General features: G+C 36.1%; 34 protein-coding genes and 1 pseudogene. 22 read left to right on the forward strand and 13 right to left on the reverse strand.

The features are described 5' to 3' along the window. Positions 1 to 317: 317 nt before the first annotated feature. Both VB264_RS08860 and VB264_RS08865 read left to right on the forward strand, forming a co-directional pair. Entirely contained in the window at positions 318 to 3,116 is a 2,799-nt protein-coding gene (locus tag VB264_RS08860; RefSeq protein WP_323248585.1) for a DUF7133 domain-containing protein, read from the forward strand. 63 nt (positions 3,117 to 3,179) lie between these two features. Next, entirely contained in the window at positions 3,180 to 4,226 is a 1,047-nt protein-coding gene (locus tag VB264_RS08865) for a sugar phosphate isomerase/epimerase family protein (RefSeq protein WP_323248587.1), read from the forward strand. Between the two features lie 82 nt (positions 4,227 to 4,308). On the opposite strand, the gene VB264_RS08870 is transcribed toward VB264_RS08865, so the two are convergent. The 3 genes from VB264_RS08870 to VB264_RS08880 form a co-directional block, all read right to left on the reverse strand. Then, positions 4,309 to 5,187: a glycoside hydrolase family 16 protein gene (locus tag VB264_RS08870; protein WP_323248589.1), complete on the reverse strand. Its 879-nt coding sequence runs from the start codon at positions 5,185 to 5,187 to the stop codon at positions 4,309 to 4,311. 6 nt (positions 5,188 to 5,193) lie between these two features. Further along, positions 5,194 to 6,189: a glycoside hydrolase family 43 protein gene (locus VB264_RS08875; protein WP_323248591.1), complete on the reverse strand. Its 996-nt coding sequence runs from the start codon at positions 6,187 to 6,189 to the stop codon at positions 5,194 to 5,196. 222 nt (positions 6,190 to 6,411) lie between these two features. Beyond that, positions 6,412 to 10,590 (reverse strand): two-component regulator propeller domain-containing protein, encoded by a 4,179-nt coding sequence (locus tag VB264_RS08880; RefSeq protein ID WP_323248593.1) that lies wholly within the window; start codon positions 10,588 to 10,590, stop codon positions 6,412 to 6,414. 441 nt (positions 10,591 to 11,031) lie between these two features. On the opposite strand from VB264_RS08880, the gene VB264_RS08885 reads away from it, so the two are divergent. The 4 genes from VB264_RS08885 to VB264_RS08900 all read left to right on the forward strand — a co-directional run bounded on the left by VB264_RS08885 (position 11,032) and on the right by VB264_RS08900 (position 20,771). Further along, a complete protein-coding gene (locus VB264_RS08885; protein WP_323248595.1) occupies positions 11,032 to 14,067 on the forward strand; it encodes a SusC/RagA family TonB-linked outer membrane protein in 3,036 nt (1,011 codons plus the stop codon). Between the two features lie 71 nt (positions 14,068 to 14,138). Continuing rightward, the gene (locus VB264_RS08890; RefSeq protein ID WP_323248597.1) at positions 14,139 to 15,845 is read left to right on the forward strand and encodes a RagB/SusD family nutrient uptake outer membrane protein; all 1,707 of its coding nucleotides are present in this window, start codon (positions 14,139 to 14,141) and stop codon (positions 15,843 to 15,845) included. Between the two features lie 51 nt (positions 15,846 to 15,896). Continuing rightward, a complete protein-coding gene (locus VB264_RS08895) occupies positions 15,897 to 19,022 on the forward strand; it encodes a SusC/RagA family TonB-linked outer membrane protein (RefSeq protein ID WP_323248598.1) in 3,126 nt (1,041 codons plus the stop codon). Positions 19,023 to 19,052: 30 nt separating this feature from the next. After that, positions 19,053 to 20,771, forward strand: a complete 1,719-nt coding sequence (locus tag VB264_RS08900) for a RagB/SusD family nutrient uptake outer membrane protein (protein WP_323248599.1) — start codon at positions 19,053 to 19,055, stop codon at positions 20,769 to 20,771. 251 nt (positions 20,772 to 21,022) lie between these two features. On the opposite strand, the gene VB264_RS08905 is transcribed toward VB264_RS08900, so the two are convergent. The 3 genes from VB264_RS08905 to VB264_RS08915 form a co-directional block, all read right to left on the reverse strand. Beyond that, the gene (locus VB264_RS08905) at positions 21,023 to 21,922 is read right to left on the reverse strand and encodes a helix-turn-helix domain-containing protein (RefSeq protein WP_323248780.1); all 900 of its coding nucleotides are present in this window, start codon (positions 21,920 to 21,922) and stop codon (positions 21,023 to 21,025) included. 128 nt (positions 21,923 to 22,050) lie between these two features. After that, positions 22,051 to 22,902 carry an SDR family NAD(P)-dependent oxidoreductase gene (locus tag VB264_RS08910; protein WP_323248602.1) on the reverse strand — a complete coding sequence of 284 codons (852 nt, stop codon included), beginning with the start codon at positions 22,900 to 22,902 and terminating at the stop codon, positions 22,051 to 22,053. Between the two features lie 208 nt (positions 22,903 to 23,110). After that, positions 23,111 to 25,822, reverse strand: coding sequence for an exo-rhamnogalacturonan lyase family protein (locus tag VB264_RS08915; RefSeq protein ID WP_323248603.1), 2,712 nt, complete (start codon positions 25,820 to 25,822; stop codon positions 23,111 to 23,113). Between the two features lie 176 nt (positions 25,823 to 25,998). On the opposite strand from VB264_RS08915, the gene VB264_RS08920 reads away from it, so the two are divergent. Beyond that, entirely contained in the window at positions 25,999 to 26,676 is a 678-nt protein-coding gene (locus tag VB264_RS08920; protein ID WP_323248605.1) for a DUF6250 domain-containing protein, read from the forward strand. A 318-nt stretch (positions 26,677 to 26,994) separates the two neighbouring features. On the opposite strand, the gene VB264_RS08925 is transcribed toward VB264_RS08920, so the two are convergent. The 3 genes from VB264_RS08925 to VB264_RS08935 all read right to left on the reverse strand — a co-directional run bounded on the left by VB264_RS08925 (position 26,995) and on the right by VB264_RS08935 (position 33,695). Beyond that, on the reverse strand, positions 26,995 to 28,722 hold the full coding sequence (locus VB264_RS08925) for a RagB/SusD family nutrient uptake outer membrane protein (protein ID WP_323248607.1): 1,728 nt from the start codon (positions 28,720 to 28,722) through the stop codon (positions 26,995 to 26,997). A gap of 68 nt (positions 28,723 to 28,790) precedes the next feature. Beyond that, positions 28,791 to 32,396: a TonB-dependent receptor gene (locus VB264_RS08930; protein ID WP_323248609.1), complete on the reverse strand. Its 3,606-nt coding sequence runs from the start codon at positions 32,394 to 32,396 to the stop codon at positions 28,791 to 28,793. A 186-nt stretch (positions 32,397 to 32,582) separates the two neighbouring features. Next, complete coding sequence (locus tag VB264_RS08935; protein WP_323248611.1) at positions 32,583 to 33,695, reverse strand: FecR family protein; 1,113 nt, start codon at positions 33,693 to 33,695, stop codon at positions 32,583 to 32,585. A 1,482-nt stretch (positions 33,696 to 35,177) separates the two neighbouring features. Between VB264_RS08935 and VB264_RS08940 the strand changes: the two genes are divergently transcribed. From VB264_RS08940 to VB264_RS08980, 9 genes are all read left to right on the forward strand, one after another. Further along, a complete protein-coding gene (locus VB264_RS08940; protein WP_323248613.1) occupies positions 35,178 to 36,596 on the forward strand; it encodes a replication initiation protein in 1,419 nt (472 codons plus the stop codon). A 251-nt stretch (positions 36,597 to 36,847) separates the two neighbouring features. Further along, a complete protein-coding gene (locus VB264_RS08945; RefSeq protein WP_323248615.1) occupies positions 36,848 to 37,801 on the forward strand; it encodes a ParA family protein in 954 nt (317 codons plus the stop codon). 8 nt (positions 37,802 to 37,809) lie between these two features. Continuing rightward, positions 37,810 to 38,751, forward strand: coding sequence for a hypothetical protein (locus VB264_RS08950; protein ID WP_323248617.1), 942 nt, complete (start codon positions 37,810 to 37,812; stop codon positions 38,749 to 38,751). Positions 38,752 to 38,985: 234 nt separating this feature from the next. Next, positions 38,986 to 39,435 (forward strand): hypothetical protein, encoded by a 450-nt coding sequence (locus tag VB264_RS08955; RefSeq protein ID WP_309918438.1) that lies wholly within the window; start codon positions 38,986 to 38,988, stop codon positions 39,433 to 39,435. 260 nt (positions 39,436 to 39,695) lie between these two features. Then, entirely contained in the window at positions 39,696 to 43,196 is a 3,501-nt protein-coding gene (locus VB264_RS08960) for a hypothetical protein (protein ID WP_323248620.1), read from the forward strand. A gap of 40 nt (positions 43,197 to 43,236) precedes the next feature. Continuing rightward, positions 43,237 to 44,820: a hypothetical protein gene (locus VB264_RS08965; RefSeq protein WP_323248622.1), complete on the forward strand. Its 1,584-nt coding sequence runs from the start codon at positions 43,237 to 43,239 to the stop codon at positions 44,818 to 44,820. 63 nt (positions 44,821 to 44,883) lie between these two features. Beyond that, positions 44,884 to 47,634: a hypothetical protein gene (locus VB264_RS08970; protein WP_323248624.1), complete on the forward strand. Its 2,751-nt coding sequence runs from the start codon at positions 44,884 to 44,886 to the stop codon at positions 47,632 to 47,634. A gap of 277 nt (positions 47,635 to 47,911) precedes the next feature. Then, entirely contained in the window at positions 47,912 to 48,682 is a 771-nt protein-coding gene (locus VB264_RS08975) for an SDR family oxidoreductase (RefSeq protein WP_323248626.1), read from the forward strand. A 342-nt stretch (positions 48,683 to 49,024) separates the two neighbouring features. Continuing rightward, positions 49,025 to 51,718: a family 78 glycoside hydrolase catalytic domain gene (locus VB264_RS08980; protein WP_323248628.1), complete on the forward strand. Its 2,694-nt coding sequence runs from the start codon at positions 49,025 to 49,027 to the stop codon at positions 51,716 to 51,718. Positions 51,719 to 51,778: 60 nt separating this feature from the next. Here VB264_RS08980 and VB264_RS08985 read toward each other — a convergent pair whose 3' ends face one another. Continuing rightward, positions 51,779 to 52,366 carry an HD domain-containing protein gene (locus VB264_RS08985; protein ID WP_323248629.1) on the reverse strand — a complete coding sequence of 196 codons (588 nt, stop codon included), beginning with the start codon at positions 52,364 to 52,366 and terminating at the stop codon, positions 51,779 to 51,781. Positions 52,367 to 52,466: 100 nt separating this feature from the next. Between VB264_RS08985 and VB264_RS08990 the strand changes: the two genes are divergently transcribed. Continuing rightward, the gene (locus VB264_RS08990; protein WP_323248631.1) at positions 52,467 to 53,045 is read left to right on the forward strand and encodes a Crp/Fnr family transcriptional regulator; all 579 of its coding nucleotides are present in this window, start codon (positions 52,467 to 52,469) and stop codon (positions 53,043 to 53,045) included. A gap of 81 nt (positions 53,046 to 53,126) precedes the next feature. On the opposite strand, the gene VB264_RS08995 is transcribed toward VB264_RS08990, so the two are convergent. After that, positions 53,127 to 53,561 (reverse strand): transposase family protein, encoded by a 435-nt coding sequence (locus tag VB264_RS08995; RefSeq protein ID WP_323248782.1) that lies wholly within the window; start codon positions 53,559 to 53,561, stop codon positions 53,127 to 53,129. Continuing rightward, positions 53,561 to 54,016, reverse strand: a complete 456-nt coding sequence (locus VB264_RS09000; RefSeq protein ID WP_323248633.1) for a transposase family protein — start codon at positions 54,014 to 54,016, stop codon at positions 53,561 to 53,563. The genes VB264_RS08995 and VB264_RS09000 overlap by 1 nt, the downstream gene beginning before the upstream one ends. 110 nt (positions 54,017 to 54,126) lie before the next feature. Here VB264_RS09000 and VB264_RS09005 point away from each other — a divergent pair, with 110 nt between their 5' ends. The 4 genes and pseudogenes from VB264_RS09005 to VB264_RS09015 all read left to right on the forward strand — a co-directional run bounded on the left by VB264_RS09005 (position 54,127) and on the right by VB264_RS09015 (position 55,447). Further along, entirely contained in the window at positions 54,127 to 54,528 is a 402-nt protein-coding gene (locus tag VB264_RS09005) for an IS1/IS1595 family N-terminal zinc-binding domain-containing protein (RefSeq protein ID WP_323248634.1), read from the forward strand. A gap of 92 nt (positions 54,529 to 54,620) precedes the next feature. Continuing rightward, a complete protein-coding gene (locus tag VB264_RS09010) occupies positions 54,621 to 54,929 on the forward strand; it encodes an IS1 family transposase (protein WP_456151981.1) in 309 nt (102 codons plus the stop codon). After that, positions 54,895 to 55,059: pseudogene (locus VB264_RS25170) on the forward strand (IS1 family transposase); the annotation flags it as partial. The gene VB264_RS09010 and the pseudogene VB264_RS25170, both read left to right, overlap by 35 nt. Further along, positions 55,049 to 55,447 (forward strand): recombinase family protein, encoded by a 399-nt coding sequence (locus VB264_RS09015; protein WP_323248637.1) that lies wholly within the window; start codon positions 55,049 to 55,051, stop codon positions 55,445 to 55,447. The pseudogene VB264_RS25170 and the gene VB264_RS09015, both read left to right, overlap by 11 nt. 166 nt (positions 55,448 to 55,613) lie before the next feature. Here VB264_RS09015 and VB264_RS09020 read toward each other — a convergent pair whose 3' ends face one another. Further along, complete coding sequence (locus VB264_RS09020; RefSeq protein ID WP_323248639.1) at positions 55,614 to 56,486, reverse strand: cation diffusion facilitator family transporter; 873 nt, start codon at positions 56,484 to 56,486, stop codon at positions 55,614 to 55,616. Between the two features lie 504 nt (positions 56,487 to 56,990). Between VB264_RS09020 and VB264_RS09025 the strand changes: the two genes are divergently transcribed. Beyond that, positions 56,991 to 57,512 carry a YciE/YciF ferroxidase family protein gene (locus VB264_RS09025; RefSeq protein WP_323248641.1) on the forward strand — a complete coding sequence of 174 codons (522 nt, stop codon included), beginning with the start codon at positions 56,991 to 56,993 and terminating at the stop codon, positions 57,510 to 57,512. The last annotated feature ends 159 nt before the right edge of the window (positions 57,513 to 57,671 follow it).

Here is a 57,671-nt window from a genome sequence, read left to right on the forward strand (position 1 = left end):
GAAATACAAATCAAGGGTTTTCAAAAATATGGAGAGAACTTTTAAATATATTAACTCGATGGATTCAAATACAACTAACTCAGTATCAATATATAACAAAAATCATCGGGTAGAGTAATAGTCCAATTACTGGTATTATTTTAACAATTAACAACTAATTATTTGAAAATTGTCGCTCCTTCCCTCAATACTATCTATCGCTCAAATAGGGTGGGTTGTCTGGTCTTATAAGGTGGTTGTCGTTTTTGTTTACATAATTACCCTCAAAGTCAGTACATTTGAGAAATGTTTATTTAATCCAATTTTTACTACAAAAAATGAAAAAACATTTCCAACAATCTCCTTATAAATCAAAGACTAAGGTTGGTTTAGTGCTGGGTTTGCTAGCATTAGCCTTGTGTTCTTTTATTATTGCTAAACCTCAACAGGCAAGATACTTAGCACACCTTTATCCCCTTTTTCCAGTAGATAGTCTCCCCAAAGTAAAAATTCCTGATGGTGTTGACCCAAACGATGAAAACTGGAAGGGTATTGATTTAGAACCAAAGCAACCTGTACAGCCTCTTTCACCCACAGATGAAGCCGCACGTTTTCTTTTGCCCCCTGGCTACCATATTCAACCCATTCTTACAGAACCTGCTATTCAACAACCAGGAGCGATTGCCTTTGATGGTAATGGAAGGATGTATGTCTTAGAGCTACGGTCGTATATGTTGGATGCAGACTCTAAAAATGAATTGGAACCTACTAGCAGGATTTCGAGATGGGAAGATAAAAACAACGATGGCATCTATGAAAGTGGAACTACTTTTATTGACCATCTAATTTTTCCTCGTTTTGTATTGCCGTATGGAAAAGATTGTATCTTGACGATGGAATCTGATGCAGACAACGTCTATAAATACACAGATACTAACGGCGATGGCAAAGCGGATAAAAAAGAACTTTTCACTACTAAATACGGGCGTTCGGGCAATGTTGAACATCAACAAGCTTTTATGTATTATGGGATGGATAATTGGTTGTATAGTACTGTCAATGCTTTCCGTGTAAGAGAAACACCGAATGGCGTAATTAGAGAAAAAACTGGTTATAACAGGGCTCAATGGGGTGTTACGCAAGATGACGATGGGAAATTATGGTTTCAAGGCGGGGCAAGTGGCTTACCTTCATATTTCCAATTTCCTATTCATTATGGAAACTTTGAAGTACCGAATGAGTTTGCAAAAGGCTTTGATGTTCCTTGGGGTGCTGCCGTAAAAGTAGCCGATATGCAAGGAGGAATGGACGAAATCAGACAACCAGATGGCTCGTTGAACAGGGTAACAGGTTCGGCTGGTAATGATATTTTCCGTGGCGACCGCCTTCCAGAAAATATCAAAGGACAATATTTTTATGGTGAGCCTGTGGCAAGAATAGTAAGACAAATCAACCCAGTGGTTACTGAGGGACTCACTACGCTACACAATGTGTATCAAGAGCAAAAAACTGAATTCATTCGTTCTACAGACCCACTATTCAGACCTGTTGACATGGCAACCGCTCCCGACGGTACGATGTACATTGTAGATATGTATCATGGCATTATTCAAGAAGGGCAATGGACTCAAAAAGGTTCTTATTTACGAACAAAAATTGAACAATATCAATTAGATAAAGTAATAGGCTTGGGCAGAATTTGGCGAATTACTTATGACGGCAAGGAGCGAGATAAGAACCAACCTAAAATGTTGAACGAAGCATCAGCGTTATTAGTAAAACATTTGGAACACCCCAACGGCTGGCGACGTGATGCTGCTCAACAATTATTAGTATTAAAAAAAGACCTTTCTGTAGTGCCTGCTTTAAATACAATGGCGCTTACTCATAAAAATGTACTGGCAAGAATTCATGCTTTATGGACATTAGAAGGATTGGGAGCATTAAAAACAAGTGTAGTTCAAAAACTCTTGAAAGATCCTTCACCTCGTATTCGTATTCAAGCATTGCGTGCTAGTGAATCGCTCTATAAAGCAGGAGATAAAAGTCTGGAAGCAAATTATGTTACTAGCTTAAGCGACCCAAATACTGATGTAGTAATACAAGCAATGATGACGGCTAAAGTATTGAAATTGCCCGATTTAGAAAATGTCATAAAATTGGCGATGGAAAAAAATAAAGCCGAAGGGGTAAAATTAGTAGGAAAGCAAATTATGTCACCTCCCAAATCTACCAATATGGGATCTTTTGGTGCATCAAGCCTCAGTAAAGAACATCAAGAAGTTGTAGCTAGAGGGGCAGTGATTTACAATGAATTATGTTCGCAATGTCATGGTAATAATGGAATGGGCACACCTGCAGGAGCAGGTAAATTAATGGCTCCCGCCTTAGCAGGTTCCCTTCGTATTCAGTCGCATCCAGAATATGCCCTCAGGGTAATATTGCATGGAATGGAAGGTTCAATTGATGGCAAAACGTATACTGCTGGCGTGATGGCAAGCATGAAAGACCAATCTGATGAATGGGTAGCAGATGTAGTTTCGTACATTAGAAATGGGTTGTCAAATGATGCCTCCGTGGTTAGTCCACAGCAAGTAGCTTTGATACGAGCAAAAACTTCAGGACAAAAAACAATGTATCAATTTGATAAACTACTTAAACAAATTCCTAAAGAAATTTTGCCTCAGGATGGCCTAAAAATAACGGCAAGCCATACCGCATCTACACGCATTGGCGGAAATATTTCGCCCCTAAGTGCATTCACTTATGAGGGCTGGTCTACGGGTATCACTCAGGAAAAAGGAATGTGGTATCAAATTGAATTTCCTACGGCTATTAATGTAACAGAAGTAAGATTTAATGCTCCATCAAATATCAAAAAAGGTTGGCAATATAAGCCTAATACGATACCCCCTTATATTCAAATTTATCCAAGAGAATATACCCTTGAAACATCTACGGATGGAATAAATTGGCAAGAAAATATCCCAGTAATAAAAGGGAATGAGGGCGAAAATATTATTCCGTTGAATACGAATAAGACTAAGTTTTTGCGCCTAACATTAAATACAAGCATTGCGAAAGATGGCGATAATATTCCGTGGTCGATGAGACAATTCAAAGTATATGGACAATAGGTAATACAGTTTTGTATATGATTATCAATAAAAATATTTAATGGTATTTAACTACTTCATAACATGAAAAAAGAAAACAATTTATCGGTATCTCGTCGTCAATTCTTAGGAACAACTGCAATTATTGGAGCAGCAGTATTAGGAGGCAATAAACTATGGGGAGCACCTGCTATCATTAAGCATTTGAACAAACCGAATTCATTCATCAACGGCGTACAGATTGGCGTAATTACGTATTCATTCAGAGATATGCCTGACCAAAGTGCGGAAGCGACATTGCAATATGTATTAGATTCGGGTGTAAGTGCCATTGAATTAATGGGCGACCCAGCAGAAACATTTGCAGGGAAACCTAAAAATCCTATTGATTTCCGTTCGGCCTTTCCATTAATGAGAAAAAGGAGCGAGAAAAAAGAGCTAACGGAAGATGAGCAAAAGAAACTAGCTGAAATAGATGCACAAACAAAAGCATATAATGCAGAAGTAAGTCAATGGCGACTTACGGCATCTATGGATAAATTTGAGAAAGTCCGTAAGATGTATAATGATGCAGGAGTAAAAATTTATGCTTTTAAACCTAATGCATTTGGTATACAAAACTCAGGTGCTGATATTGAATATGGCATGAAAGCAGCCAAGGCACTTGGTGCAAACCAAGTTACACTTGAACATCCCAGTAATGACGCCCATACACTAAAATTAGGAACCATTGCCCAAAAATATGGTATCAAGGTAGGCTATCATGGTCATGAACAACAAACGCCAACTTTTTGGGATACTGCTCTAGCACAGTCACCTGCAAATGCTTTAAACATAGATTTAGGGCATTTTGTGGCAGCAGGTAATCAGAATCCTTTAGATTTTATCAAACTTAAGCATGATAAAATTGTTAGTATGCACATCAAAGATCGCCAAACACCTGCACATGGTAAAGGAAATGTAGTGTGGGGACAGGGCGATACTCCTATTGCTGAAGTATTAACGCTGATGAAAAATCAGAAATATGCCTTTCCTGCAACTGTAGAATTGGAATATCAAATACCTGAAGGTTCTTCTTCTGTCGCTGAAGTAAAAAAATGTATTGAGTATTGTAGAAAATCTTTGAGCTAATGTTCGTCTTTTGAAGAATCATAAAAATAGTTATTCGTTCATTGCGCATTTTCATTGAACGAATAACTATTTTCTTTACTTCTTATTCTTTTTGATATACTCTTACATAATCTACTTCAAAGCGACTTGGAAAAGTACTTTTGTAGGGGTCTCCACCATTATCACCACCAATTGCTAAATCTAATAACATATAGTGTGGTTGTTGAAAAGGATTAAAGCCTGTTCCATCTTTATTCACTAATTCTTTCATCAATACTTTATTTAATAACTGGTCGTCGACGTATAAAGCAATAAAATCTTTCTCCCAGTCCATACGCCATACATGAAATTGTGCGGCCCAATTAGCTCCTCCTAGCGAGTCGACAGCAAATGTATTACTATGCCACTCAGCTCGTTTGTTGGCGGACAAGCAAGCGATATTGGCAAGTAATCTCCCTCGATAAAACTCCATAATGTCTATTTCTCCATTAGCTGGCCAGTCTTTCTCAACTCCCAAAGTCCACCAAGCAGGCCATATTCCCTGACTAATATCAATACGAGCACGCATTTCAAAACGACCATATTGCCAAGATTTCTTGCCAGCGGTAATCATACAACTTGAAGAAAAATCAATCATTGGTCGGTTTTTTCTCCAATCTTTACTGCCTTCTATATAATTAGGATTAGGTCTTTGTTCACGTTTTGCTTCTATAACTAAGTATCCATTTTCACAGGTTGCATTTTGTGGTTGATACCATTGCAATTCATGATTCCGAACGAACCCTTTTTCATAAGACCAGTTGGCTGGATTGGGTTCACCATTTTTATCAAATTCATCCGACCAAGCTAGTTTATAACCATCTTTTGCCCATTTTTTTTGAATAGATATATCTTGGGCTACAGTATCAAAAACAAATAATAACGCTATTATTAATGCAAACAAATGCTTCATCATATTACAGATTTGAGGTATAAAATTCATTGATTATTATTGGTTAAAACTATCTAGTTTCCAAGTATCTTGCCACGTAATCAATGGTTTTCCTTCTTTAAACTGTATCGGTAACCAAAGGTATCTACTGTCTTTTAAGTCTTTAGGATTCCATTTGTCAGCCATAAAAATAAAGGAGTCTTTTTTCCCTACAATAGGTAGAATATACGTTGACTGCCCATTAAATGTTTTTTCTGCCAAAGGTCCATTCATAGGGTCTTCTATTAATTTCCAAGGACCAAATAACGATTTTGAAATATGCAAGCTTGCTTTGTTAGGTGCCCAACCTGTGCAACCACTCGTAATTAAATAATAGGTTCCATCTTTTTTAAAGACTGCTGGAGCCTCACGGTGACTGCTGAACAAAAGTGTATCTTCGGTAGTAGCCGAAAGATAATCATCTGTTAACTTAGTGATACGTAAGTCATAATTTTCACGGGCAGAATAAATATGGTAAGCTGTGGCATCATCATCTACATACAATGTCATGTCTCTTGACATGTGTCCATTCGGACGAAAGCTTTTTAAATACACAAAAGGACCTGTAGGTTTATCACTTATTGCTACGCCTGCTCTGGCAGCACTATAGCCCTTTTTAGGCAATTCTAGGTGAAACCACATTACATACTTTTTGGTTTTGGCATTGTATATTACCTTCGGGCGTTCTATCAAACCACCAACAGCAATTTCACTGGCAGGGTCATCAGATTTTGCCAAGGCTACTCCTTCATTTTTCCAGTTATACAAGTCCTTAGATGAATATACGCCTACTCCTTCAGATGCCGTCGTCCCTCTTTTTTCTCCATACCAATAGTATGTTTTGTTGACGTACAAAAGCCCGCCACCGTGTGCATTTATTACTTCCCCATTGTTATCATTCCAGATACTCCCTGGCTTAAATTCGTTTTGCTTGGTGCTAACACTTGTTTTTTGTGTCTGACAGCCTAATAATATAGCCACTGCCAACAACAATACATTTGCAGAAATTCTCATTGTTTATAATTGGATAAATTGTTCCCTTTTAAATAACTAGCATTGTACAAAACTATGAAGAGATTGAAGTATTATAAGGGGGGATTTTCGTCAAAAAGGAGGGAGAATCTTTAGGTATAGCGTTATATAAGTGTATTCTAGCTTAGTTCATTTTTTGAAACGAAAAATTTAACCATTCAACTGGCATTTTTTCACTTTGTAAATGAACTAAGCTATATCATACTAACTATTACTGCGGTGTTGTTTGGCATATTCGGAAGGAGGCATATTATAAATGCCTTGGAACATCTTACGAAAATACTTAATATCTTCTATTCCTACCATCATAGCTACTTCTGAAACACGTAAATTGCCTGAACTAAGTAGTTGAGCTGCACGCTTCAGGCGAATATCACGGATAAATTCTACTACCGATTGACCCGTAATGGCTTTAATTTGTCGATAAAAGGCAGATTGGCTCATTCCCATCTCTCTTACTAATATCTGTACATTAAAATCTGAATCACTCAGATTATTCTCGATAATTGCCATTGCTTTCTCTAAAAGCTGTTTGGTTTCATCTGGAATATCTACTTGCGTAGGTTCTAGCAACAATTTTCGTTGATAATACTCCCTGAGTTGTAACCTGCTTTGAAGCATCGTTACAATTTTAGCTGTAAAAATCAATGGATTAAATGGCTTGGCCATGTATTCATCCGCACCAGTCTCTAGTCCTTCTAATTCATGTACTGCAGCCACCCTTGCAGTTAGGAGCATTACAGGGATATGACTAGTTTTAGGATGTTGTTTGATTTTTCGACATAGTTCTAACCCATCACTCCTTGGCATCATTACATCACTAATTACTAAATCAGGTAATAGTTGTAAGGTTTTTCCCCACCCATCTAAGCCATCTACTGCCGTAAAAACCTCATAATTTATTTCGCAGAGCTGTTGCAAATACAAACGCAGTTCTTCATTGTCTTCTACAATCAATATTCGAGTGGTACTTGGGATTTTTATCGAAACTTTTTCAGCTTCTGGACGCTCGACGTCAACTAGATTAGTATTTACTGTAACTTTTTGGGGTTCTAATACTTCATTTTGAATTTCATGTATTGCTAAATGTGCTTTCCCAAAAGGTAGTTTTAACTGAAAGGTTGTGCCCTCTCCTACTTGGCTTTGCACAGATACTTCTCCTGAATGTGCTTCCACAAATTGTTTCACTAGGGATAAACCTATCCCAGTTCCCATGATTTTCATGGTTTCTGTATGCGATGCTTGAAAATAGGGGTCAAATATTTTATCAACTTCATCAGTCTTCATCCCTATACCCCAATCCTGCACTTTAATTTCTAAATAATTATCCTTTAGCTTTTTCTGGTCAAACACCGCCCCTTCATCTGGTGAGCCTATTACAGATACTTGTATTCTTATTTTACCACCTTCGGGCGTGTATTTAAAGGAATTCGACAATAAATTGGTCAGGATGATTTCTAACTTACTCCAATCAAAATACATATTGATTGGCTCTTTGGGCATGCTGATGGCATAATCAAAATAGCATTCATCCGCTTTTAATTTAAAAATCAAGAATATTTCTTGAATAAAATGCAAGATATTTCCTTGGGTTGCACGCAGAGAAACGTGTCCCGATTCTACTTTCCTGAATTCTAATAATTGATTTACCAGTTCTAATAGTTTCCGTGTTTGTTGGTGCATTAGTACGACCTTATCCTTCATTTTAGATTCTACGGATACCAATTCTTCCATAGGCCCTAAAATTAGGGTAAGCGGAGTACGTAGTTCGTGGGATACATTCGTAAAAAAGCTTAGCTTTAAGTCTGTGATTTCTTTCTCTTTTTCAGCCTTGAATTTTTCTAAAGCTATGGCATTTTTCAAGGCTTGCCTTGCTAAGCTAGCCCTACGATAGACGATAAAAGCTGATACTATCAAAAGGCTATATAACGTATAAGCCCACCACGTTTTGTACCAAGGTGGTAATACCATTATTTTTAAAATAGCTGGTTTTTTAGACCATTGTCCTTCACCATTATAGGCTTTTATTTCCAATACATAGTCTCCAGCTGAAAGGTTAGAAAAACTTGCTGTTCGCTGATTGGCAGTCGTATAAACCCAGTTTTTATTATAACCTTTTAATCTATATGCATAAATATTTTTTTGGGGGTTATTGTAATTCAGCCCAACGAATCCAATCGAGAAATCATTTTCTCTATCTTTTACGGTAATATTTTGGGTTTGTTCCAAAGGCTTCTCAAGCACTACTCTTCCGTTTATCTCTTCTCCTACTTGTACAGGTTTATTATATATCCGAAAATTAGTTAACCGTACTACCGAAGGATTGGCGTTAGGGCGAATTTCCTTTGGATTGAAATAAGTGAGCCCTCTAATACCTCCAAAATACAGTAAGCCTTCGGCATCTCTGGTAGCAGCACCTACTTTAAAGGAATTACTTTGTAAGCCATCACCTACATCATAGTGTAACCATTGCCCTTTTTGTGTATTATAACGCAATAATCCATCTCCACCTATCCATAAGTTTCCCTCAGCATCATCCTGTAAGCTTTCTATATTCGGATAGGGTATGTTTATTCTTTGTACAATGTCTTCTCCTTCCGCATTTGTCGAAATTTTGTTTAATCCTGCGCCAATTGTACCTACCCACACATTCCCTAATTTATCTTTCAGTGTGGGCCATGCATAATTTCCACTTAGGCTATTTTTATTATTTCTATCATAACTAAAGTGTTTTAATAAACCAATACCTTCTTGCTTCACTTGTATTTTCCATAATCCTATGTCTCGTGTACTTGCCCATAAAACATCCTTAGTTTTATCATACATCAGAAAAGTAAATGCGTTGGTTTTTAAGGGATTTTTATCTCCCCAATAATGCTCTAATAACTTCCCTTCTTTATTTAAACGTATAAGTCCTAGTTCAAAAGTAGCCAGCCAAATAGTACCGAAACGGTCTTCGATGATGCTTTCTATACTGGTATTATAAAGGGTTAAATCTTTATCTATTTGTATAAATCGTTCAGACTTATCTCCATTGAGTTTTATTAAACCCAAATACCTTGTTCCAGCCCATAAAGTACCGTCGTTGTTTTGATAAAAAGCAGAAACATCTACACCTGTTGCATCAGCTGGCAGGTCTCTACTCAAAAAGTTCTGGTAAGTCCTTGTGTTAAAATCATACCTCGAAAACCCGTTGCGAGTACCTATCCAAAGCCAGTTTTTGACAACATCCTTATGAATACAGTTGATATAATTATTAGGCAACGTAGGATGTTGCGAGAACTGACGCTGTAAGTTATAAAATGGTTTTCTACGCAAATTGACCCTGTTGAGTCCCCCGGCCGAGGCTGCCAACCAAATATTTTGATTATTGTCTTCAAAAACTTGGTGAACTCTCCCTGAATTGATACTGTTTTGGTCCCCATCTAAAGGTAAAAACGTAGTAGGCTTATCGATGTCAATTGGTATAGTATTAGCAAGTATGGGCGTTTTTGCTGGCCAGAAACGTAAACCATAATTAGTGCCAACCCAAAGCTGATTGAAAGAGTCAAGATAAATGCATTCAATCTGTGACAGGTTTCCCATCATAGTTTCACTACTTTTAGCGGTTAGCCTTTGGGCTTTGCTAATCCATAAAAGTTGGTCGTAAGTAGCCACCCATAAATTCCCATGAAAATCAATATGTATTGTTCTTATATAGTTCCCTTCTAGTGCCGCACGTCGAATCGTCGACCCTTTGGGCGAAACATACCAAAGGCCTTCTGCACGAGTAGCAATCCAAACGAAACCTTCTTTATCACAAATAATGCTTGCTACTTTATACGCTGTTTTTTGATTGATAACAATGTGCTGAACACTTTCAAGCTGGTCATCATCATTTACTTTAAGGACAAATATTCCATTTCTACTTGTCCCTACCCAAATACGCCCTAATGAATCCGACGCAATTGAAACAACATTGGTTACTCTCAGTTGTTTTATTAAATCTTGATTAATAGCAGGATTGGCTTGTTGTGTTACATTAATTACTTTGTCGTGTTTTACATCTAACAAATTTACGCCTGCACTTTCGGCACCAATCCATAAACGACCTTTTGCATCTACATGTAAAGTATGGATACGATTGCTAGGTAATCCATTATCAGGATTCACAGGCATATCGTATTTCTTGAGTTCATAACCATCATAACGGCTGATACCATTATTGGTACCCGTCCATATAAATCCTGATTTATCTTGAACTACAAACATAGCATCACTATGAGGTAGTCCGTCATTTACAGTAAGGTGTTCAAATCGAAATTTAGCAGTATTTGATTGTGCCAAGCTGAGGCTTGGTATGATGATAATTACTAGAAAAATATATTTTAAATGCCCCTTCATAAATAAGTATTTAATTCAACAATATTAAAAAAGGTATTACATGATTAAGTACAATGTTCACATACCTTCTTAATACAAGTACAACAAAGTTTGTCATACAAAAGGGAATAACAAAAGGTTTTCATCAAATCAGCGCGAAATTATTTATTCGCATGCCAATTGACAATTGCAGACTATTTGATTGGCTTATCTATGCATTAGGGCATGTATTTAAAAACTACCCTGTTTTATTTCTCGAAATTAAAGAAATAGCCCATCAACAATCTTTAGGTGTGATTTTCACCCCCTTTTTATACGAAAAAAGCACCCTATTCGCTTAATTCTATTAATTAGTTTTGCATTATTCAAATTTAATATTTGATAAAATGTAGTTAAAACTCCATTCCTTTTTTTCTATGTGCATTATTAATAACGATTGCCAAAATTCAAAAAAACAAAACTATGATAAAATTTTTACGTAAGCGCTGTCTTTATTGGTATCCTTTCTGTAGGATTGCTCTAACGGCAACATTCGTGTTTAACGCTTTGTTTATGATTGCCCAGTCGACTGAAAACAAAACGACTAATGTTGGATTATTTTCACCCGTAGTAATTGATGAAAACGAAGAGCCCCTAGCAAACATTAGTATCAGCAACAAAACCAATGGTTTAAAAGCAAATACAGATGCAGCGGGTTTGGCAACTATCAGTGCTAAGAAAGGTGATAAGCTAGAAATTTTTGCATCGGGTATTAAAATTCAGGATTACATCGTTGGTGACAAACTTTCACCTTTGATTATCCTAAGTACTAAGAACCCAGCAGTACTTCGTTCAAAACCTCTCCGTAGGTTGTTTAATACTAGCGTACAAAATGATTTAACGGCTACTTCTTCTCAAGCTGTCTTCAACAGTGACTTGCAGAAATCAGCAGTAACTTCGGTATTAAGTACTTTGCCCGGTAGATTAGCAGGACTTGCTACTAATCAGTTTACTGGTCAGCCTGGAAGCGATGGCACGAGTGTTTCATTACGAAACCAAGGTCCTTTGGTAATTATTGATGGTATCCCTCGCCAACTTACAGTTTTTGATCTTGAGGAAATCGAATCAATTACTGTATTAAAAGATGCCCTATCAACCGCCATGATGGGTGTCCGTGGTTCTGATGGAGCATTGGTAATTACCACTCGCAAGGGTAATCCTAACAACGCCAGAATGTCGTTTACTGCACAAACTGCTATTCAACAACCTCTCCGTTTTCCAAAGGCGCTAAATTCGTACAACTATGCTACCTTGTATAACGAGGCTTTGAAAAATGATGGACTAGCGCCAGTTTATTCGGAACAAACATTACAAGGTTATTTATCAGGTTCTGATAAGTATCTGTACCCTGATGTAAATTGGAGAGATCAAGTATTAAACTCCTCTTCAAGACAAGACCGCTATACTTTTAGTGCAACTGGAGGAAATAGTTTCTCTAAATACTTTGTATCGTTCGACCACATCAATCAAACGGGTTTATTGAAAGAAAGCGACATCAATGCCTACAATACCAACAATAATTTTAAATCATACACTATTCGTTCAAATGTAGATTTACAATTAAACCCTAAGTTATCGGGTGGTATTTATTTACTTGGAAGAATTTTGAATGGTAATGATGCGGGTGTTGGAACGAATTCTATTCTTTCGGGTCTCATGAACACGCCCAACAATGCATACCCTGTATATAACCCGAACAATTCTTACGGGGGTAGTCAGCAATTTCAAAACAACCTTTGGGCTCAAACTGTTGGCTCAGGCTATCAGCAAAACTTCAAAAGAGACATGTTAGCTGACTTCTACCTAAAAAGAACTTTAGATGAAGTAACTCAAGGACTATGGGTTAGGGCTACAGGCTCCTATTATGCTACCCTTTCTGAAAACATTGATCGTAGTAAAAAATTTGCCGTTTTCCAAAGAAATATATCCCCATCAGGTCAAGAAAGTTATCAGCAATTTGGTGCAAACAGTGACCAAAGTAATGGAAATGGAATTGAATTTCAAGGACGCTCAGACTATTTGGAATTAAGTATGGGGTATGACCGTACTTTTAATAAACATGGCTTCACAGGCCTCCTTTTGGCAAATCGCCAGAATTCAGTAACAGGTTCTGATTTACCTTTAACCTTTACAGGAACGTCGGGACGATTCAGTTATAACTACTCGAAAAAGTACATTGTTGAAATGGCTTTCGGATTGAATGGTTCGAACCGTTATCCTGAGGGAGGTACTACAAAATATGGTTTCTTCCCATCAGTTGGTTTAGCATGGAATGCTACTGAAGAAGATTTCTTAAAATCACAAGATTGGCTTTCATACTTAAAAGTATTTGGTTCGTATGGTAAAACGGGTGATGATAACCCAGGTTACTTTTCGTACATCCAAACTTACTTTGATAGCAACAGTGCTTTCTTCGGTACTGGTGCTGGCTCAAACACCTCTATTACTGAACAACCATTAGCTAACCCGAACATTACTTGGGAAAAAGCTAATAAATTGAACGTAGGTATTCAAGGAGCCGTATTTAATCATCAATTGGGCTTTACTGTTGAATACTATCGTATGAAATATTATGATTTGTTGATGCAACGTGGACATAATACTGCTATGCTGGGAAATACTTATCCGAATGAAAATATCGGACAAAATCAATACTCAGGGGTAGATGTTCAACTTGCTTGGCAAAAAAGCATCAAAAATATAAGTGTTTATGCAAGTGTAAACGCTGGTATTCAATCATCAAAAGTATTATACATTGATGAAGTAAACCAGCCATTCTCATGGATGCGACGCACTGGTCAGCCTGTCGGACAAGCATTTGGATACGTAGCAGATGGTTTATTCCAAAGCACTGCAGAAGCTACTAGCGCGCCGAGTATAATTGGTTATACACCACAAGCGGGTGACATTAAGTACAAAGACTTGAATGGTGATGGTCTTATTAATCAATTAGACCAAGCTCCTATTGGTAACCAAAGTCCTCTGATTCCTTTTGGCGCTAATCTTGGATTCCACTGGAAAGCATTTGATTTTTCAGCATTGTTTCAAGGTGCAATAAACAGAAATATCTACTTACAAGGTAACACAACATGGAGCTCTACATGGCCATTTCAAAATGGAGGTTTTGGACAAGCTTTCGAAAAACACTTAGATCGCTGGACGCCAACTAACCCTGATGCTTCGTTCCCACGTGTATGGGTTGGTACTAATATTTACAATCAAGCTACTTCATCATACTGGATGCGTTCAGGAGACTATGTACGTTTGAAAAATATTGAATTGGGCTATACTTTACCTGCTAAACTATTAGGTAAAATCAAAGTAAGCTCGATACGTGTGTTTGCAAATGCTATCAATTTGTTGACTTTCAACAACGACAAAACGATTGACCCTGAGAGTTACCAAAGTAATTATCCTGTTCAACGACTTATCAATTTTGGGGTGAATTTAAAGCTGTAGGCTGTGAGGTATAGGATATCATTGAATAAATGAAGTCTTATAAATCACCAATTTCCTAAATACTAAAAAAGATGAATAAAAAACTATATACAAGCCTTCTTTTATTGGTTTTGTCAATGTCTTGGACAGCCTGTGAAAGAGTTGAAACTGAGCCTCGTGACTGGATTAAAGAAGATTTAGTTTGGGATCAGCAAGATAAAAATGCCACATTAGCGGTTTTCTTCCTGAACGATATTTATAATTATATCCCTAATGGGTTTAATCGTATTGGTAGAGCTAACAATGCTAACAATGGTGATTTCCTTGATGCTGGTGCAGGTGATGCTATTCCATCAAGAACCAACCGTGCTGTAGAATACTATACAAACGGTATCATCAGTGTGTTAAACAACCCTGACCCTTATTGGGGTAATAGCTATGCAGGGATTAGAAGAGTAAATATATTCTTGGCCAATATTGATAAAGTACCCGCTACGCCAGCTAGTATTGCTACTTGGAAAGCTGAAGCAAGATATATCAGAGCCCACCTTTATTTTGAATTATTAAAGAGATATGGTGGTGTCCCTTTGATTGCTGATAAGGTTTTCACGATTGAAGATAACCTATCTCTCCCAAGAAATACTTTTGAAGAATGTGTAAACTATATCAAAACAGAATGTGATGCAATAAAAGGAAGCTTAACACCTGAGCCTGTTTCAGATAACAACTGGGGACGTATTCCTAGAGGAGCTGCTATTGCTTTAAAATCACGTTTGTTATTGTATGCTGCAAGTCCCCTTTTCAATGGTGGTGGTGTAAGTACCAACCCAAGCCTAAAAACTTTGAATGGTTATGCAAGTTATGACGTTGCTCGTTGGCAAAGTGCTTTAGATGCGGCTAATGAGTTGATAAACCTTAACTACTACGCTTTACAGGCTTCGTACAATAATATTTTTGTAGTAAAGAAAAACACAGAAATTATTCTTGCTAAACAAGTTGCGAACAATACTGACATTGAGAGTTTTAATGCACCAATTGGTTATGGTTCTCCGGCGGCTAGTCAAGGGCTTACAAGTCCTACTCAGAATTTGGTAGATGCCTTCCCGATGAATAATGGGTTAGATATTAGTAATCCTCTTTCTGGATATTCGGCACAAGCTCCTTATCTCAACCGTGATCCACGTTTGGCTTTAACGGTATTTTTTAACGGACAAACATGGTTAAAACGTAATGTAGAGACTTTTGAGGGAGGTAAGGATAAGCCAGGAGGTAATTTAGTCCAAACTAGAACGGGCTATTATCTTAGAAAATTTATGGCTGATTTTGCCACTAATACTACTTACACCAATCAGAGTCATAACTTCCCTATATTCCGTTATGCTGAAATTTTATTAAATGCGGCTGAGGCACTTAATGAGCTAGACAAAACGGAAGATGCAGTAAAGAGGGTAATAGACATCCGTAAAAGAGCTGGGATAAAAGCAGGAACGGATAATCGCTACGGGATAAAAGCTTCGATTTCGAAGGATGAATTAAGAACATTGATTCAGAACGAACGTAGAATAGAATTAGCTTTTGAAGAACATAGATTCTGGGATTTACGTCGCTGGAAAATCGGAGAAACTGCTTTAAGTGGTGCTTTGATGGGTATGAAAATTACCACTAAAACAGATGGTACGTTCAATTATTCGCCTGTACAAATTGGTAATATGGTTTTTACGAAGAGACTATACTATATGCCACTTCCTTATGACGAAACCTTGAAAAACCCAAGTTTAATCCAAAACGAAGGTTGGTAAAATGACACAAGCAATAGCTTATGAAATCATGAATAAAATTCATTAGAATTTATGAAAAAACTAATATATATCCTGTTATTACTTACCGCCTTTACTAGCGGCTCACTTTATGCCCAAGGGCAACTCGTCAGCGGTGTTGTTTCTGACGCTAAAGAGACCCTACCAGGCGTATCTGTTTTCGAAAAAGGGAAAACAACCAATGGTACCTTAACCGATGAAAATGGTAAATTCCGCATTACTTTGAAAGGACAAAGTGGCGTATTAATCTTTCGTTCATTGGGTTATAAACAACAAGAAGTGTTAATCACGACACAAACTAATCTAAATGTAGTGCTTGAACCTGAAGACAAAAGCCTCGACGAAGTAGTCGTTGTAGGGTTTGGTCAACAGAAAAAACTAACCTTAACTGGGTCCGTAAGTTCGGTTTCTGGGCGCGAAATTCGTGAAAACCCTGCTGCCAGTTTACAAAATGCTTTGGCAGGTAAATTACCAGGCTTTTTCTCGCAACAACCTTCGGGTCGTCCTGGGGCAGATGGTGCCAACTTTTATATCCGTGGTGTTAGTTCTTACAATGGTAACAACCGTCCTTTGATTATCGTAGATGACGTTGAATTCTCTTATGACCAATTTGCAAGAATTGACCCTAATGAAATTGAAAGTTTGTCCATTTTGAAAGATGCCTCTACTACTGCTATTTACGGTGTAAGAGGTGCTAATGGTGTAGTAGTAATCACCACTCGTCGTGGGAAAGAAGGTCCACCACAAATTACAGTAAGGGTAGAAACGGCTCTTTCGCAACCAACGAAGATTCCTACTTACTTGAATGCTTACGAGAGTGCTAAATTGTATAATCAAGCACAAATTAATGATAATGCGGCCAACCCGAATCCATCATTTAAACCTCGTTTTTCTGATCAGGATTTAGCATTATATCAAAATGGTACAGACCCATACGGTCACCCAGATGTAAACTGGAAAGATGTTTTATTTAAAACTTTCAGTAAGCAATACAGAGGTAACTTAGATTTGTCGGGTGGTACACAAAGAGTAAAATATTTTGTATCAGTTGGGTATTTGAACCAAGATGGGATGTTGAAGGATTACGGTCAAGACCAAGGTGTAAATAGTAATTACTATCACCAACGTTATAACTACCGTTCAAACCTCGATATGAGCGTTACTAAAAGCCTTGACTTACGTTTAGACTTATACGGAAACTTTGCACAGGTAAATACGCCGCAAGTAGGTAGCCCGTTCGGGTATAACGATTTGTTCTATGATTATAGCAGTTTTGCTACATTAGCTCCTTTTGCATATCCTGTTTATAACCCAGATGGGTCATTAGGATACAGTACTTGGAGCCGTAACGAAAACCCAAGTTATAATGTAAACAACGTGGTGGGTCGTTTGAAATACTATGGTTATAGCCAAAGCAATGAAAGTAATATTAACTTCATTGGTTCGGCTAAACAAAAGTTGAATTTTATCACAGAAGGATTAAACATTCAAGGACGTATTTCTTTTACAAGCAATTATGCTTATACTAGAAGTATGACGCGTGATCAGTTCCCTTCATTCATCTATAATCCGACTACAAATTCTTATGAAGCGCGTGACCCTAACGTATATAGAGTAAGAAGATTCTTTCTTGGCTACGACCCAAAAAGTACTTCAAGAGTATTGAACTTACAGTTTATTTTGAACTACGACAGAACTTTTGCTAAAGCTCACCACGTGTATGGATTGGCATTGATGAACCGTAACTCAAACACTGCTGCAAACAGTAATGGTATCTATAACTTTATTCCAAGCAATTTCCAAGGTTATTCTGGTCGTTTGGGATATGATTACAAAAACCGTTATTTATTACAATTAAATGCAGCCTATAATGGTTCAGACCGTTTTGTTAGCGACAAGCGTTTTGGTTTATTCCCAGCGGCTTCGGCAGGATGGAATATCTCGGAAGAGCCTTTTTTCCAAGAAAGTCGTCTGTATAAATCAATCGATTTACTTAAAATTCGTGGTTCGTATGGTATCGTAGGGAATGATGCATTGGGTAGTAGTTTCTCATATTACTATCAGCAAAATTATGGTACTGGTAACGGTGTATCACAAGCAAACTTTGGGTATTCGAGCAATGGTTATAACAGTATTTTTGAAGGAACGCTAGCCAATAATGATGTAACGTGGGAAAAGGAGAAAAAACTAGACGTAGCCCTTGAATTTGGTTTATTCAATAGCAAATTAACAGGTAGTATAGATTTCTTTGATAACAACCGTTACGACATTCTTACTACTCGTGGTACTATTTCTGCTATTTTCGGACAAGGCTTACCTCCTGTAAACATTGGTAAAGTAAACAACCGTGGTTATGAGTTAGAATTAGGATACCAAAGTCCTACCTACAATGGTTTCTCTTATTCAATCAAAGGAAATTACTCGGTAGCTAAAAACAAAATTGTTTTCCAAGACGAACCTAGTTCATTGTATCCTTATCAAGCTTATACAGGTAACAGCATCGGACAATCAAGAGTTTATACATTCATCGGTTATTACAAAAGTGCAGATGATATTGCTAATAGTCCTAAAACTGCAGTGCCTGTACAACCCGGAGATTTGAAGTATGCCGACTTAAACAACGATGGTAAAATTGATGGTTATGATATGTCTGTAACAGGTAATCCAAATACACCAAACACAGTGTATGGTATCAATTTAGGCATTCGTTACAAAAGTATCAGTATCAGTGCCAATTTTCAGGGAGCTCGTAATTTCAGTGTGAGAGGAACTTCAGAATCTATCCGTGCTTTTGCATCTAATCTAACCGCTATACACCAACAAGCTTGGACGCCAGAATTGGGTGATAACGCCAAATATCCCCGCCTTACTTTATTAGGTGGAATTAGTGATCCTGCGGGTTATCCTTCCACATTCTGGCTAATTCCAGGCGATTACCTTCGCTTAAGAAATGCACAGGTGAATTTTGAAGTACCAAGTAAGTTTTCTCAAAAAATTGGTATTCCTCAAATCCGTATTTATGTAAATGGTTCAAACCTACTTACGTTTACTAGCTTAAGTAAATTGTATGAATTTGACCCTGAGATTACATCTGGTACTGATAGAGTGAGTTATCCACCACAAAGACTTATAAATCTTGGCATAAGTGCCACATTCTAAGTGTTTAACCATATTTGAACTAATCGTTTCATGAAAAAAATATTGTTGATTGGATGTATCATTGGTAGCCTTGCCGCTTGCAAACCTTCTGGTGATTTCCTAGACCCTAAAACAAATGCTTTAACCGAAGAAACGGTTTTTAGCGATAGTACTCGTACAATGTCTTTCTTATTCCGTATCTACGGAGACGTTGGCTTTAGTTTTAACAAAGGCCGTTGGGATTCTCACGGTAATACCGAAGAAGCGACAGACGATGCTGAATACCGTTATTCAGGTACTGGGCAAAAAGCGGTAGTACTTTATAGCGGTACAGGTAGCCCGACTAATTTTCCTTTCCTTGAATTTTGGTCGACGCCTTATACTAATATACGTAGAGTAAACCTTTTGTTGCAAAAGCTTCCACAAACGCCATTGTCGGCTAAGCTTAAGGCACAAATGGCTGCTGAAGCGAGATTCTTAAGAGTTTGGTATTACAACTGGCTATTAATTAGCTTTGGTGGTGTGCCTATTATCAAAGACAAAGTGTATGACATCACCGACTTTGTGAACGAGCCTCGTACTTCTTATGCTGAATGTGTATCTTATTTAACTAGTGAATTGGATGCGATTGCATCACAGTTACCTACAAGAAATGAGTATTCAGAACAAGATTATGGCCGTATTACAAAAGGTGCATGTCTAGCCTTGAAGTCAAGAATTTTACTTTATGCGGCTAGTCCATTATTCAATGGTGGTGCTGAAACGCAAGATGCAAATTTGGCTAAATTGGTAAGCAATCCAACTTATGATGTTAGTCTCTGGCAAAAAGCTGCTGATGCGTCATTGGCAGTAATTAATTCGGGTGAATATAGTTTGTATAAGGATAATACTACCGCCCCAGGTTATGGTTTTGCTCAAGTGTTTTTGAATAGAGTAAATACTGAGTATATCTTTTTCCAAAACCGTGCTGCCAATCGTGATATGGAAGGCTTTTATAATATGCCAACCAGAGGGGGGGGGTATAATGCAATGCCTACGCAGAATCTGGTAGATGCCTTTCCAATGAAAAACGGAAAAGCAATTACTGATCCAACTTCGGGGTATGATGTTAATAATCCTTATAAAAATCGTGACCCTCGATTTGCCAATTCTATTGTTTACAATGAATCGTTGTATTACTTAGCATCATCAAATACATTGAGTCCTGTTTATACTTATGAAGGAGCTGCCTCAGATGGCTTTACGTTAGCTGGACAAACAACTGGGTATTATACGCGTAAATTATGTGATGTAAATATTTCATCTAATAGTAGTTTTAACGCTAATAGAGGTTGGCCATTGCTTCGTTATGCAGAAATTTTATTGAACTATGCTGAAGCGATTAATGAAGCTGGTAAGCCAGATTTGGCTTATAGTAAATTAATTGAACTACGTGATAGAGCAGGTATTGAGCCAGGTGCTGATAATCTTTATGGATTAAAAGCTGGTATGACTAAAGAAGAAATGAGAGAGGTAATCAGAAATGAACGACGTATTGAATTAGCTTTTGAAGACCACCGTTGGAATGACATTCGTCGTTGGAAAACAGCCATGGTTGTTAGCAATGGTTTTAACAAACGTATGCGTATTGTTAAAACAGGTAATACTTATACTTACCAAGTTACTGAATCTATCAGACGCCATAATTTCCGTCCAGAAATGTATCTTTTACCAATTCCTGATGCCGAAGTACGCAAAGCTCCTGCAATGCTCCAGAATCCAGGATGGTAGTTAGTTAATTGTGAATTAGTGAGTTGTGGATTTTGAATTAGTAATAATTTAGCATTCACAACTCACTTTTTTATTATATGAGTTAATAATAATTCTCTTAAAACCAAGCATTGAAGCTCTCATCACTAGCGAGGGACTTAAGTCCCTCGCTAGTGATAATCATCTGATTATTAGCAATTTACAAACTCATGGGTAATCAATAGCATTTAAACCCCTCCTTATACGAAATCCAGTAATTCGCTAACTCGCAATTAATTCATTCTATACGCCGATGGATTCATTTGTAATTGTTTTCTAAAGAAGTTATTAAAATGGGCTGGTTCTTCAAACCCCAAACAGTAGCTTATCTCAGAAATATTCCAATCAGTGTGTTTTAGCAAAGCTCTTGCCTCGTTTATTAATCGTTCTGTGATTAAATCGGTAGTAGTTTTGCCTGTTGTAATTTTAATCGCCCTATTCAGATGATTTACATGCACATATAGTTTTTCAGCAAAATCTTTTGCCGAACGCAACGAAAATCTTTGTGAAGGTGATTCTATCGGGAACTGACGCTCCAACAATTCTGTAAAAACAGCCGTAATCCTAGAATTAGCATCAGGATGTTGATAGAGTCTTTCGCTAGGCTCAATCTTCATCGCTGCATGAATCATTTCTGTAACATAATTCCGGATAAGGTCATATTTGTAACGATAATCTGAATTTATTTCCGCTATCATTTTCAGAAAAATTCCACTAAGGTATTCATCTTGTGCTTCATTCAATAAAAAAGCAGGCTTCCCTCCTATTTTGAACATTGGTAAATCATTGATATTGCTCCTAAGATTTTCAGTAAAAAATGCTTCCTTGAAAATACAAAAGAAACCTGTAGTTTCTCCAGAAATCAACTCCCACGTATAAGGTACTTGTGGATTAAAAAAAATGAGCGTCGGTCCATCTATTTCGATGCTTTTATCGGCATAATGATAGATATTACGTCCTCTAATTAAGCTCACTTTATAAAAATCTCTACGACTATAATTGACGGGCGTTCCCCCTGCGATGCAGTCTTCTAACCTAAAAACATTAAAATGTCCTAAATCCTGTTTTAAGTTATCGGGAAGATAGTTGAATTTATGTTGATAAAAATCTTCTAAGGTTTCAGTCGTAGATATCATTTGTATAGATTTTTTTCAAAGCCCAAAACACGCTTAAAAAGCAGGTCAGGCATAATTTACCAAATTATCGTTTCCTTTAAAAGAAGTATGATTGATTATTTTTCCTTTTACAAAATCATCATGTCTTAATTATCAAACCCTGTGGCAGTAGCTAATGTTCTTACGCTTTCTAAATCTTGTTTTACTGCTTCCATTTTCACTTCTGCTAAATGGTATGCATCTGCCCCTAAAAATAAATGCAATGGTGGTTGTTGAGATTCAGCTATTTTGATAAGCACTTGAGCAGCTTTTTCAGGGTCGCCATTCTGGTTACCATCATAGTCTTTTTCATGTGTGCTTTGTACTTCACGCACTGTTTGATAGTCTTCAATTTGGTTTTTAGGAACACTCAAAGAAGTAGCACTTAAGAAGTTGGTTCTGAAATATCCCGGTGAAACGATTGTAACGTTGATGCCAAAGTCTTTCACTTCTGCCGCTAATGATTCTGAAAAACCATGCATGGCAAATTTTGTAGCACAGTAAATACCAAATCCAGGAAATGCTCCTGTAAATCCACCGATTGAAGCAATGTTAAAAATATGTCCTGATTTTTGTGCTCGTAAATAAGGTAAAGCTTGACGGATAACATTCAACGAACCAAACACATTTACTTCAAAATTCTGACGCGTTTCTTCATCACTCAATTCTTCTACCGCACCCACTAAACCGTATCCAGCATTGTTGACGATTACCTCAATTTTACCAAAGTAATCTACCGTTGCTTTAATCCCTACTGCTACACTTTCTTCTTGCGTAAGTTGTACCGCCAATGGTAGAAAGTTGTCTGAAACGATACCGACTGCTTCCCTAAGTTCTGCTATATTTCTTGATGTAGCAGCTACTTTTTGACCATTATTTAATAGTTGTTTTACTAATACAAGCCCTAAACCTTTAGATGCTCCAGTAACAAACCATACTTTTAGTGATGTATTTTCCATTATACTAATTTTGTTTTGTTTGACAATATTTATTGTTTTTAACGATACAAAATTAGTGTAGGAATCAAACAGCGTGATTGCGGTAAACAAAGCAATACTTGCAAAATTCAAACAATTTGTTCTTTGCTGTAGGCGATAGGCTATAAGCTTTAGTTGAAAATTTATATAATATTGTCATTGCCTAAAGCTTATCGCCTAAAGAAAAGAATTACTCTAACTCCTTACCCGCAAAAGCCAAACACTGCATCGCAGCCAAACCCCATTGAGCCACGCTATTGGTTGAAATACCAACTCCTTCGTCAATAGGATTCAGGACTTTAGGCCCTGCCAATTTTGTAATTTGCATTGATGGTTTTCTGATGCCACCCTCTCCTGCATAAAATTCTTTCCAAGCACGCTTTCCTAATTCGGGATTCTTATTACGCATAGCCGCAAAAGCTGTTAGTCGTGCATGTCCTTGTTCTAAGTTTAGTTTTTTCAGACTTTCGCCCAATACGGCTTTCTGTTCTTCGGCTGTGCCATTATACAATTGACAATATTGTAGCCAAGCCTTCTCGAAAATAGGCATATCCACTACATCTATTAATTCTGCACAGATTTCAGCTAAACCAAAAACGGCACTCAGGTGAGACACAGAAATCTTTTTAGCATCTTCCTGTTGGTATTTTCCTGTTGCTAGTTCCATGATAGCCCCACCTGCAAAAAAGCCATGTGCTTGTTCTGCAATGGTACGCATGCTATTTAATAATTTAGCTTTAATCTGTGGGTTCTCAGTACGCTCCCACTCAGTAAGCCATGCGGCAGACAACGCCCCCCAGTCTGTACCAAAAGAAACACTAGCATATTCGCCTTTAGGGTCTGACAATGGTGCTTTTTGACCTATTTTCCTACCCGGAATAATGGTTCTGAGTGTTCTATCAGCATTTACTTGCTCTCTCATCAAGTCTCCTACTCTTTCGTCGGCTGTCAGGTAATAATAAAAACGACGGTTGGCGGCTGTACTAATTCTAAGTTGTTTGGCACTACAACCCCAATGTTGTACATTATGGCGTGAACCAAGTGGACTGAATCTTCCGATATGATGCACATCTACTTCTCCTGTATGGCGAGTCATGGCTTCTGCCATTCTGAATACATCGCTTCTGCCTGTTCTTAAGAAATAGTACCAAAGCCATAAGTCTGTAGAGAGTTCAGAGTTATCCCAAGCAAATCCCCCAACATCATATTTCCAAACGTGACGGTCTTGGTCATAACTGTGCATGACATCTCCAAAATTCCAGAAACCATACCAACGGCGTTGGTCAATCTGTTTTTTGTAATAGTCAAAATGAAAATCTAACTGATTTTCAATGACTTGCTTTTTAGGAGATGTTTTATCGGGTAAACTAAACGCACTCCCAAAAATACCCACTCCTGCTAAATATTCAGGAGTTGCTACAAGCAATGGAGGTTCTTGTATTTGCTGAGCAATATCGGTCAACATTTCGTTGGATGGCGTTTCGGCTAAAGCCCATATTTGTAATTCACTGGTGCGTGCTACGCCAAAAGGTCGGCCAAATTCAGGTTCATAATCTTCATAAGTGATGTCAAGAGCATTTAATTGTTTCTCATAAGTATCTTCGCCCATCCCATCATGATAGGCACGTAAATCCATTGCTGGCGCTTTAGGTGCCCAAAGCCATAATGTTACTTCACCTAAAGCTGTATGCGCATTTTTGATGTCTATCTGAGCAGGGTAACTCTGCCAAAAATTGCGGATACCAAAAGCCAATCCTCCTTTTGGTGTACCTAAATAACCCGTTCCACTAGCACGACCACCATAAGCAGACTGCACCCACGAGTAGCCTGTTTTGGTTCTTTTCTGAATATCAAAAGCATCTGGCGTGCCCTGAAAAAGCGTATAATCTCCAAATGCAGGAATATATTGTATGTTTTTAAGCACATTATCAGGTATTTGCGTTACCGTCTTCCCTCCTATCTGAGCATCTAATGCTACTCTTCCTGCATCTCTTCTTAAGCCTGATAATCCTTGCACGGCTTCAGCAAATACACCTTTGTTTTCGCCTACAAAACGTATATGCCTGTCATACAATGGTTCATTCAAAGGCACTGAAAAACGAATACCTAGCCCTTTTATAAAATCTTTGTTTTCATCTCCATCATAAATAATGGTATGCAACATCCTGATAGATTCAGCTTCAGTATAAAAATACAAACGCACTACAAAGGGTAATATGCTTTTTTTCTGAGCATTTTCGTGTGTTCCTTCTATCTTAACTACGGCTCTGATAGCTCCGCTTTGCTCTACTATTACTTTATTGATTTTTCCTTCAAAAGTATCTATCCTGAATGACTCCCCTCCTTCTACCTTATCTTGTACCGACAAAACTAATTTACCATTTTGTCCAATCTCTTTCCCTGCACTTTTCAACGATGTAATCAACGTTTGTCCATTTTTGCTGATTTCACATTGAATCTTTCCTGTATCTATTTTAATACTTTCGGCACTGTCCTCAATTGCTAATGAAGTAGCCGGTTTGCTACTTTTACCAATTTTCAATTGTATCTTTTCCGATAGCTTTTCATTTTTACTAATCGCATGGGCAGTCCACTTTAAACTACCATCTGGCCAATAAGCCAATGGCCAAGTTTGAGTAGGAATAATGTTTTCATTACTCGCCAAAGTAAGTTCTGTTCCTTTTTTCAACTGACCCTTAGGCCACGGTGTACCCCAAGTAGTTCCTTTAAAAAGGGAAGAATATTGGGTATCTAACCATGATAAGGGCACAGTATTGGTTGCTGTGATGATACTTTCTTTATCTTGGCTATTTGCAAACGAAGATGCTAAAGGAAGACCAGCAGTAGCAATCATTGATTTTTTCACGAATGCTCTACGGGTAAAAGAAAAGGGTGACTTCATTTATTTAGAGTTGTATTGTGGATTTCCGCCGACACTAGTCTCGACGATGTTGTTAGTGATTGAGTAAATGTCCAAAGCTAAATGCTTATGTTGTCAGCTCAAGGCTAAAAAGCAATTTTTTCAGTAATTTTACCCAATTTTTAACTAAACTATACTTTTGATTCGTGAAAAAGCTAATGTTGTTCCTCATATCCTCTATTTATTTACTTCAAACTGGTTGTAAAAATATTAATCCTAACCATCAAAAAGACCTTTATTCCGAGAATTTCAATGGTAAATTAAATCCTAAAAATTGGGTTCCAGAAATTGAGCCTTTAGCCAACTCTAAGGTATATACCGATAATGGCAAATTAGTCTTAGATACCAAAGGTGGCATTAGCGTATGGTTCAATCAACCTCTACAAGGCAATTATATCATAACTTTTAAGCGTAAAATTATTGTAAACGGTGGCGTAAACGATAGACTTTCAGACCTTAATGTATTTTGGTTAACAGAAGACCCTGCTAATGCCAATCTCTTTACACGCTCTGGTAAATTCGAAGATTATGATAATTTAAAGATGTATTATGTTGGCATGGGTGGGAACACCAACACCACCACACGTTTTAGAAAATATCAAGGCAATGGAGATCGAAAGCTTTTAGCAGAAAAAAACGATGCTCATTACCTATTAAAAGCTAACCACGAATATCAAATAAAGATTATTGTCAAAGACGATATTACTAGTTTTTGGGTAGATGACGAGAAATTCTTTGAAGCTACCGATGAACATTTTCCTAACAAATCTTATTTTGGTTTTCGTTCTACTTTTTCACACCAAGAAATTTGGGATTTTAAGGTTTTTAAAGACTAAAGAACTTTAAGACTGGAAGATTTAAGGAATAATGGATTTTCTCCATGCGTATGGTAACGCATCTGTCAGAGTATGGGAAAATACATAACCAATGATTAAAAGAAGGCTTAGATTTAATTATAACTTAATCAACAATAAACTATATAAAGCTACCAAATTAATTAAAATAAATAGTTAATTTACAGAATATTACAAATAAATACACAAAATAATATAATTATATTATTTAAATAATTTTCCTTGCGATAGGTTTCAATAAAAACAGGGACACACAATGTGTTGTCCCTATTAAAAGAAATATAATATATAAGTAATATTTTACCAGCCAGTATTCTGCACAAGGTTAGTGTTTAATTGTAGCTGTTGTGATGGAAGTGGCAATAAATAGTGTTTTTCTTGCCATACTCTACTCGACTCCAAACGATAATTACCATTGACAACATTATTTTTGATACCCGACCAATATGTCTCATAAGCTGTACCAGTCCACGTAATTCCTTCAATTGGCTTTGGCATTTCTACTTCAGCCGTTTTCCAGCGAATCAAATCATCTCTTCTAAATCCTTCTAAATACAACTCAATCGTTCTCTCTCTTCTAATTTCTGTTCTTAAATCAAGTCCATTAGCCTGTACGAAGCCATTGCTTAATTTGGGCATCGTTTTGTTTACACGATTACGAACCAAATTAAGCGACTTGTCTAAATCAACATCTGATATTGCTTCGTTTCTTTCATACACTGCTTCAGCATAGTTTAATAATACCTCAGCATATCTGATGACAGGGTAATCGTACCCTTCTTGGTTATCATCTAAACGTCTTTCAGTACAAAACTTTTGATTACCATATCCAGAAGCAGTATTTGATTTATGCTTTCCTCTTGATAAAGCAAGTTCCGCTGCATCTCCTTTCCAGTTGGTTCTAGCACCCGGATTCTCGTTGTCAAAATAATAATTGCCATCAAGCATCATATTATATTTCATACGGCTATCTCTGTTTTGATATTCAGAAGTTGTTGTTGCAAAGCCTTTGAAAAGTGGCGATTTATCAATAGGTATACCGTCTTTGCTAAGATACATGGTAGCGAATTTGCGGGTTAACCATACAACATTGTTTAACATTGTATGAGTAACATTAAAACGTATCTGACGTGTTGCAAAATCATATCTATTCGCTAAAATATATTCTTTATTAGCTGCTTTAGTAATATTAGCAGGGTTTGACTGCTGGTTTTCTAAGATAAACAGATATTTCTGAGCAGAGTCTCCTAAGGCAACTGGTGCAAACAATTCATATTGAACACTTTTAATCACCTCATCTGAATTAGCAATGGCTTTATCCAATAAAGTATTTGCACGTGTTGTGTTACCTCTTGATTTCTGCCATGTACCTTCATACAAAGCTACTCTTCCTAAAAAAGCTTGTGCCGCTCCTTTGCTTATTCTTCCTTTATCAGTGGTTGCAATAGCACTTTCTGTTGGTAGTGTGGCAATGGCAGCTTCTAAATCCTGCACAATAAAATCTACTACTTCATCTCTGGTATTTCTTGGATTAGTAAGCTCTTGTGAAGTAGTTGTCAATAATTTTGAAACGATTGGTACTCCTCCAAATTGCTGTAATAAATCGAAATAGATGTATGCTCTAAAAAACTTTGCTTCGGCTACATATTTCTGTATTTCAGTGGGTTGACTATAGGCGGCTGCTTTATCCAATAAATAATTGGTGGCACGAATCCTTGCATAAGCGGTATTCCAATTACCATCAGATGCTGGAATAGTATTTGAACCATTACTATAAACAGAACCACCTGTTACATAAACGATATCACTACGACGGTCTGAATGTGGATTATCATTAATTACATCCGTAAAAGTGCGTAAATATGTATAAAATTCATTAGCAGCTAGTTTAAACTGATCAGCAGTTTTCCAATAATCTGCATCAGAAATCTCATTGATAGGTTTCATATCAACCAAATTATTACAGCTAACGTTGGTTAGTAATAGTCCTGCGAGTGCTATTTTTAAATATATATTGTTAAATTTCATTTCCTTATTAATTTTAAAAATTCTCAATGATTGTAATTGTACACAATGAAATATCAGCTATTAAACTCTTAGAATGTTAAGTTAACACCAAATGTAAAATAGCGATAAAATGGATAACGTTGACTGGTTGTACTTACGTTTAGGTTATCAGAATCACCAGCATTTGAAACTGTTCTTGGAGCTTCTGGATCCCAACCATCTTTAATTTTTGAGAATTCAAATAAATCATTTCCTGAAAAGTAAACTCTTAATCGTTCAATTTTAGCTTTCTGAGTTATGCTTTTTGGAATAGTATAACCTATTACTATATTTTTCAATCTTAAATAAGAGCCATCTTCAGCCACCCAGTCAGAAGGAAAATAGTTATAATTATTGATTGTTCCAGTACTCGAAATACGAGGCAAAGTAGCGTCTGTCCTAGTTGGTGTCCACCATTGGTCTTGAAAAGCCGCATTCTGAGCTTGGAAAATTACAGCCGCTGGAATACGCCAGTTACCATCACGAATGATTGTTCTTTTACCTATTCCTTGGAATATAAAATTCACATCAAAGCCTTTGTATTCTATTCCACCATTAAATGAATATGATAAACGAGGTCTATCTGTTCCTAAAAAGACAGCATCTTCAGGAAAAGTAATTTTACCATCGCCATTTACATCTTTGTACATATTATCACCCAAGGCCAATTTATTATTTGCTTGAGCCGTTTCTGCACCTGCTGGCATACCGATATTATTTCCAGTAATGTACTTTCTATAATTAGCTAATTGCTCTGCTGTTTGAATACGTCCATCATACACTAAACCAAAATATGAATCAATTGGATAGCCTTCAACGGCACTATTGAAACCTCTGTTGGCACTACTGATAATATTTTGTCCACCAAAATTCACTAACTTATTTTGATTATCTGAAATATTCCCCCCAATACGGTACGAGAAATCCCCAATTTTATCTCTCCAGTTCAAAGAAAAATCCCACCCCCAAACAGATAAATCGCCATTATTCCCTTTAGGAGCCGAGGCCCCAATCACAGCCGAATAGGTTCTACTTAATAACATATTATTATTTCTTTTCCAGAAATATTCAAATGTTCCTGATAGTTTTCTATTCAATAAAGTAAAATCAAGTCCTATGTTTTTAGACTCCAATCTTTCCCATGTACGGTCATAAGCTACCAATGTACCTGTAGGTGCAACACGCACTACAGGACTTGTACCAATAATTGGGTAGTTTGCATCAGTAGAAGATGTTGAATATGCTAAGTTCAAAAATTGAATATAGTCATAGTTATCAATACCACTTTGGTTACCCATTATACCATACGAACCTCTTAATTTTAATTCATCAAATACGCCTAAATCCTTCATAAAGGTTTCTTCACTCAAACGCCATCCTCCAGAAATACCATAAAATAATTTCCAACGATCTTGTGCACGGAATTTTGAAGAACCATCATAACGTGCATTAGCCTCTACAAAGTATTTATCTGCATAGTTGTAGTTCAAACGACCAAAATATCCCCCCAATGCTGTATGAAATTGTGTTTCTTGGACTGTTTTAGAAGTCCCATCACCTGTACTTAGCGATAACGACGGTGGTACATTAGCTAACACATCAAAGGTTTTAGCGATATAGATGTTTTTCTCAAAACGCTCAAACTGAGCTCCTACTACTCCTTTGATGTTATGTTTATCTCCAATTTGTTTATCATATTCTAAATATCCATTCAAGTTATAATTAGCTTCTTGTCTGGTAGAGCGTTGATAAAAGCTACGTGTAGGTAATGTTGAAAGTAAAATATCGCCTGCATAATTATACCAAGGAATAGCATTTCCTAGGGTTCTGATATCTGTATTGAACAAATAATACCCCGCAAAACCTACTGCCTTGAATGATGGTGAAAAGTTATACGTTAAATTTAAATTCGTATTTAAACGATTATTGTACTCATCATTATCTCCACCTAAACTCGCAATCTGGTTTACAGAGGCATTGCCTAAACCTGAGCCCCAAATATATGGCTTTCCAGTCAATCCTAGTCCACTTAAGGGCTTACCCGGCTGATTTCCGTTATTTACAATATCTCCAAGGTAAGTAGGTTGTGTAATATCTTGTTTTTCAAAAGAGATATTTGTCTCCATCCTTAGTTTACTAGTAAACTGATAATCATGAGCCATACGGAAGTTATAACGCTTGGCTGAATTATTTCCCACTTTCAATAAACTTCCGTCGTCTAAATATCCTAATGAAATACGGTATCCTGCTTTTTCTGTTCTGCCCGATATACTCAATTGATGTTCTGATGAACGAGCATTTCCCCACAACATATCTTGCTCTGTTCCATTAAAGAATGTAAAATCTTTAACATCTGAAAACAAACTTGCACCATTTGGACTCAAAGCATCATATTCTGCTTTCGTAAGCCATTGTTTACCAGCAGCCAATGCTAACATTGAAACGTTCCCGTAATTATACCAAATGTCAGTGGGCGCAAATCCGTCAGCAGTTCTGGCTTCCTTCATCATTGGTCCCCAACCATTGATATCAATTAGTTTTGGTAACAGTCCTACTTTTTTGAAGGAAGTAGAAGCATTATATTCGATAGTCATTTTGCCAGACTTTCCTCTCTTAGTAGTAATCAAAACAACACCTCCAGCCGCTCTAGACCCATAAATAGCCGCTGCACCATCTTTCAAAAATGAGATATTCTCTATATCATTCGGGTTAAAAGAATTTAAAGCACTAACGCTTGGCACAGGTACGCCGTCTACAATCACCAATGGTTCAGTCGCATTTGCAGATGAAGCACCACGAATTTGGAAGTTCCAGCCTTCACGACCAGCCTGTGCAGAACTACGTGTTACCGTTACTCCTGCTACTTGCCCTTGCAAAGCCGCTAATGGACTTGAAACAGGCCCTCTATCTTTGAAAGTAGCTGCATTAACCGTTGACACAGAACCTGTTAAGGTCGCTTTCTTTGCTGTACCATAACCCACCACTACTACCTCTTCCAGTGATTTAACATCATTAGCTAGCGTTACGTTAATGTTTATACGTTTCCCAACAACAATCTCTTTTTTCTCAAAACCTACAGAAGAAAATATCAAAACAGCCTTCTCATCAGGTACAGAAATAGTATAATTACCCAATGCATCAGAGGAAGTTCCTTTTTGCGTTCCTTTAATAGAGACATTGGCACCGGGTATCCCCTCTCCTTTTTCGTCAGTTATTTTTCCTTTTACTAACTGTTCTGCTTGAATTAATTCTGTACTTAAATTTTCGATTGTGCTAATGCTAGCAATCGACTTCAAGCCTCTTTTTAATATAATTCTGTTTCCTGCTAATTCATAATCTATTTTTAGCGGACTTAATAGTCTGTCTAATACTTTATTGAGCTTTTCGTTTTCAGCATTAAATGATATTTTCTGTTTACCATCAAAAATTTGATGGTTGTACATAAACTGTACTTCAGAAGCTTTCTCGATTGTATGTAAAATAGACTCAATATTCTGATTATATAATTGCACTGAAACTTTGCGTTCAAGTATTTCCTGAGCGATTGTCTTATGAGCTTGTGCGATAGTTGTGAATACAATCGCCATAAATACTTGATACAGACTTATTCGCATGATTTTAAAAATTGTTTTTTGAAATAGTAATCTGTTTTTCATACATTTGTTTGTTTTGTCATTGTTTTGATTTGGCAAAATTCTCCCAGTCACCCATTATATGGGTGTAATCTTAGCCATTAGATTTTTGGGGTTCACAAGGCGAGAGTGTTGCAGCACTTTCGCCTTATTTTTCAATAAGTTTTTTCTTTGATTGGGCTATTTCATCATACATTTTATTGGGTTAATTTAAATACATCCTTTGCTATAAATTATTATTTGTGCATCGATAACTTCGTACCTAGCATCTATTGTTTTACAAATCAAAAGTAGTTTTTCAAACAATGGTTCATCAGCCAACGAGGCCGTTAAATAGCAATTCTTCATTACATCTTTATCAAACATTACTTTCAAACCATACGATTCTTCTAACTTTTTAAATACATCTGCAATCGGCGTATGGTCAAACTCAAACAAGTTTTTTTGAATTGGCATCGCTAAAATCTCAGGGTTTTCTACCGTCGAACGTTGCATTCTTTTATCTACTTCGTCAAAAACCACTTGCTGATTTGGTGTAAGGACTAAACCATCTAATTGTGTTTGAGTTTGTTGCTTATTCAGGTTTTCTTCTGTTCTTTCAAATACTGAAACTCTACCTGTTTTTACAATAACTTTTACTTTTTTGGAAATTTTATCGTTTTTAACCGAAAAACTTGTTCCCAATACTTTAGTTACTAAATCATTGGCAAACACATAAAATGGTTTTTGTGGGTCTTTTGCAATTTCAAAAAATGCCTCTCCTTCTAAATATACTTCTCTTTTTTCCTTCGCAAATGTCTTTGGATAACTAATCTTACTTTCATTTTGCAAGATTACAATACTACCATCAGCCAATGCTACCGTTACTTGATGCCCTGTATAGTTTTCTTTTTCTATCAAATCGTTATTGACTAATACTGTTTGATTTGAATGGAATAACATATCACCATATCGCATACTTCCTGTTTGTTTCACAAACCACCAAAATCCGCCTAATAACATCGCTACAGATGCCGCTACATAGAAAAACCGTCTGTTGAATAAAAATGTCTTCCATTTTGATTGAGCATCTTCCTTTTCATCCAGTTTAAATTCAAGTTTTTCTAATTCTTCTTGTAATTCATCATCTGATATTTGATTAAAGGCATTCGTAATTGATAATAATATATTTTTGCTATTTTCAATGTCTTCTCTTTTTTCTGGATTATTGTCTATCCAATTTTCCCAAAATATTGTATCATAATCATTTCCTTCCAACACCCATCTTCTGAATGACGCGTCAGAAGCAAAATCTTCTGGTCTATAGTTTTTATAATGCTGCATAGGAATTATTGCACTTTATTTGGTTTCATGATAAAGATGTCGAAGGGTAAATTATATACCCTATTTATGAAAGAATATTTTAAAATATTTATAAAATGTTCTTTTCTAAGTATACAGGCTTGTTTGTATATGACAAATTATACTGTATCGAGAGCATTGGGTTCATTGTGGACCCAATGCTCTTGATACAATACTCATGCTACAAGTGAGACTTTTTGAATGTATCTTTTATAGATTATGCTTTTCTGTCTTTTACCTATAATAGGTGAAGCTGTTTAAACTTTCCGTTTCTAAGGTGAAAGTATTGTATTTTTGAATTGATTTTTTCAAAATTTGCGAAGCATAGCATCGCTACGTTGAGTAAATTTTGGAACAAGCTATTCTAAAAGACTTAGTTTAAACCGAAAGGGAAAGTTTAAACAGCTTCGGTATATTCTGTTATCGTTTTTCAGACTAACTAAGATATAAAAACATTACTACCAATATTAAAAAGAGACAAATTGAATGCATAAGCGAGACAAATTGAATGTATTTCAATCCCGAAAGGCATTACAAGTGAGACTTTTTGAATGTATCTTTTATAAAAAAAAGAAAAAAAAGGGATTTGTAAAGAGAGACAAATTGAATTAATTTTAAAGTATTTCACAATAAGCTATAAAGTAATGAAATGAGACAATTTGAATGAATAGCTAACTCTTTAGTAGTCAACAAAGTGAGACTTTTTGAATGTATTCAGGGTATATTTTAGGAATCTCAAACGAGACAATTTGAATTAATAAAATACATTTTTAAAATATTTTTTGTTAATCAACCGAGACTTTTTGAATTAATTAGCGTTCCTTCTAAAACACTACTTCTTCATAAGAAACGAGACAATTTGAATTAATTCTTAAAATTTGGGATAAGGTTGTAGAACGTTAAAGAGAGACAATTTGAATTAATTTCGCATTTATTTATCAATTATATAAGAAGCGAGAATGCATTGGACTATTCTGACAAAAATTTGCGATTAATTTTCTTTAAAAAAAGAGAATGGATATAATAAAGCTTAAAAAAGCACTGTTTTCAACTTTCAACATTGTTTTAAATAAAAAACTTTTTAAATAAATATCAAAAAATAACAATTCATCAACTTTATTGTCTTTGTTGTTTTTATTCTTTAAATATATTTTAAATATTTTAGGCGTCGTAAGTATTTGATTTTTAATATATTATAGCTGTATAGTGAGACAATTTGAATGCAGACTAGAGACAATCTGAATGCATAAGTGAGACAATTTGAATGTAGACTAGAGACAATCTGAATGTATAAGTGAGACAATTTGAATGCAGACTAGAGACAATTTGAATGTTTAGTCTCAAATTGTAGATAAATATATATTTTAAGAATTTTGTTGGTTATCATTGAAGTGTTAAATTGCAAGAGATTATTAAAATTTAGAAGTCTCTTTCCTCTGTTGATATCTATGTTTCAGTGTAGCTATGGGAAATAAAAAAACGGATAAAGTTGCTAATGCAATGGCAGCCGTATCGCAATCGCCCTTCAAGTTAGTGAAAAGTAATCCTGTAATCAATGCTCGATATGATTTGAGTACGATACAGGTTAAAATACTTTTGCACATGATTTCAAAGATAGATCATACCAAAGATAGACTAGACACCATCACTATTTCTGTACAAGAGTTTAAGAAAATAACAGGAATTAGTACCACTGCCATCTATTCAAGGATTAATATTGAGTTAGATAATTTTCTAAAAAAAACCATTTATAACAAATTTGATGGGGGTTTAATTAACACTACTATTATAGCAGGTTATACTTATAACAATGGTTTGGGAAAGTTCAATATAGACTTTTCACCTACTTTGACACCCTATTTATTACAACTGAAAACTAATTTCACAGTAATTGATATTCGGTCGCTTTTACAATTAAAAAGTATTTATGCCATCAGGTTTTATGAATTTTGCAAAGAATCTGAAAGGTTGGGAACTTTTAAATTTGAAGTTGAAAAGCTGAAAGATATTCTTGGGCTAGGTGATCGTTATGCCAAATATACTGATTTTAGAAAAAGAGTAATTAATGTAGCCCAAAAGGAATTGCAGGAAACCAGCGATTTGTATTTTACTTATGAAGAAAAGAAAAAAGCCAATACTGTGGTATTGTTAGTTTTTACGATTCATAGAAACGACAATATCGCTGTGCCAAACGATGATGGAAGTATTATAGAAGCTACTTTTGAAGTTGTAAATGAGCATAAAAAGAAGACGGCTGAAAACAAAGACCTCAGTGAAATTTTGAAATTAGTTGGAGAATATGGTGCATCTGAAGATTTGATTCTGAAATGGTTACAAGCATATCCATTGGAGACTATTAAAGAAACGATTGCTTATGCTTTTGCAGAAGCAAAAGGAGGAAAGACTATCCGAAATATTGTTGGTTATATTATCCAATTACTTGAAGACGATAAATTTGCTGAATTATTAAAAGAAAAAGAAACTAAACAAAAAGAGGAAAGAGAGAAAAAGAGAAAAGCACATTTAGAAAAAGCCCGAGAAGAAGGCTTGAATATGAATGTATTTAATCTTAAAAAGAAATATCATACCTATTGCCAGAATAGAATTATTGAATTGCTGAAAACAGATGAAAGTTGCTACCAATATGTAGTGAACAAATTAAGTACTTCATTAGAGACTCAATTCCCATTTGAATCGTTTAAAAAATATTATAGCAATACTGTTTCAATTGAGAATATTATTCAATACCTAGACATTAATCCATCCTTTAACGGAGCTATTATCTCGATAGTAGAAAGTGCTTATCGACAACAGATTCACGCTCATCCTGATGCAATAGCCTTACAAAAAGAGGGAAAAAAAATAGGGATTAACCTATTGTAAAAACTATTAAATCCAAAGCGATTAATCCTCTATTACATGATTTACGTATATTTAATAACGTTATGTTTGTCTTTCTTTCATCCCTAATTATTGAGAATGACAGATGGATTAATTACGTTTAAACAAGATTTTAAATGTTTTTTAGACAATGTATAATTTAATTGGATTATTATACACTGTTTTGTTGCATATTTGTTACATAAATAATAGATTTGTAACAAATATGTGATAAAATCCTAAATCATTTAGAAATGCTTACACAAGAAAATGCTTTAAAATTCTTTAGACATAATCCTGCGTTGTCGATAGCAGGAATAGAAAAAGAAGCATCCTTACCTTCTGGTACATTACGACAGGCAGTGGCTGGAAATCGTAAATTAAATGAAAACCATTTAGTTGCTTTAGAAGGGGTTCTGATGAAATATGGCTACTCTAAAGATTTATATCAAAAAGCCAGAGTAGTTTCAGTAGTAAACCATAAAGGTGGCGTGGGCAAAACCACAACAGTTTCATGTTTAGGCGAAGCTATGGCCAATAAAGGCTTCAAGGTATTAATGATTGATTTAGACCCACAAGGGAATTTATCTCAAATCTTAGGAATTGAAAACCCAGAGGTACAGGTAGCAGATTCATTGATTAATGATGCTGAGTTTCCAGTAGTTGAGATACAAGAAAATCTATATCTTTCGCCATCGGACATTGATTTGGCCAAAGCAGAATACGAATTAATATTATTGACAGGAGGAGATTTACGTTTAAAAAACCGTATTATTCCTTTATTAAGCGAGTTTGACTATGTATTGATTGATTGTCCACCATCGTTGGGCAAACTTACAGTATCTGCCATGTATGCCTCTGACGCTTGTTTAGTGACGATGCTTCCCGAAATGGCAGCGATGAAAGGAGTGAATACATTATTGGATAAAGTACATGATGTAAAGAAAAACCTTAATCCAATGTTGGATATAGACGGTTTGGTTTTTACAATGGTAAAGAAGAATTCGGTGCATGATAATATCAAGGAAGCCATTCGGGAAAATTTACCAATTAGAATTTTCAAAACAGAAATCAAACATTTGGTTGATTTCCAGAAAGCACAGGTAATGTTGAACACTATCTCAAAATTCTCTGGTACTTCAGAAGCCGCCAAATTGTATGCTGATTTCTGCAATGAATATATTGAATACCTTCAATTGGTTAAATAAGAGGAAAGATGAAAAAACTAGATTTAGGAAAAGCCATTGCTGCGACAACAAAAAGTACGTTTGTTAATAATAAATTGATATCTGACGAACAAGTAAAAAAGAATATAGAAATTCTGGAAGAACTAAGAGTATTTATTCCTCCTTTGGGGGCGGAAGAGTTTTCTTTGTTAGAACAAAATATCATCAAAAATGGCTGTCGGGATGCTTTGACCCTTTGGGAAACCAAACGAAGTGCGATTGAAGCAGGAGCTGCATACCCCGATGAACCAATTTATGTATTGGTAGATGGGCATAACCGTTTTCAAATTTGTAAAAAAAACAATTTAAATTTCAGTGTACAATTGATGCCTTTCAATTCCAAAGAGGAAGTGAAAGATTACATGATTGATTTACAACTAGGAAGAAGAAACCTGAGTCCAGAACAAGTATCGTATTTCAGAGGACTAAGGTTTTTGAATGAAAAAACAGGTCCTGGCAAGTATGATAGAACGGGGCATTGGGTCCACAATGAACCCAATGCTCATGCACCAGAAAAAGGCAGAACTGTTGAGAAATTAGCGAAAGAATATAAGGTGGGGACTTCGACCATTAAGAGAGATGCGCAATTTGCTGAGGGATTGTCCAAAGTAGAACCTACCTTGAGAAATGAAATTTTGACAGGCAAAAGAAAGATTGATAAAAAGATAATTCAAACACTTGGAAGAATTACGGATGATATCGAACCTATCTCGACCATCGTAGATATTGAAAAAGTGGTTGAAGCAAGTGGTTTAGGCTATAAACCAGTGGCTAAAAATAGTAAGCCTGAGGTAAATTATGAGGGATTAAGTGTTTGGACAAATAACCTTACAGAACAAACAGAGAAAGTATATACAACCAGAAGTAAAGAAGACTTTGATGACCTTAAAAGATTATTGGATGAATACGGTGCTTTTTTAGGTATCCTCTAATTCAGTTTTTGAATAAAAGGGTAGGAGAGGGGATAACCTTCAGGAGTATTTCCTACAAAAAAACTGAGATAATCACCATCAGGTTTTTTGTAGGAGTACCAACCAATTCAATATCATTTTTGTGTTAATATGTATTCAGGAACAAGAATCAGTTACGAAACACTTTTTAATTCAGCAGATTTTGATAATTTTTGTAACTCAATACAACATTCCACTTTTTAATGTGTTAAAATTATGAACTACGTAGTAATGAAAGGTAGTACAAGTCAAGGGGGAAATATGCTTTCGGAAAAGGAAATAAGACAAATTAATGGTGATGCGAATAGGTTAAATCATTCGTTGAGCCCTGAGATGCATGAAAAACTTAATAAAATTTTAGCGGATGAAGAAGTAGCAAATTTCTTTTATGCTAAACTTTATACTACTGCATTACAACTACTTTTTAATACAACCAAAATTAGCGAAGACAGGAATACACCCCTGAAAATGCAAGATGTATTAGAGCCACTGGGAATAAAGTATTTTCAATACAAAGCATTGTTGCAAGGTAAAGGGAAAGCAAGTACCTTGAATCAACTTATTCACGCCTTGGCTTTGCAGGGAATTGAATACAGTAAACTATTACATTCTGAAGCATTGATTGAAATGGCTGATGATTATATGACACACATATTAGGGAAATAAAGCTATTGATAACGACCTCTATTCTTGCATTAGTACAACTCCACTCTTTTTGACATACCTCCTTTACAGTATTATTTAACTAAATACTTTCAAAAAATAGGGTATGCAGTCCTTCCTTTTCCTTCTTTAATTCAAATTTATTAGATTAAGTACATATTTAATGTTTGTCATTAAAGAATGCTTAATCGATTTAGCTCTCAAAATAAAATTACTAAATCAAACGAACTAGACAAATTACCTAAAGTCTAGTGTCATAACTAATGAAAAATATATTCACAGCCTTAATTCTTTTTGTTGCATCGTATCATCAATTAATAGCAGGCTCAGAAGCTTTATTTGAAAATATTGGGAAAGGAGATTTCTCCGATTGGAAGGGCGTATCAGTGGTTGATAAAGATAGAGCCGTTGCGCTAACAAACAATACGATTACATATCGCTATGTCGATGGCAAACGCTATAACAAAGGATTTAGAAGAATAGACGAAGGCGTAAAAAACTATACACCTTATTATGGGATTAGGTTTTGGATATATTTGGAAAAAGACGCGCATACAGGCCTTCAAGTTACCTTACGTACTGCCAATTATAACAAAGATTATCTACAGCCCGAAATACAGGCAAATGTTGCTATTAGTAATAAGGGTTGGCAACAAATAATAATACCCTTCAAAAGCTTTGGCATAAAAACTGCCCAAAGACAAGCCTTTTTACAGGCTGTCAAAGAGGTTAGTATAAAACAAACAAGCTCCAATAATCAGCAAGTCCTTATTAAACAAGTTCAGTTAACACGAGGAGAAGTATTGGCCGTTAGCACAGACATTAAAGGAAAGTCTGGGACGAAGGGTGCAACAGTAACCTATGAGTTGAATGTTGGCAATACAAGCGATAAAGTACAATCAGTAAATTTGAGTACAACACAATATGGTTGGGAGTCGATGGTTACAAGCATTGAACCTGCTGAATTTGAATTAAAGCCTGCTGAAAGTAAAAACTGCATAGTAACTGTTAAAATAGCGGATAGAGTGCCAGCAGGAGGGAGGGAAAAGCAAAATATTGTAGTAATGGCAAATGGAAGGCAATTGCCAGACGCTAGTATTGAGCTAATTACGGCATCAACATTGCCTAGTCCGAATATTCTTCATACTGCCGACCGCTGGCAAGTAGTGAGAGATAAAGTAAAGGACTATGATTGGGCTAAAAAGGAAAAGGATAAATACATCCAATTAGCAGATAAATGGGTAGTACCTGCATTGGCTACGGAACTGACTAACGATAATGCAGATAAGGGAATGCAGTTGTTTCAAACGCAGGAAGAATACAACTTAATGGCATCTGGCATAGCTTATCAATTGACGGGAGATAAGAAATACGCTGAAAACATTGCGCTTTTTATGCGTCGATTAAGCGACCCAATCAAGGGATATTCAAGTACGTTTAGAGGTTGTCATCAATCATTTGTTCAAGAAGGACATTTCTTTCAGCATATTGTCATGGCTTATGATATGGTCAAGACAGCCAATGTATTTAGCCAGACAGATGAACAAAATATTGAGAAAACCTTCCGACTATTTATTGAAACGGTTCAACTAGATATGCGTCAAGGTGCTATTAATAACTGGAAACTGAGTGAGATGTGCGGTGCATTATATTGCGCTTTGGCTATTCAGGATTGGCATTTGGTGGAAGATTTATTTTATAGCCCAAGTGCTATCGTCGATCATCTTGCTCATGGTGTGATGAATGATGGTTGGTGGTATGAATGCTCTGTAGGCTATAATGTTTGGTGTGCAACTGAGTTTTCGCAAGTGGCATTAGCACTAGCACCTTGGGGTATTAATTTCAAAGATATGCAAGTGCCTATCGGTACTACGCCCTATTATTCATTAATGCCAGAGGCTATTAAAGGCACAGGGAAAAATGGAATAAATTATGACAAGTGGGGACCGATTAACAAGAATAGTATTTGCCTAAAAGATATGTGGGATGCCATCCCAAAATTTGCTGATTATAGAGGCGTAATGTTTGGTGTAAACGATGCACAGGAAACAATGGTGGGTGGCGAAGGATATGACCTTGCCTATTACCTCTTTCATGACCCAGAATATGCCGCTATTGTAAAACGTGGTACGACCAGAGATTTATTGTATGGTGTCGCCGACCTTCCAGAAACTAATTCGGTATTAGACAAACAATCAGCCTATGCGGATAACATGGGTATTGTGATGCTACGTTCTCAAAAAGAAGGTCGTCCAATAAATGAGCAGATACAAGCATCTCTGCATTACGGTACACATGGTGGTGCTCATGGGCATTTTGATAGAACAGGCTTGTTAAGTATGTCTCGTTATGGTCGGAGCTTTTTTAATCCCGAAATGGTTTGGTATGGTTATCCTTCATATATGTACAAATTTTATGTACAGACTTCTCTGACTAAAAATATGGTAGTGGTTGACCAGAAGATGCAAGAGGCAACCGAAAGTTTTCAAAAACTTTTTTATACTGGAAAAATGATGCAGGCCAGTCTCGTAGAAACTAAATCACGTTGGAGTAATCCGCCGTATGGAGGGATGGTGTATGATTGGGCAGGCAATATATCTTTTGCTGAAAAAACTTGGCAGGAAGGACAATCCATTTTTGTACCTCAAAAAACACCTGAATATGGACAAGTAACTGGACATACTGAACCAATCCAACAGCAACGGTTGATGGTAATGACCGATGACTATATCGTATTAGCTGATTATTTAAAAGGAGAACAAGAACATACCTACGACTGTCTTTTTCAAATGAAAGGTTTTCAAGGTTTAGAAGCAACGAATAAAAAGTTTATAAAACATGACGCTCAGATGAATACTGACCCGCTGGGAAGCGCTCAGTTTATTACTGATTGTAATTGGTGGGCGGTCAATGGGACATCTAAAGCTAGTTTTTTTACTTGTTGGGGTAAAGACTGCGACAATACAGGTACAAGAGTTCCTTATAGTGCCGACGGTGATTTGAAAATAGATGTTTTTTCGGCTTGGCCACAACAAAAAGAATTGATGATTGGTACTGCTGCCGAGGCACATCCTGTGGCTAAGCAAGTTCATTTTGCTATTCGTTCGGGAGGTAAAACATTACAGGAAGGTAAAACAGGAACGTGGGTATTAGGAGCCATAGAGATTAACCAAGCGATAAATAACATTACAACATTGGAATTAGTAACAACTACCAATTCTGATAAAACTAATACACTTTTTTGGGGAAATGCCCGCATCGTCCTGAAAAATAGGAAAGAAATACTGATTTCCTCTCTACCACAAAAAAAGAAGAATATACAAACGCCAGCACAGGAAGGGAAAGATTATTATGGAGGGCCTATAAAAATTGCAGGGAATGTTATAGAAACGGCTTTACCAGCTATGCCAACGAGTACTAAAGACACTGCCATTACTGTAATAGACTTATCAGGCGTAAAAGCAGTTGCCTTTAAAGCCATTCTAGGAGGGGACTATCCTTTAGGAAATGAAGATGCTAGACGCAAAACGTATTCATCAAGAAGCAAAGCGAAAGAAGCCAATTTTCTCACAGTTGTAGAGCCTTATGAAAAACAATCTGTTATCAAGAAAGTAGAGGCATTGACGAGTAACAAAGTGCGTATAGAACTTAAAGATGGCAGGGTGCAGGAAATCACGATTGACAATTTGAATGGGAGTAATCCTAAAATAAATATCGTGGAAATACGGAATGATAAGGTACTGAGAACGGAAACGAGTAATTAAACAATCTAATTAGTAAAGTTTTAAAAAATAATCATCAAGAATGAAGAACGTATTCATATTGATTTTGTGCATCATTTCTTTTACGGTCAAAGCACAGGTTTGGCAATGGTCTGTTCCAGTACAAGGAATTGTTCACCCTGAAACAAATAGCAATCCACAGGCTTTTCTTTGGATTCCTGAAAACTGTAAACAGGTAAAAGGCGTGATACTTTGTATGCATAATATGGTGGAAGAAGGAATGCTTGAAAATGCCAACTTCCGAAAAACAATGGCTGAAATTGGCTTTGCAGAAGTATGGGTAACACCGGGATTAGACATTACTTTCGATTTCCATAAAGGCATACAAGAGCATTTTCAAACCATGATGAACGATCTAGGTGAAGCATCGGGATACACGGAATTAGCTACTGCACCCATAGTGCCTATGGGGCATTCTGCCATGGCAAGCTACCCTTGGAATTTTGGCGCTTGGAATCCAAACCGGACTTTGGCTATCGTATCGATTCATGGCGATACACCTTTGACGAATTTAACGGGTAGTGGTCGACCAAATCCTGATTGGGGAAATCGTACTATTGAAGGCGTTCCTGGACTATTTGTAATGGGAGAATTTGAATGGTGGGAAAACAGACTAAAGCCTGGGTTTGATTATGTTGCCAAATACCCAAAGACGCCTATTTCATTTTTCGCTGATGCTGGTCACGGACATTTTGATTATAGCGATGCGATGGTCGAATATGTAGCAATGTTTATCAAAAAAGCAACTAAGTATCGCTTGCCCAAAAACAATGGCAAAATGCTTATACCCATAGACCCTGCCCAAGGCTGGCTGATGGATAGATGGCGGAAAGACAGCCTTGCCACAGCGAAACCTAATGTATATACGCGATATCAAGGAAATCGTCATGAAGCATCTTGGTGTTTTGATAAAGAAATGGCAGAGAAAACAGAAAAATTTTATGCTAAAGCTCACAATAAAGAAAATCAATATATTGGTTTTGTACAAAATGGAACTGTTTTAAATCCACTTAAAACGCATGCTAACTATCAGTTGAAATTTATGCCTTTGGCAGATGGCATTACTTTCAGATTGAATGCCTTTTTCGCCGATACTTCTCGGATAAAGCCTGTCGCTGACTTTGCTACAACCAAACTCGTAATAGATCGTATTTGTGGACCCGTTGAAAAACTAGACGATTCCACTTTTCAATTGAGTTTTTATAGAATGGGTTTTAATAATCCTAAGCGGAGTAATGATATTTGGTTATTGGCTCATAATGAGGGTGATGTGAGATATAAGTCTACCGTTCAGCAATTAGATATGCGTTTTCCTTTGAAAAATACTGAAGGTATTGCTCAGCATATTGACTTAAAACCCATCAAGAACCAAAAGCTTGAGGTGAAAAGTATTGTGTTAGAGGCTACCTCAGACAACAATCTACCTGTTAAGTTTTATATAAAAGAAGGCCCAACGTATATTAAAGATAATCACATCATTTTTACTAAAATTCCCCCTAAAACCAAACTGCCCATGAAAGTAACAGTTGTTGCTTGGCAATATGGTATTGTTGGAAAAGTACAAACTGCTGTACCTGTTGAACAAACTTTTTATATAGAAAAGTAAGAGGCAATATATCTCAAGTATTGCTAGAGCTTATAAATACGTCAATCGTTAAAAAACTACAGAATGAAATATCCACAATCGCTAATATTCAGTTTAATAATTTGTCTATTATCAAATATTACTTTAGGCCAAATAGCCTTACCGAAGCATTATCCTCAGGGGTATCCACGCATACAGGATGATACATTAAGAAACCCGACGAGTAAATTAAAAGTTGAGGTAGATACCTATGTGAATCGTCATCAAAGCGATAGTAGTTGGATAGTTTCTCGCTTACAAATGTATTGGAAAACCAAATCCACCGAAGTATTTATCAAAGGAGGCGTATATGACCATGCCGAAGGAACTGCACCAGTACCAACGGTAAGATTCCCCGGTGCGAGAGATAATACAACCATATTTGGAGCACCCAAACTTGAAGATATTCAGCCTTATATGGACGATGCTAGAGGTGTACTTTTGGTAAACCGTTCGAAACCAGAGCAACCTTTAGAATGGGCAGATATTTCAAAAACAGGAAGAACACTAGAAGCCATCAATACTAATATTATGCGGATAGCGGCTTCGGCAAGTACATTATATCGCAGAACAGGAGAAGAAAAATATGCTCGACTTGCTTTTGATTTATTCGATACGTATATGACGGGCATGTATTATCGCAAAGAACCTCATGATTTAAGCAATGGGCATCATCAAACAATCACAGGGTTATCTACCTTTGAGGTCATTCAAGAAACGGCGATGTTAATCAATCTGACAAAGATTTATGATAATATATTCAATTATGTTAGTAAAAAAACACCTAAAAAGCTTACAATTTATTCAGACACATTTAGAAAATGGGCCGATTTGCAAATTAAAAATGGCGTAGCCTATAATAACTGGGATTTAATTCAGGCCAAGAATATTCTTGAAATAGCTTTTATTTTAGATGAAAATAAAGGCTATAACGATGCCAAAGGAAGTCAATATTATTTGAATCAAGTATTGAATGTAGACTCTGAACGCCAATGGTCAATTGCTAAAGTCTTGAAATTGGGGTATGATGAAAACACAGGTATTTGGAATGAATCTCCAGGCTATTCTGCGGGTGTTTTACACGATTTTGTTGGTTTTGTAGATTGGTTTGATAAACGCTATAATTATGATATTTTACCCGAATTACCAGTTATCGAAAAAGTCGTTTTAGCAGAAGCACAATATCTTTTTCCCAATGGTTATACTACTGCTTTTGGTGACTCTCATTATCATGCTGTAAGCCTTGAAGCTGCTGAAAGAATGGTAGAAAATGCTAAAAAATATAATAAGCCTGCTAACGTAAAAGCTTATTCAGCATTTATTCAAGCATTGAATAGACATAAAACTATGGCAGGCTTGCATCATAACAATGACAGTAAGGAAACTACCCTTAGCAATGCTGACATTAGCACTTTTGCTACACCCATTTTCTCAGCACCATCGGTTAGTTATTTTGCTCAACGGAATGGCATGAATCCTAAGAATGGTTTGATGGTGGCAATGGCAGGCTCTAAAGGAAATCACATGCATTCTAATGGAATTTCGATGGAGATTTACGGTAAAGGAATTGTTTTAGGACCAGAGAGTGGTATTGGTACAAGTTATTTTCAACAAGATTACGCGGAATATTATTCTCAGTTTCCAGCTCATAATACTGTCGCTGTTGATGGTATCTCGGCTTATCCAGTCATGAAAAGCAATCATGGTTTTGATGTGCTTAGTTCGTATCCTGCTTCAAATCAGAAGGATGGTTATTTCAGTGCAATTACCTTTGGCGAATTATATTTTTTAGAACCTGAATCTCAATCAGACCAAAATCGCTTAACGAGTATCATTCGTACGAGCGATTCTACGGCTTATTATGTTGATATTTTTCGCTCAAAAAAACAAAAGGGTGGAGATAAAATGCACGATTATTTTTATCATAACTTAGGTCAAGAACTCGTATTATCTTCTACTAAAGGAGCTCCATTAACGCTGACTGAAACGCCTAAATTATCATTTGCAGGAGGACATCTATTTGCTTATGATTATTTCTGGAATAAAAAATCGGTAGTCACTTCGGAAGATTTTAATGCTACGTTTAAACTAAAAGTCAAAGACCGTGAGGACGTGTTGATGAATGTATGGATGAAAGGTTCACCCAATCGTGAAATATTCTCGGTAAAAGCCCCTCCCGCTAAAACATTTAGAGGAAATGTGATGATTCCAGACAGCATTTCCGCTTTATCGATGCCTACTTTGGTGGTTCGACAGTCGGGCGAGGCTTGGAGTCAACCCTTTGTAGCAGTTTATGAGTCTTCAACTTCAAAATCCCCTCGTTCAATTAAATCTATTGAAAGTTTTAATCCGAATAATGCTCCCGCCGACTTTGTAGGGTTGACGATTGAGAGTAATACAGGGGCTAAGGAATTGGTATTCTCTAATGCAACAGGAAAGGCTGTGACGCATGGTAATATTAAAACGGAAGCCGTTTATGCGGTTGTAAGTACGAAGTCAGAAGGGTTGAAGTATATGTTTTTAGGAAAAGGAAAGCAAATCTCCTATCAAACCTATAGTATTAAAGCTAAAGAATTAACCATGGCAGTTTTAGAAAAGAAAGGTAGTCAACTATTCTTTTCAGCAGATAAACCTGTAGAACTAAGTCTTCCAGAATCAATAGGAAAAGGAAATATAAGTTTAACACAGCAGGGAAAAACATTGCGAATTCAAGGGCAAAAAGGAGTAGAAAACGGCAAAAAGGTTATCATTTTTCAGATGCCTTCGTGTAATTATAGTGAGATTGTGATAAAGTAAATGGTTTTTTATTCCTGCAAATTCAAAATTATATTTTGAATTTGCAGGAATAAAAATTGTTATAAATCAAGAAAATTCCATAAAATGCAAAGAAGAGATTTTATCCAAAATCGTATTGTTCCTTCGGAGGAACACTCATGATATTAGGATTACACTTTGATTGAACAAGTATAAAATATTAAATTTCAATGAGATTGATAGTTTAATTAGAAAAGTATATTGTTTTGTATTAATATGGATGATATTATAAACCATTTATTAAAAATAGATAATTGAAATGAATACGCTCGACTTATTTCGCCTTGATGGCAAAATTGCATTAGTGACTGGTTGCAAAAAAGGAATTGGCAAAGCAATGGCTTTGGCTTTAGCGGAAGCAGGTGCGGATATTATTGGTGTATCGGCTTCGTTAGAGCTTGAAGGAAGTCAGGTAGAAAAGGAAGTAACAGCCATTGGTAGAAAATTCAAGGCGTATCAATGTGATTTTTCAGACAGAACGGCACTTTATACGTTTATTAGCCAAGTAAAGGCAGATTATCCAGTGATAGATATTCTGATAAATAATGCAGGAACAATTTTAAGGAGTCCGGCCGCTGAACATTCAGATGAATATTGGGATAATGTATTGAGTATTAACTTGGATGCACAATTTATCTTAACCCGCGAGATAGGTAAAATGATGATTGCGCAAGGGAAAGGGAAAATAGTATTTACAGCTTCATTATTAACTTTTCAAGGTGGTATCAATGTGCCAGGTTATGCCGCTAGCAAAGGAGCGATTGGTAGTTTGGTAAAAGCATTTGCCAATGAATGGGCATCGAAAGGTTTAAATGTAAATGCCATTGCCCCTGGTTATATCGCCACAGATAATACAGAAGCTTTGCGTGGAGATGAAAACAGATCTAAAAGTATTTTGGACAGGATTCCTGCTGGTCGTTGGGGAGAAACAGAAGATTTCAAAGGAGCGACAGTTTTCCTTTGCTCAGATGCTTCAAATTATGTGCAAGGGACAATCCTAACGGTAGATGGCGGTTGGATGGGCAGATAGTTTCCTAATTACTTTTATAATAATTGCCGAAAACGTCTTTGAAAAAAGGCGTTTTTTTGTGATAATCCTTTATGTATCAATAATATACAATAAAACTTATTTGATATTTTCGATGTAATGTTCTGAAAATGAGATGGATATGTTTTTGAATAAGATTAAAGATAAAAAAGTGATTGAAAATAAGGGTAAGTACATGAGAGTCTTTGTTTTATTCCAAGATATATTTATACTTATTTTATGAATAAGTAGCATGTTTAATTGATTTTGGTGTTAAAAATTCCAGCCTATTCAAAATTATCATGCTATTACCATCATTTTTTATCTAATATCCAATTAATAAACATGAAAAGAAAACTATTATTTTTTGCCTTTTTTTTAATGGCAAATCTTTCAATGGCTCAATTAAAACTTCAGCAATTGAAAACAGAAAATCGAGTAAATCCTATCGGTATTGATGCAGAAAAACCCCGATTTAGTTGGGTACTTAGCACCGATAAAAAAAATGTGTTACAAACGGCTTATGAAATTCAAGTAAAGAAAGGCAAAGAAACTATTTGGTCGAGTGGAAAAGTAGCGTCTTCGTCTTCCATTTTTAATAGCTACGGAGGCTCTCAATTACCTTCAAACACACGGTTTACTTGGCAGGTACGTGCTTGGGATAATCAAGGACAAACGTCAGAATGGGTAACTGCTAGTTTTCAAACGGCTTTAAACAAAACAGATTGGAAAGCCAAATGGATAAACTCGGGCTTTGCAAACGATACTGTAAATGGTGTAGTGCCGATGTTTAGAAAAAGCTTTGAGACGAAGAAAAAAATTACAAATGCTACCGCTTTTGTAACCGCTAGAGGATTGTACGAAATTCAATTCAATGGCAAAAGAATGGGCGATGCTTATTTAGCCCCCGGTTGGACGAGCTACAATAAACACCTTCAATATCAAGCTTATGATGTAACCAATTTGCTAAATGTTGGTAAAAATGCTATTGGGGCAACGCTTGGTAGTGGTTGGTATAGAACGCGTTTGGCGTGGGTACATCAACAAAATATTTATGGAAAAGAAACAGTATTGCTTTTCCAATTAGAATTAACCTATGCTGATGGTTCAAAAGAAACAGTTATTTCTGATAATTCATGGAAAGTAGCTGAAAGCGATATTACTTATGCTGAAATTTATAATGGTGAAACCATTGATGCTCGTAAAAGAATAGCCAACTGGACAAGTGTAGGTTTTAATGATAGTAATTGGAAAAATGCTGTTGAAAAGACTTTCCCGATAGATTATATCAATGCTTCAGTGAATGAGCCTATCAAAAAGCATGAAAGCTTCAAGCCCGTAAAAGTATTTAAGGCGACGAATGGAGAGACTATTTTAGATTTTGGACAAAACCTTGTAGGTTGGGTAACACTTACGGCACAAGGTAAAGCAGGCGATAAAATCACACTTTCTCATTTTGAGATGATGGATAAATTTGGTAATCCATATTTTACCAATCTGCGTTCGGCAAAAGCACAGGCTACATATATTCTGAGCGGTAACGGCAAAGATTTCTTCGAGCCACATTTTACTTTCTTTGGCTTTAGGTATGTTAGGGTAGAAGGCATTGAAGGAAAAATTAATCCAGAAGATTTTACCGCTTATGCTCTTTACTCGGACATGGAACAAACAGGGAGCTTTGAAACGTCAAATACTTTGGTAAACCAATTACAGAAAAACATACAATGGGGACAAAAAGGAAATTTCTTGGATGTGCCGACAGACTGTCCGCAACGTGATGAACGTTTGGGTTGGACGGGCGATGCAGAAGTATTTTCGAGAACAGCTTCTTATAACTTTAATGCCAATCAGTTTTTTGCTAAATGGTTGAAAGATGTAACCGCAGACCAATATCCTAATGGTGCAGTACCACACGTTATTCCCGACGTACTGAAAGCTACTGGTTTTGGGCAACCCATGCAAGCAGCAGGCTGGGGCGATGCGGGCATTATTATTCCATACAATGTTTTCGTAGCCTTTGGTGATAAACAAGTATTGGAAGACCAGTATGCAACCATGAAAAAAAGCGTGGAGTATATACGTAATGAAGCTAAAAATGATTTATGGAATACAGGTTTCCAGTTTGCAGATTGGTTGTCGTACCGTGTAGATGATTCTAAGGGAATGATAGGGATGAAATCGGCCATTACTGATAATTATTTGGTAGCTCAATGTTTTTATGCCTACAGTGTACAACTGATGATTAATACTGCTAAGGTTTTAGGTAAAAACGATGATGTTAAAGACTATGAAAGTTTGTTGGCTAAAGTTAAAAAACAATTTCAGCATGAATACATGACGACATCTGGAAGATTGATTTCTGAAACACAAACGGCTTATATCTTAGCATTACAATTTGATATGTTGCCAGAAGCACTTCGCCCACAAGCAGTAGAAAGATTAGTTAGCAATATCAAGTCTTATGACTATCACTTAACAACGGGTTTCTTAGGTACGCCATTCTTGAATCCTGTGTTGAGTCGTTTCGGCAGAAATGATGTAGCCTATAAATTATTGTTACAAGATACTTACCCTTCATGGTTATACCCGATTAAAACACATGGTGCTACAACCATTTGGGAACGTTGGGATAGTATGAAATCAGATAGTACTTTTCAAGACCCAGGAATGACGTCCTTCAACCATTATGCTTACGGAGCCGTTGGCGATTGGATGTATAGAAATATTGCTGGCATTGATACCAAAGAATTTGATGGTGCTGGTTATAAAGCTATTACCATAAAACCACAATTGGGCGGAGAATTAACCTATGCAAAAGGAAGTTTGAAGACCAATCACGGTTTAGTATCATCTGCTTGGAAAATTGAAAATGGTAAACTTTTATGGGATGTAGAAATTCCAGCAAACTCCACAGCCACGCTTACTTTTCCTACCAAGAAACTTACTTCTATCACTGAAGGTGGTACAAGTATCAAAGCCACTCCAAGCGGAACGCTTGACGTAGGCTCAGGTAAATATGCTTTTGTGATGGATATTTAATAATAACAAATATACTTAAAGGGAGTCTTTATTAATGAAAACAAAGACTCCCTTTAAGTATTATTTCAGAATACCTTTATCAACAGCCTCATGAAGTTGGTTTTCGGTATATTCCCAAATAGTGGTTGAGCCTTTTACCATACCTTTTGTTTTTTCAATGACTGTATCATAACTAACATTAAACTCTGCCCAAGTACCTCCTTTATTTGAAATATTTTGCAAAATAGGTTCCAGTCTGTCCATTGTTTTGGCAAATTTTGCTTCATTACTTTTACCTTCTTCAAACTCTTGCCAGATGCTAATAAACTCTTGTGCTTGGTTCTCAGGCAAGATGCCAAAAATGCGATGTGCGGCAATCAGCTCCTCTTCAGTATTTACATGATTTTTGGTAGTATCATACAAAAAAGTATCTCCTGCATCAATCTCAACAATATCATGAATCAATACCATTTTCAATACCTTTAAAATATCAATAGGAGCATTAGAATGTTCTGCTAAAATCAATACCATCATTGCCAAATGCCAACTATGTTCGGCATCGTTTTCATTTCTATCACTATTAAATAATTTCGTTTTACGTTGAATATATTTCAGCTTATCAATCTCTTTGATGAATTCGATTTGTTTTAATAATTGGTTTAATTGCATATTGATGTTCGTTTTATATTTTCTAATTTTAACTTTATAGGCTACAAAGAAAAAATAGGCTTTGCTTAGTTAAAAGGACAATTGTCTCAAATCCCTAAAAATGATTAGAATTAATAAAGAATTGTTGAATTATGTTAACCACCTATACCAATTGGGTACAGAAGGAAATATTATTGAACAAACTTTTGAACCAACCGAACAAATTATAAAGAGTGGGCAAAATGTATTTTCTGTATATGTAATTAAAAGCGGAATGGCTAAATGTTATTTAACAGAAGATACGGGAAACGATTTTATCCAAGAGTTTTTTGCAGAAGGAGAAATATTTGGAGAAATAGAAGCCATCAGAGAAGATATTAGTTTTTGTACGATTGAAGCTTCCTCACCATTGGTTTTGTACAAAATACCCTTAGCGTATTTTAATGAATTGTTATTGAAAAATAACGTATTTAATCACTTGATATTAAAAGCTTTAGCCAATAAAATAAATTATAAAGCCATCAGGCATTCTTATAATCAATCACATCCTGTTGAGTCTAAATTGTTAAGATTAAAAGCTAATTTTCCTGATTTTAATAAACTTCTACCTAAACAAGAAATCGCTAATTATTTAGGCATCACTGTGAGAAGCCTTAACAGAACACTGAATGATTTGAAAGCTAAAGGATTGATTAGTTGAGGCAGACACAAGATATTAGATTTAAGACGCTAGAAATAAGATGTGCTTGCCTAAAATAGGTTGGGGATACATTAAAGGCTATTAGTTAAAAATGATTTTACTCACGTGCGAGTTTGCCCGACTGTATGCTCTCATGGGGCTTTTGACTCTAAAGTTGTGTAAAGCACATGCATTTATAAATAAACTATCGGCATAATTGAAAACATTTAGTCTTAAAAGGTCTTTAACGATTCTCATTCGTTTTATACCTTTCATGGTATGTTCATTACAAACCCGATTTTGAGAATGTTTAGTATTTTGTTGTTTTTGTTCCAAAGTTAATTCATCATGATATGGTTTTTTATGAGGTAAAATAACTGTTAAATTCTCCGCAGAATATCCTACATATCCTAAATCTAAGAGCATTGTAGTATTTTTAGGATAGCTTAAAGCCTCTTGATCTGCAATAGATTTATCATGCTGTTTACCTTCATAAGTAGGAGAAAGATAACAGATATATTGCTCTTTAGTACAGATTACTGCGTTCTTAACTGTGTGAGCTTTTTTTTCCCAGAGAAGTCTTCTTTTTGAGCCTCATAATCTACCTTTCGAGCAATCGGGCGTTCGGTTACATCTTGGTAAAGTTGACTTATTTTATGTTTTTCTAAATACTGTTGTAATTCTTCATTATTTTGAGCAGGCATTAAGCCCATACTTTTTAAAGTGGCTGATAGTAAGCCGTTTAATGCTTTGAATAAGTTACTTACCTGACCTTGACTAAGTCCAAAAGATGCTGCTTGGAAATTCTGTGTTGGATTATTTTTTAAATAAACCAATAGGAAAAATAGTTTGTGTCCACTCGTAGGTAAACGCTCTTTAGCATTAGCTTTGAAGCGAGGTAATTTCCTGTTTTTACCATCAATGGTATGCCATTTATAATAACTTTCACAAATAGGCTCAAAATAAAGAAGCAAATGTTCAAATTCAGACAAATGAAGGCTTGTTAGTGATAAAAAAAGTTTGTCATTGTGGGATAACTCTAAATAATTCGATAGTCCTGTAAATGTAATGCTTTATTTATCTTTGTCATAAAAAAGGTAAAATGAACTGTAGTCATTGTGGTAGTGTAACAACGAAGAAGAATGGTCATACCCATTATGGGAAACAAAACTATTTATGTCATAGTTGCAACCGTCAATTTGTAGAAGGTGGACAAGATTGGTTTGTATCGGAATCTGATAAAACCCTTATCAACAAATTGCTTTTAGAACGAATCTCCTTATCAGGTATTTGTCGAGTATGCGATGTGAGCGAGCAATGGCTTTTAGCCTATATCAAAAAGTTATATGAAAACTTACCGGATGATTTGAATGCTGACTTGACTTTGCCTGATATTGAAGCTTACTTAGCAGACAGGATGGATGAAGAAATAGGCAGAATAGAGGTTATAAAAAAAATTCGATTGCATTACAGGAATACGTTCAAGTCTCAGAAATTGAGGTAATTACAGAAGAAAATAGCCCTTTTGAAGAGAATTTGGTTGATATTGAGAATAACGATTTGTTAGTAACGGAATTGTATAGCAAAGAGCGATGTGTGAGGGTTGAGTTTTATGGAATACAATTAGATGAGCTATGGTCTTTTGTTGGTAAGAAGAGTAATAAACAGTGGTTGTGGCTTGCTCTTAACCCTATTAATAGGCAAATTATAGCCTTTCACGTAGGAGGGCGTTCAGCAGAAGATGCACAGCTATTTTATGAAAAAATACCAGCTATTTTCAAAGGTAGTACAGGCTTTTTCTCAGACTATTGGCAAGCCTATGTAGAGTCGTTTGGAAAAGAAAACCACTGCGTCGGCAGTCCGATTCGGCGTCGGCAAAGACAGTGGCTTGACTGCTTATCTTGAGCGGTTTAATGGAACATTAAGACAAAGAGCATCCAGATTGGTTAGAAAAGCTTTAAGTTTCTCAAAGTCTCTCGAAAATCATATTGGTGCAATAAAATACTTTATTTGTAATTATAATCTTGAAAGATAAACATTACATTTTTAGGACTACCAAGGAATTAATTCAGTTAATCGAAACGCTGGAAAATAAGAAAGTCCATTTTGTATCGATAAAAGATACGATTGATACTTCGAGTGCTCAAGGGAGATTATTCCTAAATATTTTTGCTTCGTTGGCAGAATTTGAGCGTGATATCATCCGTGAAAGAACCAGAGCAGGCTTGGCCTCAGCCAGAGCGAGGGGACGTACTGGAGGAAGAAAAAAGGGATTAAGTTCTGATGGGCTAGAAAAAGCAGAAACGGCAGTGATGCTGTATCAACAAAAGAAATCAGCGGATGAAATTGCTAGTATTATAGGTGTAGGAAGAGCAACTGTGTATCGGTATTTAGAAGCAATGGGACAGAAAAGAAATTTGTGAATTGCTCTAAAAGAAAAGTCTTTCTGGTATAGTTTTTTAATTCTCTCTTTAAAACAGAATAGCGATGAAAAACACGTATATACAGCTACGGGTTGTAGCGGGAATGGAATGATGTATAGCCATTTAGAATCATATCATCGCATATTAAATCAAGAGATAGCTTTTCCTATATATTATTAGGCTCAATATGTATCAAAATTTGTCCAAGTTGAGGCAAATCTTGTTGCAATGTGTCTTTTAAATGATGTGCAATTTCGTGCCCCTGTTTTACGGTTAAGTTCCCATCTACTGTGGCGTGTAAATCTACATGGTATTTCATACCTGCTTTTCGGATAAAGCATTTTTCAGTATCAACAACGCCATTTACGGTGATGGCAACTATTCTGATTTCGGCTATTAAATCATCATATACATGTTCGTCCATGATTTCACCCAATGCTGGCCTAAATATTAAATAACTATTATATAATATAAATCCTGATGCAAACAATGCTGCCCAGTCGTCGGCTGATTCAAAACCTTTTCCAAAGTACAACGCAATTGAAATGCCTATAAATGCAGAAATAGAAGTTATTGCATCGCTTCTGTGGTGCCAAGCATCTGCTTTTAATGAAGAACTATGGGTTTCTTTGCTCTTTTTAATGACTATTTGATAAGATATTTCCTTCCAAATAATTATTATCCCTAAAACTACTAACGTCCACGCTTTTGGTAATTCATGTGGAGTACCTATATTTTGTATGCTTTCATGAGCAATAATTACGGCAGAGGTTATTAAAAAAACAACGACTAAAAAGGTAATTAATGGTTCTATTCGTCCATGTCCATAAGGGTGATTTTTGTCAGGAGGTCTGTTGGCATATTTAAGTCCAAATAATACTAGAATAGAAGAAAAAATATCTGTGGTAGATTCAATTGCATCTGCTATCAGTGCATATGAGTTTCCAAAAAATCCAGCAAATCCTTTTGCAATAGCCAAGGCTAAATTCCCTATTATACTAAAATAAGTTGTTCTTATCGCCTTCTGTTCGTTTGTCATTCTTTATCAAGGTTTTTAAGGTTACGCATAATATTTATATACCAGTAATTGGACTATGTTATTGTATAACCTTTTCGGAGGTTACTTTATCCTAAAAATATTGATATACTTATTATACTATACCGTTATGACAAATATAGGCAAAAGTGGTCTTGTAAAACATACACAATAGTTTTGACTCAAAAAGATGCACAAAGTGACTATAGAGCTTAAAACAATTTATTGCTGTTTATAGCTCTAATTAAAGAAATCCCTTTTGGTAACTGTTATTAGTTTAGCATTTCTATTTGTGGATATTTATAAGCATTATTAATTGACATATAATGAGGTAGTTATACCACATTATATAAATAACTAATACGTTTGGGGGTGCTTCTTACTCATTATACGATATAAATAATATGTGGTATATGTTTTTTTACTATTTAATCAAAACACTCATGTGCTTGAACGTTAGCATGTCGTGTTATTAAGCAATCTATTCAAACTTAATTTGAGGAAAAAATGAAAAACACACAAAAAAAATCAGATGTGGCTACTGGCCTGAGCGAATTATTTGAAGACAGCTTAAAAGACATTTATTATGCTGAAAAAGCATTAACAAAAGCATTACCTAAAATGGCTAAGAAAGCTACTTCTCAGGAATTGATAGATGCCATCACGGAACATTTGACAGTTACCGAAGGTCAGGTGGATAGACTTGAGAAAGTATTTGAAGTATTAGGGTTAAAAGCGGAAACCAAGAAGTGCGAAGCCATAGAAGGGTTGATTAAGGAAGCAGAGGAAATCATGGAAAGTACGCAAGAAGGCGTAGTGCGTGATGCAGGTATTATTGCTGCAAGCCAAAAAGTGGAACACTACGAAATAGCCACTTATGGAACATTGGTAGCTTTTGCGAACACACTTGGAGAAAAAGAGGCAGCGCATTTGTTGAGCCAAACCTTAGAAGAAGAGAAAGAAGCCGATAGTGCATTATCGAACATTGCAGAAAGTTCAATCAATATTGAAGCTGCAGAAGAGGTATAGGAGAATTGTAACTCAAGTCAGGTAATAATGAGACTCTCTTCGAGCATTGGTATATTATCAATGCTCGAAGAGAGTTCTGTTATAAGTCTCCCAATTAATCTTTTAAAATACTTTAATTGGAAGTTATTGGCTGGTAATAAATGTATTTAAGTGTGTTTT

Source organism: Arcicella aquatica, from assembly GCF_034928825.1.
GTDB lineage: Bacteria > Bacteroidota > Bacteroidia > Cytophagales > Spirosomataceae > Arcicella > Arcicella aquatica.

Bases quoted from the DNA above. Each gene is read 5' to 3' on its own strand.
- VB264_RS08910 (WP_323248602.1), bottom strand. From the start codon at position 22,902: ATGGAAAATACATCACTAAAAGTATGGTTTGTTACTGGAGCATCTAAA.
- VB264_RS08950 (WP_323248617.1), top strand. From the start codon at position 37,810: ATGAAAAAACTAGATTTAGGAAAAGCCATTGCTGCGACAACAAAAAGT.
- VB264_RS08900 (WP_323248599.1), top strand. From the start codon at position 19,053: ATGAAAAAAATATTGTTGATTGGATGTATCATTGGTAGCCTTGCCGCT.
- VB264_RS08890 (WP_323248597.1), top strand. From the start codon at position 14,139: ATGAATAAAAAACTATATACAAGCCTTCTTTTATTGGTTTTGTCAATG.
- VB264_RS08990 (WP_323248631.1), top strand. From the start codon at position 52,467: ATGATTAGAATTAATAAAGAATTGTTGAATTATGTTAACCACCTATAC.
- VB264_RS08860 (WP_323248585.1), top strand. From the start codon at position 318: ATGAAAAAACATTTCCAACAATCTCCTTATAAATCAAAGACTAAGGTT.
- VB264_RS08935 (WP_323248611.1), bottom strand. From the start codon at position 33,695: ATGCAGCATTATAAAAACTATAGACCAGAAGATTTTGCTTCTGACGCG.
- VB264_RS09025 (WP_323248641.1), top strand. From the start codon at position 56,991: ATGAAAAACACACAAAAAAAATCAGATGTGGCTACTGGCCTGAGCGAA.
- VB264_RS08965 (WP_323248622.1), top strand. From the start codon at position 43,237: ATGAAGAACGTATTCATATTGATTTTGTGCATCATTTCTTTTACGGTC.
- VB264_RS08960 (WP_323248620.1), top strand. From the start codon at position 39,696: ATGAAAAATATATTCACAGCCTTAATTCTTTTTGTTGCATCGTATCAT.
- VB264_RS08885 (WP_323248595.1), top strand. From the start codon at position 11,032: ATGATAAAATTTTTACGTAAGCGCTGTCTTTATTGGTATCCTTTCTGT.
- VB264_RS08880 (WP_323248593.1), bottom strand. From the start codon at position 10,590: ATGAAGGGGCATTTAAAATATATTTTTCTAGTAATTATCATCATACCA.
- VB264_RS09005 (WP_323248634.1), top strand. From the start codon at position 54,127: ATGAACTGTAGTCATTGTGGTAGTGTAACAACGAAGAAGAATGGTCAT.
- VB264_RS09020 (WP_323248639.1), bottom strand. From the start codon at position 56,486: ATGACAAACGAACAGAAGGCGATAAGAACAACTTATTTTAGTATAATA.
- VB264_RS08985 (WP_323248629.1), bottom strand. From the start codon at position 52,366: ATGCAATTAAACCAATTATTAAAACAAATCGAATTCATCAAAGAGATT.
- VB264_RS08955 (WP_309918438.1), top strand. From the start codon at position 38,986: ATGAACTACGTAGTAATGAAAGGTAGTACAAGTCAAGGGGGAAATATG.
- VB264_RS08970 (WP_323248624.1), top strand. From the start codon at position 44,884: ATGAAATATCCACAATCGCTAATATTCAGTTTAATAATTTGTCTATTA.
- VB264_RS08920 (WP_323248605.1), top strand. From the start codon at position 25,999: ATGTTGTTCCTCATATCCTCTATTTATTTACTTCAAACTGGTTGTAAA.
- VB264_RS08925 (WP_323248607.1), bottom strand. From the start codon at position 28,722: ATGAAATTTAACAATATATATTTAAAAATAGCACTCGCAGGACTATTA.
- VB264_RS08945 (WP_323248615.1), top strand. From the start codon at position 36,848: ATGCTTACACAAGAAAATGCTTTAAAATTCTTTAGACATAATCCTGCG.
- VB264_RS08865 (WP_323248587.1), top strand. From the start codon at position 3,180: ATGAAAAAAGAAAACAATTTATCGGTATCTCGTCGTCAATTCTTAGGA.
- VB264_RS08915 (WP_323248603.1), bottom strand. From the start codon at position 25,822: ATGAAGTCACCCTTTTCTTTTACCCGTAGAGCATTCGTGAAAAAATCA.
- VB264_RS08895 (WP_323248598.1), top strand. From the start codon at position 15,897: ATGAAAAAACTAATATATATCCTGTTATTACTTACCGCCTTTACTAGC.
- VB264_RS08875 (WP_323248591.1), bottom strand. From the start codon at position 6,189: ATGAGAATTTCTGCAAATGTATTGTTGTTGGCAGTGGCTATATTATTA.
- VB264_RS08940 (WP_323248613.1), top strand. From the start codon at position 35,178: ATGGGAAATAAAAAAACGGATAAAGTTGCTAATGCAATGGCAGCCGTA.
- VB264_RS08870 (WP_323248589.1), bottom strand. From the start codon at position 5,187: ATGAATTTTATACCTCAAATCTGTAATATGATGAAGCATTTGTTTGCA.
- VB264_RS08980 (WP_323248628.1), top strand. From the start codon at position 49,025: ATGAAAAGAAAACTATTATTTTTTGCCTTTTTTTTAATGGCAAATCTT.
- VB264_RS08975 (WP_323248626.1), top strand. From the start codon at position 47,912: ATGAATACGCTCGACTTATTTCGCCTTGATGGCAAAATTGCATTAGTG.
- VB264_RS08930 (WP_323248609.1), bottom strand. From the start codon at position 32,396: ATGAAAAACAGATTACTATTTCAAAAAACAATTTTTAAAATCATGCGA.